Below are 53661 nucleotides of genomic sequence, written 5' to 3'. Positions count from 1 at the left end.
ATGCACCTGTGCCCGCGCAATCGCCTGACCAACTGGTGAAGTGGTAACCCGTATAGGGCGTGGCGGTGCAGCTTGCACCCTGCCCATGGTTAACGGGGTTGGGTGCGCAGGTGACCGTGCCGTTGGCCGGGGCGGGGACGATGCCGATGGAATAGGTGTTGAGCACAAATGAGGCGCTCACGCTGCGCGGGCTCGTCACGTTAGTTAGCTGGCATGCACCTGTGCCCGCGCAATCGCCTGACCAACTGGTGAAGTGGTAACCCGCATCGGGCGTGGCGGTGCAGCTTGCGTCCTGCCCGTGGGTGACGGGGTTGGGTGCGCAGGTGACCGTGCCGTTGACGGCAGCGGGGGTGGCGATGGAGTGGGTGTTGGGCGTGAAGGTGGCCGAGACGGTGCGCGACGCGGTCACGCTGGTGAACTGGCATGCACCCGTGCCCGCGCAATCGCCCGACCAACTGGTGAAGTGGTAACCCGCATCGGGCGTGGCGGTGCAGCTTGCATCCTGGCCGTGGGTGACGGGGTTGGGCGTGCAGGTGACTGTGCCGTTGGCCGGGGCGGGGACGATGCCGATGGGATAGGTGTTGAGCACAAATGTGGCACCCACGCTGCGCGGGCTGGTCACGTTGTAGAGAATGCACGCGCTGGCAGTGCCCGAGCAATCTCCCGACCAATGGGTGAAGTGGTTGCCCATCGCGGGCGAGGCGACGCAGATAGTGTCTTGCCCATGGCGCACGGGGTTGGGTGTGCAGTTCACGCTGCCGCCTGTGACTGCGGGGGTGGCAATGGCGTAGGTAATGGGCGCGAAGGTGGCTCCCACGCTGTGCGCGCTGGTCACGTTGGTGAACTGGCATGCACCCGTGCCCGCGCAATCGCCCGTCCAGCCGGTGAACTGAAAGCCCGTTTGCGGCGTGGCAGTGCAGCTAGCGCCCTGGCCGTGGGGCACGGGGTTGGGCGTGCATGACATGCTCCCGCCTGTGGTGGCAGTGGTGGTGATGGCGTAGGTGATGAGCGTCGTGTTGGCAGAAACGGTGGTAGTCCCGAGAACCACGGGCTGGCAAGCTCCCGTGCCGCTGCATGCGCCGCCCCAGCCGCTGAAGGGGCGGGCGACTGAGTCATGCACCGTGGCCGTGCAGGTGGCGCTGGAGCCATGGGTCACGGGGTTCGGGGTGCACTGTGCGCTGGCGATGCCCGCATCCGTGTTGACTGTCACCATGTATTGGCGCGGTGCCAGGCAAGCGGCCGTGGTGCCGCCGCTGATGCCCGCGCAATTCCAGCGGAAGGCATCGGCCGCGGCAGACTGGTTGGTGGCCGAACCGGCGCTGCACAAGAGGGTTGGCAAGGTGAGCGAAGGCGTAGTGCTGCCACACGCGCCGTTGGTGGGCGGCGGGGCGAAGGTGGCGCTGATGGTGCAATTGCCGGTAATGGTCGCAGTGGTGTAGGTGTTGCCCGCAAGCGATCCGCCGCAGCCGCTGGCCTGCACCGTATAGCCCGGTGGCGTGGTGAGCGTGAAGCTGGCCTGCTGCCCCGCCGCTACATCGCGCCCCGCCTCGATGCTGCCGCCGCCCGTGGCCTGGGAGGTAACGAGGTAGGCGCGAGGCACGGAGCATTGCGGCGAAGGGTTGCCGCCGTAGCTGCTCTGGCACACCCAGGAGAAGGAGTAGGTATCACCCATCACGCCGCTGGTCGTGCCCACGCTGCAAAGCAAGGCATCTGGCGGATAGCGGCGAGGCGTGGCGCTGCTGGCACTGCCGCACACGCCATCGAGCTGCACGGAACCGGCCTCGACCGTCATGCCGATGGAGGTCTGCGGCTCGGCCACCCAGGCCGGGTTGTGGCTCGCCCCTGAATACCAGGTCAGCCCGTCGTTGGTGGCCGTGGTGATCTGGCGGCGGATCATGGTCTGACCGATGCTGCGCACCACCACCCAGGCAAAGTCGCCCGCCGCCACGATGCGGTCGCCCGTGAACACGCGCATGCCTGGCGTGGCCGCGTCGGCGGTGAAGGGGGCGCAGGCCGTCATGTCCACGAACGGCGTGGCGGCGCTGGCGTCGGTTGCGCACACTTGCAGCTCGAACTGGTCGATCTGGGTGAGATTCATCTTCACCTGCGTGATGCGCAGCGACTGGCTGCCAATCGGGATCCGGTTGGCCACCCACAGGTTGGTGTGGTAGCTGGAGTTGTGCTGGATGAGCCACGGGTCATTGGCGGCTGCCAGGTTGTCGAATACCGTGACTGCACCAGCAGACACTGAAGCCGCCGCCGTCAGCAGCAGCATGGCAATTCGAAGGGCAAGGGTTTTCATGGCGATGTGGTGGGTGGGTGGAGCTGTGTTCCACCCAGCCGCGATCGGCCATGAAAAATGCTTTCAGCACTTGTGCATCAAGCGCTGAAAGCCATGTTTATGGAAGCGTGTGGCACGGGTGGATGCGCACTGCCGGCCATCTTGCGGGCGCGCAGCCTTGGCGGCTTGACTGTGCGTTCGTGCCGCGCTTGACTGGACGTTTCGCAAGCCTCTCCCCCCCAAAAAAAGGGGCGTTCCCCTCCCGCGCTATCATCCGCCCCAGCCCCCTGTCCCGGGGCTGATGCTTCAAAACATCCGTCGTATAGCGGCACAGCCTCTCCGAAAGCGAGGCTTGGTACACCGAATCCATCAGTCAACGCAGATGCAATGGCCTGTGGCTTCGATCCGCAATGGAGCACGGAACAATGAACGCCGTTTCTCTCGCCTGCGCGCCGTCTTTTGGCGCAGCCCCTCCCTCATGCCAGCCCTTTGTGCCCGGCCAACTGCGGAGGGACATGGCATGAACCCCGCCCAGCCCTCCACCGCCACGGACAGCCACAGCGCCCGGCAGCTGTCCAACGCCCTCACCCAGGTGGACCATCTAGTGCAGCAAGGCTGTGCAGAAATCTCCGCCATCGCCCAGCTCGCCCTGGCATGGCTGGAGACGCCCAAGGGCCATCGCCACATGGACGTGGTGGCCCGCGCCCTGCAAAGCATCCGCGACAGCGCCGAGACGCTGGCCGACTACGCCGGCACCGAGGCCCAGGCCATGGGCTGCGGGTTTGAAGACCCGGCCGAGATGCGCCGCGCCGAAGCGGCCGAGGCGGCGGCAAAGGCAATGGCCCACCTGTTTGAACGCCGCGCCAATGTGCCGATGCCTGCGCAGGACGGCAGCAGCTGATGCGCCAGCGCGCCGGCCGGCCGGCGTTCAGCCCACGCTCAGCCCACGTTCAGACCACGCTCAGCCGCAAGGCAAGCGCGACCAGCGTGATGGCAAGGACCGGAAGGGTCAGGACGATGCCGACGCGCAGGTAGTAGCCCCAGGCAATCGTCATGCCCTTGCGGGCCAGCACATGGAGCCAGAGCAAGGTGGCCAGGCTTCCGATGGGCGTGATCTTGGGGCCCAGGTCACAGCCGATCACATTGGCATAGACCATGGCTTCCTTCACCAGCCCCGTGGCCCCGGAGTGCTCGATGGACAGGGCGCCCACCAGCACCGTGGGCATGTTGTTCATCACGGAAGACAGGCCCGCCGACAGAAAGCCGGTGCCTATTGCGGCGCCCCACACGCCGCCGCCTGCAAAGACTTCCAGCACCCTGGCCAGGGCACCGGTCAGCCCCGCGTTGCGCAGGCCATAGACCACCAGGTACATGCCCAGCGAGAACACGACGATCTGCCATGGCGCGCCCTTCAGGACCCGGCTTGCGCTGATGACCCGGCCATGGGCGGCGACGGCGAGCAAGAGCAGCGCGCAGGCCGCGGCCACGGCGCTGACGGGAACGCCCAGCGGCTCCAGCCCGAAGAAGCCCAGCATCAACAGCGCCAGCACGACCCAGCCTGCGCGGAAGGTAGCCATGTCCCGGATGGCGGCCGATGGCGGCTGCAGGCGCTCCAAGGCGTAGGTGCGGGGCAGATCCTTGCGGAAGAACAGGAACAGCACGCCCAGGCTGGCGGCCACGGCAACCAGGTTCACCGGCACCATGACCGACGCGTAGTCGTTGAAGCCGATGCCGAAGAAGTCCGCCGAGACGATGTTGACAAGGTTGGACACCACCAGCGGCAGGCTGGCCGTGTCCGCGATGAACCCTGCCGCCATGACGAATGCCAGGGTGCTTGCGGCAGAAAAGCCCAGGGCCACCAGCATGGCCATCACGATGGGCGTCAGGATGAGCGCGGCGCCATCGTTGGCAAAGACCGCAGACACCACGGCGCCCAGCAGCACGATGAAGGCAAACAGGCGCCTGCCGCTTGCGCGCCCCCAGCGGGCCACGTGCAGTGCAGCCCAAGCGAAGAACCCGGCCTCGTCCAGCAGCAGGCTGATGATGATGACCGCCACGAAGGTAGCGGTTGCGTTCCAGACGATGCCCCAGACGACGGCGACATCGGCCCAGTGCACCACCCCCAGGGCCAGTGCCACGATGGCGCCGAGCGACGCGCTCCAGCCGATGCCCAGGCCTGCGGGCTGCCAGATGACCAGAACAAGGGTGGCTGCAAAGATCAGGAGGGCCGCAAGCATGTGCTGTTTTCTTCGGGGATGTGCAGGCGGCAGCGGGAGCCGCAGCGGTTTCGGTGGCGGGTGTCGGTAGCCGGTGTCAGTGGCAGGCTTCAGTCACGGGCCAGGTCGCGGGCAGACTGCTGCAGCGCGTGCCTGGCCAGGGACGATGGCGGCAGGTTGACGAGCCGCTCCAGGCGCTGCCGCATGGCCAGCAGGGTCTGGCGGAATGCGGCCTGCCGGCCTTCGTCGCTGCCTTCGGCCTGCGACGGGTCCGCGTAGCCCCAGTGCGCGGTGGCGGGCTGGCCCGGCCAATAGGGGCATGCCTCGCCGGCGGCGCTGTCGCAGACGGTGATGACCAGGTCCATAGGGGGTGCCTCGGGCGCACCGAACTCATCCCAGCTTTTGCTGCGCAGGCCTTCGGTGCACACGCCCGCCTGCTCCAGCGCCGCAATCGCCAGCGGATGGGGCTGCTGGTTGTCGCGGGGGCTGCTGCCTGCGGAGTAGGCCTTGAAGCGCCCGCCGCCGAGGTGATTCAGAAGGCCTTCCGCCAGGATGCTCCGGGCAGAGTTGTGCGTGCACAGAAACAGGACGTTCAGGGGTTTGTCGGAAGTCATGGCAGGAAGTGTTCGGGGCGGGGAAACCGGGGGAGCAGCGTCAGCAGGACTTGCAGGACATGTCGGCCACCTCGCATGACGCACCTGCACAGCAGTTCTGCGTCAGGAAGCCGAGCAGGCCATTCATGCGCTCATAGGCGGCGCGGTACACCAGGTTGCGGCTGGCCCGCTCCTGCGTCACCAGGCCCGAGCGGGTCAGTTCCTTGAGATGGAAAGACAGCGTGGTGTTGGCGGCGCCCAGGCTTTCTGCCATGACGCCCGGCGTCAGCCCCTCGGGCCCGGCCACGACGAGCGCGCGGAAGATGCGCAGGCGCAAGGGGTGGGCAAGCGCGGCCAGGGATTCGACGACTTCAGATTCATCCATGGGCGAATCATACGATATTTCAACAAATATGGAAATATGTACCCAACGGGCGCTGACCGATCGTGCCAGCCCATGCCAACCCACGCCACCCCATGCGGATGGGCACCCATGGCTGACCGCCGTGCCCGGTTGCAGAAAAAGCGCAGCCAACCGGGCACGGTCCGATCTCAGGCGCCCTGCGGCAGATAGCTTGGCCGGGCCGCCGTCATGCCGCGCTTGACCTGCTGGGTGAGCTCGTCGGCCAGCACTTCATCGAGCCCGGCCTCCAGTCCGTCCAGCGCGCGGCTGACGATGTCCTCGGGGCTGGACTTCGGCGCGTCAAGCCCGCGCGTGAGGTCGGTGTCGACATAGGCCATGTGCAGGCCCAGCACCTGTGTCTTCTGCCCTGCAAGCTCGCTGCGCAGGGCGTTGGTGAGCGACCAGGCGGCCGACTTGCTGGCCGAATAGGCGGCCAGCTCGCCGCCGTTCACCCAGGAGGCCACCGACAGCACATTGAGCAAGGCTCCGCCGCCGTTGGCCTTGAGAACCGGCGCGAAGGCCTGGCTCATGCGCAGCACGGCGAAGAAGTTGGTCTCGAAGATGCGCCTGGCGACCTCTTCGCTGTCGGGCGCCATGAAGCCGCCGGGCTGGGCGATGCCGGCGTTGTTGATCACCAGCGTGACGTCCGACGCCAGCGCCGCGGCGGCGGCCACGTCCTGCGGGCGGTTCACGTCCAGCTGCAGGGCATGCACGCCGGGCTGGGTGACGGTGGCGGGGTCGCGCGCGCCGGCGTAGACCTTGCGGGCGCCACGGGCAAGCAGCTCGCGTGCGAAAGCCAGGCCGATGCCGCGATTGGCGCCGGTGACGAGAACAACAGCGTTTTCAATTTTCATGGAGCACTCCAGGGGTGGGGAAAAACAGATTCAACGGATCTTGATGACGACCTTGCCCTTGGCATGGCCGGCTTCGGAATAGGCAAGGGCCTCGTTGGTGGACTCGAATGCGAAGACCTTGTCCACGACCGGGCGGATGGCGCCCGCTTCGATGAGGCGGGTGATCTCGCGCAGCTGGCCGCCGTTGGCCCGCATGAAGAGAAATGAGTAGTCAATGCCACGGCCTCGCGCCCGGCGCCTGATGCCGGAGCTGAGCAGCCGCATCACCAGCCGCACGAATGCAGGCGCCGCGATGTTTCTGCCAAACGCGGGATCGGGCGGGCCGGAGATGGAGACCAGCTTCGCGCCGCCCTTGAGCACGCGCAGGGATTTGCCAAGCGTCTTGCCGTCCTGGCTGTTGAGCACCACGTCGTAGTCGTGCAGGACGTCCTCGAAGTCCTGCGTGCGGTAGTCGATGGCGACATCCGCACCCAGGCTCCTGACCAGCTCGAAGTTGGCCGCGCTCGTGGTGGTGGCCACAGTGGCACCCAGGTGCCTGGCCAGCTGGATGGCGAACGTGCCCACGCCACCGGAGCCGGCCTGGATGAAGACCCTTTGCCCCTTCGTCAGCTTCGCTGTCTCCACCAGTGCCTGCCAGGCCGTCAGGCCCACCAGGGGGATGGAGGCGGCCTCTTCCATCGTGAGCCCCTTCGGTTTTGGCGCCAGCGACGACTCCTTGACCGGCACGAACTCCGCGAACGTACCGATCCGGAAATCGTCCGTGCGTGCATAGACCTCGTCGCCCGGCTTGAACTGCCGCACGCGCGGGCCGGCCTTGACCACCACGCCGGCCACGTCGTGGCCCAGGATCAGGGGCAGGCGATAGGGCAGGATGAGCTTGAATTGCCCGGCCTTGATCTTGGAGTCCAGCTGGTTCACGCCTGCGGCATGGACCTGGACCAGGACTTCGTCGTCACGCAGCTGCGGCTCGGGTACGTCTGCCAACTGCAAGGCCCGGTTCGCTCCATAGCTTTCCAGAACAAATGCCTTCATGGTCTTCCTTTATATGATGATCATCATATGTAACGGCGAAAAAAATCCAGGCACATGCACAGGGCATGCGCCATCAACGGCTGGCCGGCGCCAGGTGCTTGAGTGCTGCCTCGCGAAGGCTGTCGGACAGGGCCGGATCGTCCACTGCCCGTGCCAGCAGCAGGCTGCCGACCATGGTGGACAAGGTGACGAGCGCGCGCTCATGGGCGCCGGGCTGTCCCCAGTCCGGCGATTGGCGGGCGATGAGATCGACCATTTCCTTGATGTGGCCCGTGGCCACGCGGCGCACCTCCGGCGCCTGGCGCGAGGTCTCGGAACCCAGGGCCGCCAGGGGGCAGCCCACCTCGGCGCGCTGGACATGTTCCTTGGAAAGATAGGCGGCCAGCATGGCCTGCAGCACCATGCCGGGCGGCGCCTTGGCCACCACGTCGGCGACGGCGGCACAGGACTCGGCGCAGGCCTTGCCCGCCGCTTCGGCCAGCATGGCATCGCGCGAGGCGAAATGGGCGTAGAAGGCGCCGTGCGTCAGGCCCGCCTCCTTCATGATGTCCGCCACCCCGGTGCCGCCATAGCCGCTGCGGCGGATGGCACGCGCCGCCACGGAGACGATGCGCTCATGCGTGGCCTCCTTGGCGGAAGCCCGGGCGCTGGAATTTGTGTTTCGCATGATGGTCATCATACATTGTTTGCGCCATGCACGCGCCGCAGATGGGACATCCGCCCGCAGCCATTGCATGGACAATCCCGGCATGTCTGCTGCTGCTTCACACAACAATCCATCCCGCCCCGTGCTCATTGCCGGCGGCGGCATCGGTGGCATGGCCACTGCCCTCACGCTGCACCAGATCGGCGTGCCCTGCATCGTGTTCGAGTCGGTGGCGCAGTTGCAGCCGCTGGGCGTGGGCATCAACCTGCAGCCGAACGCGGTGCGGGAACTGCATGACCTGGGTTTCGGCAACGATGTGCTGGACACCATCGGCCTGCAGGCGCGGGAATGGGCGCTGGTGGGCCGCAACGGCAACGAGGTGTATGCCGAGCCGCGCGGGCTGCAGGCGGGCTACCACTGGCCGCAGTACGCGGTGCACCGCGGGCAGTTGCAGATGATGCTGTTCAACGCCGTGCGGGAGCGCCTGGGCGACGACGCCGTGCAGCTGGGCCGGCGCGTGGTGGGCTACCGGCAGGACGCCGAGGGCGTGACCGCGCTCATCGACACCCGCGATGGCCAGCGCCTGGAGGTGCAGGGCTCACTGCTGGTGGCGGCCGATGGCCTGCACTCGGCCGTGCGCGCGCAGATGCACCCCGCGCAGCCGCCCATCCAGTGGGGTGGCGCCATCATGTGGCGCGGCACCACGCCGGGCGTGCCGGTGCGCACCGGTGCGTCCTTCGTGGGCGTGGGCTCGCTGCGCCATCGCGTGGTGCTGTACCCCATCACGCCGCCGGACCCCGTCACGGGCCTGGCCACCATCAACTGGATCGCCGAGATCACGGTGGACAACGACGGCGGCTGGCAGCAAGGCGACTGGAACCGGCGCGTGGCGCTGGAGGAATTCATCCACCACTTCGACGGCTGGGACTACGGCTGGCTGGACGTGCCGGCCATGCTGCGCGGCGCCACGGATGTCTTCGAGTACCCCATGATCGACCGCGACCCCGTGCCCACCTGGGTGGACGGCCGCGTGGCCTTGCTGGGCGATGCGGCGCATGTGATGTACCCCGTGGGCTCCAACGGCGCCAGCCAGGCCATCGTGGACGCGCGCGTGCTGGGGGCGCAGCTGCTGGACCACGGCGTGGGCCCGCAGGCGCTGCGCTCCTATGACGACAGGCTGTGCAAGGACATCTCGGCCCTGGTGCTGCGCAACCGCGGGGCCGGCCCCTTCGGCCTGCTGGGGCTGGTGGACGAGCGCTGCGGCGGCGTCTTCGACCATATCGACGAGGTGCTGCCGCGCGAGGAGCGCGAGGGCTTCATGGCCCGCTACAAGGCAGCGGCCGGCTATGCGATCGAGACGCTCAATGCCGCAGCCCCCACCATCGCACCCGGTCGGCGCATGGCCAGCAAGTGACCGACGCATGATCGGCGCATGACCGGCGCATGACCAGGGACTGAGCCCTTGTGCGGCAGCAAGGGCCGCGAGTCGCCATAATCGGCCCTTGCCCCTGGCAGCCATCCCCAGATTTACATCACAGACCAAGCAGGAAGACCACATGCCCATCAAATCCATTCTGAAATCCACCGTGGTGACGCTGGCGATCGTGGGCAGTGGATCGCTTTTTGCGCAGGGCGCGCCCCTGAACACAGCGGCGTTTGACGCCCTGGTGGCGCAAGGCCCCGTCGCCGACGCCGCGACCATTGCATCGAGCACGTGGGCCAGCAAGATCAAGCAGACCGGCACGCTGCGCCTGGGCAGCACCCAGACCTCGAATCTGTTCTCCCTGCTCAACGAGAAGGACGGCAAGATCCGCGGCTTCGACGCAGGCCTGGCCCAGCTGCTCACGCGCTATATCCTGGGCGATGCGTCCAAGTACCAGTTCGCACAGGTGACCTCGTCCACGCGCGAGCAGGTGCTCATCAACAACCAGGCGGACATGGTGATCGCCACCTACTCCATCACCCCCGCCCGTGCCGAGAAGATCTCGTTTGCCGGCCCCTACTACACCTCGCAGGCCGGGGTGCTGGTCAAGGCAAGCAACAAGACCGTGCAGTCGTACAGCGATCTGGCAGGCAAGAAGGTGGCCACGCAGGCCGGCTCCACGGGCCCCGCCATCCTGGCGCAGCACGCGCCCAAGGCGGTCGTGCAGGAGTTCCAGACCCACCAGGAAGCGCTGGACTCCCTGCGCCAGGGCCGTGTGGATGCCTATGTGACCGACTACACGCTGCTGCTCAACACCCTGAGCCTGGGCACCGGCGACGCGCGGCTGGCAGGCGCGCCCTTTGGCGCCCAGGATTCCTACGGCATCGGCCTGCCCAAGGGCTCGGACGGCGTGGCCTTCATCAACGCCTTCCTGAAGAAAATCGAAGCCGACGGCACCTGGGCCAAGCTGTGGACCATCTCCATCGGGCAGCGCACCGGCAGCACGGCCGTTCCCACGCCGCCCGCCCTGCCCTGAACGATGGGTGACATCTCCCGGCTCCTCGCCGACCACGGGCCTGCCTTCTGGCAGGCCCTCTTGCTGACCTGGAAGCTCACCGCCTTCTCGTTCCTGCCCGGCTTCCTGCTGGGCGTGGTCGTGACGGTGCTCAGGCTTCTTCCCCTGCCGCCGCTGCGCTTCGTGCTGACGGGCTACGTCGAGATCTTCCGCAACATTCCCAGCGTGGCGCTGCTGATCTTCATCGTGTTCGCGCTGCCCGATCTCAATGTCGTGATCGACTATGAGCCCAGCGTGGTCCTGGCCCTGACCCTGGTCTGCTCCGCGTTCACGGCGGACTATCTGCGCGCGGGCATCAACACCATTGCCGGCAGCCAGATCGAGGCCGCGCTCAGCCTGGGCATGCGGCCCATGCAGATCATCTCGGCCGTGGTGCTGCCGCAGGCGCTGCGCTCGGTCGTGCAGCCGATGACGTCGCTGCTCATTGCGCTGATGCTGTCCACCTCGCTGGCGTCCCAGGTGCCGCTGGCGGGCCGGGAGCTCACGGCGCTCGTGTCCAAGATCGCCAACGACTCCGCCGCCGGCATGGCCGCGTTCGCGGTGGCCGCCGCCCTGTACGTGGCCACCGGATTGCTCATTGCCTGGGTGGGCGCCATCCTGGAAAAGAAGCTGCGGATACTGCGATGAGCCGTTCTCTGGAAGACATTCTGTTTGGCGCGCCCAGCCCGCAGGCCAGGAAGATCACGCAGGTGGTCAGCCTGATCGCCGCGGCCGGGCTGATTGCGCTGGCTGCGGGCGTCGTGTGGCGTTTTCATTCCGCAGGCCAGCTCGAGGCCCGGTTCTGGGAGTTCTTCGCCTGGCCCACCACCTGGGCCTTTCTGGCCAAGGGCCTGCTCGGCACGCTGGCGTCCTCGGCCATGGCCGCCGTCATTGCGCTGAGCCTTGGGCTGGTGCTGCTGGCGGGGCGCCTGGCGCGGCCCCGCATCGTGCGCTGGCCCAGCATCGCCGTCATCGAATTCCTGCGCGGCACGCCCACGCTGCTGCTGATCTATGTGTGCTTTCTGGTGCTTCCCGCAGCCGGCATCAAGCTCGGCACGTACTGGATGCTGACCCTGCCCATAGGCCTGAGCACCGCCGCCGTGGTGGCCGAGGTCTACCGCGCAGGCGTGCTGGCCGTCCCTCGCGGCCAGACCGATGCCGCGCGAAGCCTGGGGCTGACCGAGGTCCAGGTCTTCCGGTTCGTCGTCTTCCCGCAGGCCCTGCGCTACATCGTCCCGGCCCTGGTCGCGCAGCTGGTCATCGTGGTCAAGGACACCACCTTCGGCTACATCGTCACCTATGGCGAGCTCATGCAGAACGCCAAGGTGCTCATCGCCAACTACCACGCGCTGGTGCCCGTGTACCTGGTGGTGGCGGTGCTGTACTGCCTGGTGAACTACGCGATATCGAGGGCGAGCAGGCGGCTGAGCCGGCCGGTGCACTGAGCCTCGTCACGAGCGGCTTGTCGCGAGAGCACGGCTTGCAACTGCCATTGCCATGGCCAGGGCAACGACGATCAGAACGGCCGAGACTGCGAACGTGATCCGCATCGCGTTGGCAACGGCCTCGGGATGCGCCGTTGCGATGTCGGGCGTCTTTGAAGCGAGCGCGAAAACCGTCCCCATCATGGATGCCCCGGTGATGAGCCCTAGGTTGCGCGACAGGCTGAGCATGCCCGAGATGACGCCGCGCTGGTCTGGATGGACATTCGCCATGACGGCGGTGTTGTTGGCCGCCTGGAAGAGCTGATATCCAGGGGTCAGGACGACGATGGCAGCAACGTATCCCGCCACGCCGAACATCGACGCAAGCACGGACAGTGCAAATGCCCCCGCCGCCATGGCGATGAGCCCGACGATGGCCATGGATGGCGCGCCCCAACAATCGACGGCACGGCCAGAGGGGACTCCGCTCAATATGGCGATCAACGGGCCCACCGCCATCACGATGCCAACAATGGCTTCGTTGAGCCCGAGCGCACGGGCGAGGTAGAACGGCCCCACCACCAGCGTCGACATCATCACCGTCGAGACGAGCGCGTTCATGGCAAGGCTTGCGCTGAAGCCTGGATCACGGAACATCGCCAATCGAATCAAGGGCGATGCGGCTTTCGCCTCGGCAAGCACGAAGAGCACGGCACCCAAGGCAGTGGCCAACACAAGAGCCCCGTTGAGCGGACCGAAACTTCCGCGCCCCAGCGTCATGGCCAGTGCGTACGCCACAAGCGTCACAGCCAGCAGCAAGGTGCCCAGATTGTCGAAGCGGGCCCGCCCCGTCTTCTCCCCCCGGCAATCGGCGGGCAGGTAACGGTGCGCGAGAACCCATGCCACGATACCCAGCGGTACGTTGACGAGAAAGATCGCCTGCCAACCGAGTCCGGCGATCAGAACGCCGCCCAGCGATGGACCGAGAGCGGTGCCCATTGCGGACATCGTTCCGAGCAGTCCCATGGCGCTGCCGGTCCTTTCCTTCGGCACCGTCCCGGCGACAAACGCCATGGTGAGGGCCATCATGATGGCCGCGCCAAGACCCTGCACCGCCCGGGCGGCAATCAGCAGCCGGAGCGTGGGCGCCAGGCCGCAAAGGACCGAGGCCAGCGTGAACAGGAAGATGCCGACCAGCAGCAGCCGTCGGCGGCCCATGACGTCGCCGAGCCGCCCGACGCTGACGATCAGGGCGGTGATGGCCAGCAGATAGGCAAGGACGACCCACTGGACCTGCTGGAAAGAGGCGCCGAACGCCTGAGCCAAGGTCGGCAACCCCACATTGGCGATGCTGGTGCCCAGCGATGACAGCAACATCGATAGCGAAAGGCTGGCAAGCACCCACCGAATCGACGGCGTCTGCTCTGCACTGTCAGCGGCTATCCCATCTCTTGCTGTCGTGGCTGATTCTGGTGTGATTTTCATTGTTGGCGACTCCCGAAATTGAGCTATCGGAAGCGTAGTTCCCTGCCCGGCATGGCGGAAGGCGCACCACTTTCACTTTATTCATGCGTCTGGCGCCATGTCACCGCACGCCGTGCTACGGTCGATCCATGTCAAGACCCGATCTCAACCTGCTTGTCACCCTGGATGTGCTGCTTGCGGAAGGCAACGTGGCGCGCGCCGCCCAACGGTTGCGGCTGAGCCCGTCAGCGATGAGCCGGGCGTTGGCGCGTTTGCGGGAGACGACGGGCGATCCGCTGCTGGTCCGGGCCGGGCGCGGCCTCGTTCCCACACCTCGGGCGCTCGAACTCCGCGAGCGGGTCAGCCAGCTGGTGCAGGACACGGAAGCGGTTTTGCGCCCTGCCGAGCAGCGCAACCTCCAGCAGCTGGTCCGAACGTTCACACTGCGGACCAGCGAAGGCTTTGTGGAGAATTTCGGACCGGACCTGATTGCCCGCGTCGGCGAGCAAGCGCCTGGCGTTCGCCTTTGCTTTGTGCAGAAGTCAAACAAAGGGAGCGGCCCGCTTCGCGACGGCACGGTCGATCTGGAGACCGGCGTTGTCGGCAGCTCGATAGGTCCGGAGGTGCGTGCGCAGGCGTTGTTCCGAGACCGTTTCATTGGCGTCGTGCGAATGGGGCACCCGCTGAGCCAGGGCGAGATCACGCCCGCGCGCTATGCGGCCGGCAGGCATATCCTGGTGTCCCGGCGAGGGCAGGACAAGGGGCCCATCGATGAAGCCTTGAGTTCTCTCGACCTGCAACGGCAGATCGTTGCGATCGTTGGCGGCTTTTCAGCGGCGCTGGCCTTGGCCCGGGCCTCCGACCTGATCGCCAGTGTTCCCGAACGGCACACGGGGAACCTGCGTGCCGGAATGCACAGCTTCCCCCTTCCGGTCCCTGTGCCGGAGATCACGGTTTCACTCCTGTGGCACCCGAGGCTGCATGCCGATCCGGCGCACCGTTGGCTGCGCGGGTGCGTACGGGAGATCTGCGCGGAACAGCACAGCGATTCCTGGCCATGCGAAAAAGCGGCCGAGAGCCCGGCGTGAAACCGATGGCTATCCGAAGTGCGGCAGCGTGACTACAGCGTGGCCACACGCGTGAAATGAACATGGCGCAGCACACCGTCCCCGGCTATGCTCGGTGCCTTTGCCGTTGCGCAGTCGGTGCCCGCCGGCTCTCCAACGGACCTTGCCTGTTCAGGATCTCCCATGCACATCGAACCCGGCGTCGTCAGCCCCGAGAAAATCGCCCTCAGTTACGTCACTGCCGCAGCGGCCTTCGGCCTGACCGCCGCCCTGGCACGGCAAAGCCTGCGCGACAACGGCGGCGCGCTCGCGCTGCTGGTGCGCAGTGTGATCACCACCGCGCTGGTGTTCAGCTTCTTCGAGGTGTTTCCGCATGAGCCGGTCGGCGTATCCGAGGTCCATCTGATTCTGGGCTCGACCTTGCTGCTGATGTTCGGCGCGGGTGCTGCGGCCATTGGCCTGGCGTGCGGCCTGCTGGTCCAGGGCCTGTTCTTTGCACCCTTCGACCTGCCGCAGTACGGCATGAACGTAACCACCTTGCTGGTGCCGCTGTATGCGGTGAGCCAACTGGCGCGCCGGCTGATTCCGGCCGGCACGGCCTATGTGGACATCAGCTACCGGCAGGCCCTGGCCCTGTCCACCACCTACCAGGGCGGCATCGTGCTGTGGGTCGCCTTCTGGGCCATCTACGGCCATGGCACCAGCCTGGCCACCATGACCGAGGTCGCAAGCTTTGGTGCCGCCTACATGTGCGTGGTGCTGGTGGAGCCCCTGGTGGACCTGGCCGTGCTGTGGCTGGCCAAGCGTCTGGCCGCCTTCACGCAAGGGCCGCTTTTCAACACCCGCCTGCACGCAGCGGCCATCTGACAGCCGGCTTCCCGGTCACCGCACCCTTGGTGCTCCGCTGTGGCGGGCTGCTCAAGACTCCAGCCGCATCCGCGCTGACCAGCACCAAGGCGGCTGCATCACGGAAATCAGGCCGAAAATCAGGCAACGGGCTCCCGTTCACGGGCCGCCCGATCCGTGACTTCCACCCAACGGACTGCCGCGCAGCAAGGGCCTGAAGGCCCGCATCCTGCGACAATTCGGCCCGCGCGCTCCGCTCCATTTCAATGCGACGGCCCCGACCTGCGCCGCATTGCTCCTTGCCTGGCAGCTATTGCACGGGGCCGGCCTGCGCCGATATCTTCATCGTCCATGGTTCTCGATCCCTTCACCCTGCTCGTTCTCACCACGGCCATGGCCGCCGCCTCGGCGCTGTATCTGGCTGCGGAATGGGGCAGCGTGCGCGAACGCTCGCTGCTGCTGTGGAGCGGGGGGTTTGCCATCATCGCCGTGGGCTGTGTGCTGGCCCTGCTGCGCTCCAGCGGCCATGTGCTGCTGGGCATCTGGTTTCCCAACGGCTTGCTGATCTGCGCGCACTGGCTGTTCCTGGCCGGCGTTGCAGCGTTCACGCACACCCGGCTGCCGCGCCTGTGGTGGCTGGTGGCCGTCGTCTGGCTGGCAATGCTGTTCATGCCCAGCGGACCGTGGTGGTCCAGGGCAATGCTGGGCATTCAGTCGCTGCTGATCGCCGTCATCAGCCTGCGCGCCGGCCTGCTGCTGCGCCCGCACGGCGGCACGCTGGGCGTGGGCGCGGCGCAGCTGCGCTTCGTTCTGCTGGCCCACGGCCTGTTCTATTTCGCCAAGGCCGCCTCGGCCGTGGCGCTGGACACCTTCATCAACCTGGCCAATTTCCACGGCACGGTGATCCTGGTCTCGCTGGTGGAAGGCGTGATGGCGATCATGCTGCTCGCCATGTCCATGACCGGCACGGAGCGCCATCGCCGCGAGGAACGCATCGCGCAGATCGCCGCCCGCGACCCGCTCACCGCCCTGGACAACCGCCGCGCGCTCTATCTGCGCGCACCCCAGCTGCTGGAGCAGGCCTCACCGGCCAGCCCCTGCGCCCTGCTGCTGATCGATATCGACCACTTCAAGCAGGTCAACGACCTGCACGGCCACGATGCCGGCGACCGCCTGCTGCTGACGCTGAGCGACCTCATCCGCAGCGCGCTGCCGCGCGGCGCACTGGCCGCACGGCTGGGCGGGGACGAGTTCGTGATCGTGCTGCGCAGCGTCGACCACGCGGCAGCGCAGGCGCTGGGCCAGGACTTGCGCGAGGCCTTCGCGCAGCAGGCGCGGACCATGTTCGAGACGCCGGAGCCGGTGTCGCTGAGCATCGGTGCCACCTTGTTCGACCAACCGGGGGTGGAGCTGTCCCACTGGCTCAAGCAGGCCGACGAAGCCCTCTACACCTCCAAGCGCAAGGGACGGGACCGGATGGAACTGGTCCCGCTTGCGCCCGGGCGGCCGCACTGAAGGCGCCGGGGGCGCCGGGGGCGCCGAGGGTGCCCTGGCCCTGGGCATGCCTCACGCCAGCTCTTCATCCGCCAGCGCCAGCGCTGCCTGCGCCAGCAGTTCGGCGGCATGCGCATCGCTGCCGGGGGTGAAGACCCGGTGGCGCTGCGGGTCCAGCGGCGGACCCCGGTCCACTTCGCCGGCTTGCGAGGCGACCACGCTGCGCGTGCCCAGGGCAGCAGCCATCATGGAGACGGTGGTGTTGTTGCACACGGCCACGCTGGCCGATGCCAGCGCCGCGCCCAGCATCCAGATGTCGGTGCGGCCGCTCAGGTCCAGCGCGGGGTGGCGCATTTGCGCGGCCACCGATGCGACCAGGGCGCGCTCGTCCTCGCTGCCGGTGAGCACCACTTCCAGCCCCGCCTGCGCCAGCCGGTCGGCCACGGCCGCGAAGCCGCTGGCGGACCAGCGGCGCACAGCCAGCCGCGCGCCCGGGTGCACGATGGCGTAGCGGCGGCTTGCGGGCAGCAGCGGGCGGACGCGGGCGCGGTCATCGGCATTCAACGGCAGGTCCAGCTTGAGGCCGCGGCGCGGCAGGCCCATGTAGTCGGTCAGGGCCAGCAGGCCCAGCACTTCGCTGCCCTGCCCCGGCCAGGGCACAAAGCGCAGCGCATCCGCCTCGGGCACCCAGTCATCGGGGTCCGCAAAGCCCGCATTGCGGCGCGCGCCAAAGTTGGCGACCAGGGCATTGGTGTTGCGGCCCGAGTCGTGCAGCTGCACCACCAGGTCAAAGCGGCGCGAACGCATGCGGCGCTGGAAGAAGCTGTATTCATCGGCCTTGGCCGAGGGCACGCCGGGCAGACCGGGCCAGCCGGGAAACAGCTCGAAGTCATCGACCGAAGACAGCCTTTGCGCCAGGCCTTCGGCCTCGGGCAGCCCGACCAGGGTGATGCGTGCCTTGGGCCAGGCCGCAGCCAATGCACGCAGAACGGGCGTGGCGCACAGCAGATCCCCAAAGCGGCGCGCGCGGAACACGCCGATTCTGCGCAGCTGCGGCAAGACGGCCGACCTGCGGTGGTCCGTGTACTTGCCGGGCCTGAGGGCCGAGGTTGAATCGGCCAGCCTCAGCAAGGGGTGATTCATGGAATTCATGGGCACTCTCCGCCTGTGGTTGCAGGCCATGGATACGTAGCAATCGGCGTGCCCGCCGCGCGCCCTCCCCCTGCAAAAGCCGGACGCCGTCTACCACGCCTGGCTGGGTTGCCCTGTCACACCCATGAAACATGGGCTGCAGACAATGCCGGACTTTGTCAATCAGAGCGCCCCGCGCAACACGAAGAATGCAAGTCTGGAAATTGGGAATGGTGGCCGGTGCCACAGCGCTGGCCCTGGCAGGTTGTGGTGGCAGCGATGGCGATAGGGCAGATGGGGGAACGAACAGCCCGGCCGTGGCCTTCATGGCCGATGTGCACTTCCAGGACGTGTACGGCGACCTCAAAAACAGCAGCTTCAAGGGCGTGCCCACGGCCAATGGCATGTTCGCCACCATCCGCACCATGTATGCGCAGCTGACTTCCACGCGGCTGTTCAACGAGAACTACTTCGCCTTCCGCGCCGCGCTGGACGATTCGCTGGCCAAGGGCGTGAAGCTGGTGGCCTTTCCCGGCGACTTCTCCGACGACGGCCAGCCGCTGAACGTGAACGGCTTTCGTGCCGTGCTGGCCGAGTACGAGAAAAAGGGCATGCGCTTTTTCATCGCGCCCGGCAACCATGACCCTGTCGCCCCCTACGACGATGATGAAAAGGGCAAGGACGACTTCATGGCCGCCAACGGCAGCACGGTCAAGGTCTACGCCAAGAACTACCAGGGCTGCCTGAACGCCGAAGCCAACGTGGTCTGTACCGACCAGTTGATGGAGCAAGGCTATGCCTCGCTGCTGCGCGACCTGGCCCCCTACGGCCTGATGCCCAATGAGAAGGACGTGTACTGGGAGACCCCCTACAGCACCTACGCGCAGGACAAGTACAGCTATGCCGAGGCGTCCAGACAGGCCCAGCTGGGCCAGCGCAGCTACGAGATCTGCAAGGAAGGCGAAGGCGGCAGGTTCAAGCAGGCCGGCTACACCAATTGCACCAGCATTGCCGATGTGAGCTACCTGGTCGAGCCCGTCAAGGGCCTGTGGCTGCTGTCGGTGGACGCCAACGTCTTCGTGCCGGACAAGCTGGACCCCGCCAAGCCCAACTCGCCCAAGGGCTTCACCGGCGCCGGCAATGCAGGCTGGAACAAGATGACCACGCACAAGAAGAGCGTGATGGCGTGGATCGAATCGGTGAGCGCGCGCGCCAAGGCGCAGGGCAAGCAGCTGGTGGCCTTCTCGCACTACCCGACCATGGACTTCTACGCCAACCAGACCGATGCCATCAAGGCCGCCTTCAAGCCCGGCGCCTTCCAGACGGCGCGCGTGCCCGAGCAGGCCACGGCCGAGGCGGTGGCCGCCACGGGTCTGCCGCTGCACATCGGCGGCCACATGCACTTCAACGGCACCAACGACTACCTGAGCAAGAGCGGCAAGTACCTGGTGAACGTGCAGTCGCCGTCGCTGGCCGTCTACGGCGCGGCCTACAAGATCGTGCGCTTCGACACGCCGCGCAAGGTGGACGTGCAGACCGTGGCGCTGAACAACGTGCCGCGCTTCAACGAGCTCTTTCCGCTGTACGAGATGGAATGGAAGTACGTGGAAGGCAGCAGCAAGCCCGAGGACGCCAAGCGCCGCTGGGACAAGGCCATTCTGTCCAGCACCAGCTATGGCGACTTCACCAGCCGCTACTTCGGCGAGCTGTCGCGCCTGCGCTTCCTGGACGAGTACTGGGCCTGCGACATGAAGGACCTGGTCAGCCAGCTCAACCTGCAGCAGATGCTGACCATGGCCCAGCTGGACACCAAGGTCACCTACGCCCAGCTCGCCGGCCTGGCCGCGCAAGGCGTTGCCGTGCCGTTCAAGCCCAGCGCCGGCTGCCTGCAAGGCAGCCCCGTGGCCGGCAATGCCGCGCAGTGGGCCGCCGACTGGAGCGTGGCCGAGAACGCCGCCCGCGCCAAGGCCCAGGCCGCGGGCGTGGACTTCAACGCGCTGGCCAAGGTGTCGGCCTATACCTTCTACGGCGACTTCCACCGCACCGTCTACGCGGGCGGCCTGTCGCTGAACGACATGGGCAAGCAGCGCGTGGAGCAGTACCGCCTGCTGATGAGCGCCTTCCCTGCCCTGACCTCGGCGCCCCAGAAAACGGGCGACAAGCTGGCCGACAGCACGCCCGTGGGCCAGCCCTTCCAGTACAGCTTCAAGCAGGTGTTCTCCATCCTCAAGGGCCTGGGCTCGGGCAAGCCCAGCGACCATTTCTCGGTGGACTTCGACGCCAGGACGCTGCGCGCGGAAGGCAGTGACAGCCTGAAGTTCTGACAAACAAGGCGCGGCCTGTACAGCGCTGATCTGTGCCAAGGGGTGCCCTGCCCCTTCGTGCAGGTCAGCGCTTTTTTGCATTTGCGCAGGCATGACTACACGGCTTCCGATCTTTCCTACACCCGGATTTCACGGCGCGCCACACACTTGCTGCATTCCTCCCGCAACCCCTAAAGACCGGCGGCATCGGCCCCAGCCGCCACCCGCCGGATCAGGAGTTCTCCCCATGAAGCAGCTCATTCCCATGGCAGGGTCCCATCACCGTTCGTATGTCCCCATGCAGATGGGCCAGCCCATCAGCGACGGCAACTACACCCAGCAGCAGACCAAGGCCAACCAGCGACAGATAGGCCAGCCCTTGCCGCAAAAGCAGCAGCAATGAAGGCGATGCCGCGCCTGTGAGGCCGGCCACGTCAATCCAGGCCTGGAGCACCCTGCTCCTCTTGCACAAGCTCCCGCAAGCCCTGCCCGCCAGCGTTTGTGGGGGCTTGTTGTCCTTGGGCCCCGCAGCCGCCCAGGCCCAGGGTGCAAGCAGTATGGTTACATATGCAACAACGGGTTGCGCACCTACGTGACCCCCCCTCGCGCAACGCATACCATCGCCGCCCAACAACTCAGAAAGGCGGAGGGTATGCAAGAAAATTCTCTCGAATGTTTCCTTTATCACAGCCAGCTGGCCCCAGGGGCTGACACCACATGCATCGCGGCGATCATCAAGGCGGCGCGCACCTTCAACTGGTCGGCCGGGATCACGGGCATGCTGGTTTTCGACGGTGAACGCTTCTTCCAGTATGTCGAAGGGCCGCCAGAGCAACTGGCGCTGCTGGTGGAGTCCATCTCGCGCGATGAAAGACACATCAACTTCACGCCCCTGTTTCCGCAGGCACGCCTTGATCAAAGGCGTTTTGCCAAGTGGTCCATGGCCTATGTGATCGTGGAAGACTCGGAGCCGCTGGGCACCATCTCCGAGCTTCAAGGCCCAGGCGCACTGGAAAAACTGCAGGAGCTTTTACCGCTGCTGGACGCCCAGTAATCCCTTTGCCCCCCAAAGGCGCGGCAGTTTTATAGTATGGGTTCACTGAGGCAGGAAATCGATGCTTACCCGTTGGACTACCGAATCCGAGAAAGAGCAACTGCTCGGACTGCAGACCGCTGAAATCCTGGACCTGAATGCCAGAAAAGAATTCCAGCGCATCACCGAGCTCACCAGCCGCATGTTCATGGCTCCAATTGCCATCATCACGGTTCTGGACGAGCACAGGCAATGGTTCAAGGCACCGGTGGGTGTGGATATGGATGGCAGCCTTCGCACGGATGCCTTCTGTGACCACACCATCAGAAACGAAGGAATCATGGTGATTCCCGATACGCACCTGGACAGCAGATTTTCAGAAAATCCCCTGGTCACCCACAAGCCCAATATCAGGTTCTATGCAGGTGTGCCTTTGATAATGGAATCCGGCCACGCCATCGGCAGCCTGTGCATCATCGATACCCAGCCCAGGACATTCTCCGAAGAGCAAGGCCAGCAACTGCAAGCCATGGCCGCCATCGTTCAGGCTCAACTCCAATACCATCACAGAATTGGAAAAACAAACGAAGTCACGGGCCTGCCAAATCGCACGCAACTCAAGCTGGACCTGAAGAGCCTTTGCATTCTGGCCCCGGGAGCGGCACGCGGTCTGGTATTGATGGAGGTGCTCAACCACGCCAGCCTGCTGGAAATGAGCAATGCGCTGGGCTTGAACTATGTCGAGCAGCTCATGCGCGACATTGCCAAGGCAGTCACGGACATGACGGGGCCGCACGCAACCGTCTACCACGTGGGCCTGGCCAGGTTTGCCTGGGTGATCAGCGCCGGCAGGCAAGAAGATGAGGAGGCATTGGTCAACCAATTGCTGGAGTACCTGCAAAAACCCATCACCAGCGCCGATCTGCGGTTCGAACTTCAACCCAGGGCAGGCGTGGTGCGGTTCTACCTGAACCAGGACGAGGTGGACGATGTCATCCGCAAGGCGATGGTGTGCGTGCAGCAGGCCGGATACAACGCTCGATCGTTTCACCGCTATGAGGAGAATGAGGACAGTCTCCAGCAACGATCCTATCGGCTCCTGCGGGACTTCGGACATGCGCTGGGCAATGGGCAGCTGCGGCTGGTGTACCAGCCCAAATTCGACAACCACAGTTTCAGCTGCAAGGGGCTGGAGGCGCTCATACGCTGGAAGCATCCACAAATGGGAGAAATCCCGCCCAGCGAATTCATCCCTCTGGTTGAAGCCACGCCGTTGATCCACAGCCTGACACGGTTCGTGATCAAAACGGCGCTGGCGCAGGTGGCGGCCTGGAAAGCCGAGAAACTCGATCTTCAGGTCTCCATCAACATCTCCCCGCGCAATCTGGATGAGGTCGATTTCCCGGACTACCTGAACGCCATGTGCAACCAGCACGGCGTTCCGCTGAAAAACATCGTGATCGAGTGCACAGAAAGCGATGTGCTGACAGGCCATGGCACGGTTCAGGCGCTTCAACAGATCAGGAAACTCGGCATCAAGGTTGCACTGGATGATTTTGGCGCCGCATATTCCAATCTTGCATCGCTCAAGAATCTGCCTGCCGAGATATTGAAGATAGACCGGTCCATGGTCTGCGACATCGATACCAATGACCGGGCCCTGTCCGTATTGAAATCCATCATGACCATGGCCTCGGATCTTGGCTATCGCCTGGTGGCAGAGGGCGTTGACAGCGCCGAAGTCTTTGATTTACTGGTTTCCCTGGGTTTCGATGAAATACAGGGCTACTATTTCAGCAGGCCCATTGAAGCGTCGGAAATCAGGAAATTCGTTGAAGAGCGCAATCGGTACGCCAACGGAAAATAGCGGCAGCCACGAAGATACGAATCATTTCCAGAGAGCCGCATGCCGATGGGGGCATAGGCCCCGATCACGCCCTGCGCTCCTAGAATCACGCATCCCTTGGGGAGTAGCCTGCTTGCAACCTGCAAGCGCCTGCGTCAACACACTCGGCATCCTGCATGCTGTGGCGCAGGCATCCGTTCTTCGGTTGGCGAGACCATCGGCATTTCACCGCGACACAGGTCACAAGGTCGGGCGGCGGTGAAGTGCCGTTGTGCGCTTGCCCGGCCGTGAAGAACCCCTCCCAGATGAACGCCGCATCCATCCTGCTCCTGGCCTTTGCCATGTCCACCGACGCCTTTGCCGCTGCCGTGGGCAAGGGCTCCGCCCTGCTCAAACCCCGTTGGTCCGAAGCCCTGCGCACAGGCGCCATCTTCGGCGTCATCGAAGCCCTGACGCCGCTGGCCGGCTGGGCGCTGGGCTATGCGGCTTCCGACTACGTCAAGGCATGGGACCACTGGATTGCCTTCGTGCTGCTGCTGGTGCTGGGCGGCCGCATGCTGCTGGGCGCCCTCAAGGCCGCTGACGGCGAAGAAGAGGCCAAGCCCGCCCGGCACGGCTTCTGGCTGCTGGTGGCCACCGGATTCGCCACCAGCATCGACGCCATGGCCGTGGGCGTGGGCCTGGCCTTCCTGGATGTGAGCATCACCACCGTTGCCCTGGCCATCGGCTTTGCCACCTTCGCCATGGTGACCCTGGGCGTCATGGTCGGCCGCCTGCTGGGCAGCATTGCGGGCCGCTGGGCGGAGGCCGTTGGCGGTGTGCTGCTGATCGGCATCGGCTCGGTGATTCTGTATGAGCATCTGAGCGCCATCTGATTGGGGGCCGGCACCCCGCCAGCGCACGGTTGCGGGAGCTTGTAGGCAAGCTCCTCGCCGCGCTGCTCGATTGGCTGACAGGCCTTTGCTTGCTTTTCCGATCTCCGTGCGCTTGGGCAGCGCTCCTAATGAGGGCTTCAAATTTTGTTTTCCAGGAGTTCTCTATGACAGGTCACAAGACGCTGAAGATGGGTTTGATCGCTGCCGCACTGATCGCAGGCGCAGCCTCCACCAGCTGGGCCCAGCCCGTGGCGGGCACCACCACGCTGGGCGTGGCGGCCACTGAAGTCCAGGCCGTGGCCACGGGCTGGAGCCTGAAGAAGTCCGTGCTGGGCAAGAGCGTCTACAACGAGGAAGGCAAGGCCGTGGGCAAGATCGACGATGTGATCGTCGCACCCGACAAGGCCGTGTCGTACGCCATCATCGGCGCAGGCGGCTTCCTGGGCATGGGCAAGCACGACGTGGCCATTCCCGTGAACCAGTTCCGCGTGGAAAACAACAAGATCACCCTGCCCGGCGCCACCAAGGACGCGCTGAAGGCACTGCCCAAGTTCGAATACGCGAAGAAGTAAACCAGGCGCGCCCTCTCGCCTCATTCACAAGCTTCACAAGCCCTGCACTGCAGGGCTTTTTCGTGGGCGCGTGGCTGGCAGCCAGGCAAGCGCCCAGAGTGGCTGTGGAAGGCAATATGATCGCGGCGGATCAGATTCATACAAAAAATCCACGAGCAAATGAAAATACTCCTCGCCGCGTCATTGGGAATATCGTTGGCCATTCAGGCATCGACCTGCTTTGCGGACAACAGCAATGGGAAGCAGCTCTATTCATCGAGATGCGCCATGTGCCACGGGGCAGACGCCAGAGGCACGGGCCCGCTGGCCAACAAGAGCAACCCTCCCACGCCCGACCTGACGACCGCCGCCTTCAGAAAAAGGCTGCATGATTATCCGGGCGTGATTGTCTCGTCCGTCATTCTTCGCCCGAATGGAGATTTGATTCCCCGGACCTTGCGGGAAAACGGCGTGAAAGTACCGCCCCATGCCTGGACGGTGAAGGATTTTCGTGACCTGAATGAGTATTTCAGTGGCCTGATCACGAAGAAATAAATTCAAATTGCGATTTCCTGCCTGCGCACATGCTCGCGCACGGCATCGACCAGGATGCGCGCAAGGCGGTCCACGGGCTCCGGGGCATCCAGCGCGGCGCGGCCCAGGATCAGGTCCATGGACGGCAGGGCCGGCAGGCCAAGGGCCTGTGCATCCAGCGGCCTGACGTGGGCGGGCAGGCCGAACGGCGTGCGCACGGACAGGCCCAGGCCGGCCGCCGTGGCGGCCCAGACGGCAGTCAGGCTGGCGCTGTTGAAGGCGTGGCGCCAGGCCAGGCCCTTTTTGTCCAGGGCGGCCGTCACGATGTCCCGCAGGGGGCAAGGCGCCTCAAGCATGGCCAGGGGCAGCGCCTCATCGCCCTGCGCCCCGCCGTTGAGGCCGCGCGCCCAGCCGGCCTCGGCCGCATCCAGCGATGCCGGGCCAATCCACTGAAGCGGCAGCCGCATGATGTGCTCGCCATGCACGCAGGCATGGTTCATGCCCACATCCCAGAGCAGCGCCACGTCGAACTGGCCCAGGGCCATGCGTTCGCGCAGTTCATCGCTGCGGGCCACGCTGGCCTCGATGCGCACATGCGGGTGGGCCCGTGCGAACTGCCCAAGCACATGGGGCAGCACGCTTTCGCCCAGGTCTTCCTGCAGGCCCAGGCGCACCAGGCCGCGCAGTTCGCTGCCGCGCACGGCCGCCACGGCGCGGTCGTTGAGCTCCAGCAGGCGCAGCGCGTAGCCGCGCAAGGTTTCCCCCGCCTCCGTCAGCACCAGCCCCCGGCCGGACTTGCGCAGCAAGGGCGTGCCGCATTGGGACTCCAGCTTCTTGAGCTGGGCACTGACGGCCGATGTGGAGCGGCCCAGCCGGTCTGCCGCCCGGGCAAAGCTGCCCAGTTCGACGCCGGTGCAAAAGGTGCGCAGCACATCCAGGTCATAGAGAACACGTGTCATTGCCAAGCCCCCAATCATGCTGAAAAAATGGATTGTAGATACGAAATTATGTGATTTTCAGGATGGTTGAGGCCCAACATACTGCCGCCCATGACCTCCTCTTCTCCTGCACCCGGCGCCGATCCGGGCCCCCTCCTGCCCTTGCCCTCCCCGCCCCGCCACCGATGGAAGGTGCTGGCGGCAGGCGTCATCGCCAATGCCGCGTTTTCCGTGGCTTTCAGCGGGATTCCCATGACGGCCATCCTCATGCGTTCGGGCTACCAGCTGGACACCCGGACGCTGGGCCTGGCGCTGGGGCTGATGGGCCTGGGCATTGCGCTCAGTGAATTGCCCTGGGGATTGCTGACGGACCGCTGGGGTGACCGGCCGGTGCTGCTGCTCGGCCTGTGCGGCACGGCCGTGGCCCTGGCGGCCATGGCGCTATGGGCTTCGCCATCGCCGGCCCATATCCCGCCGTTTGGCTTGCTGGCTGGCGGCCTGGTGCTGGTGGGGCTGCTGGGCGGCAGCGTGAACGGCGCCAGCGGCCGGGCAGTCATGGGCTGGTTTGCCGAGGGCGAGCGCGGCCTGGCCATGAGCATCCGCCAGACCGCCGTGCCGCTGGGTGGCGCCATCGGCGCGCCCTTGCTGACCAGCCTGGCCACGCATGCAGGCTTTGCCGCCGTCTATGGCGTGCTGGCTGCGCTGTGCCTTGGGGCTGCCGCATTCGCCGCGCTGTGGATTCAGGAGCCGCCGCAGTCACCGCTTCGAAGCAAGGCCGCCGCGCCGCACCACGCCGGAGCCACCACGCCCGGCCCATTGCGCGATCTGCAGGCCTGGCGCATGGCCGCCGGCATCGGCATCCTGTGCGCCCCGCAGTTCGCCGTGCTGTCCTTCGGTACAGTGTTCCTGCATGACCATGCCCAGTTGGGGCTGGGCGCGGCGGCCGCCCTCATGTCGGTCGTGCAACTGGCTTCCATGGCCTTGCGGATCTGGAGCGGCCGCTGGACCGACAGGCACCGGAACAGGCCCGCCTTTCTGCGCGCCTGCTGCCAGCTCACCCTGGCGCTGTTCGCGGGCCTTGCGGTCCTGAGCTGGGCCGGCCACCCGGCCGGGTCTGCTGCGATGGGTGTGGCTCTCATGGTGATGCTGGGCATCTGCGGCATCTGCGTGTCCGCCTGGCATGGCGTGGCCTACACGCAGCTGGCCGGGATGGCCGGCGCAGCCCGCGCGGGCACGGCGCTGGGCATGGCCAATACCTCCGTGTTCGCGGTCTGCTTTCTGGTGCCCCTGGCCATACCGCATCTGCTGTCGGCCCAGGGCTGGGGGCTGGTCTGGGCCTGTGCGGCGGCCTGCGCGGGCTGGGCCATGCAGCTGTTTGCACGGGCCGGTGCCATTGGCAACGCCAAGGCCGCGAAGACCCCCCAATTGCACGAGAATGTTGGCTGTCTTCCCCCACCGACCTCCCCTCGATCATGACCATCGCCCACTGGCTTGTTTTCTGCGGCGTCTCGCTGTTGATGTGCTTCACCCCCGGCCCCGCCGTGTTGCTGGCCATCTCCAACTCGGTGGACGTGGGCGCAAGGCGAACGGCACTGAGCTCGCTGGGCAGCTCGGTCGGCATCTTTGTGGTGTCCGGGCTGGCGATGATCGGCATGGGGACCATCCTCGCCATGTCGGCCCATGCATTTCTGGCCATGAAGGTGGCGGGCGCCATGTACCTGATCTGGCTGGGCGTCAAGCGCTGGCGCAGCAAGGACGGCTTGCTGGGCAGCGATGCGGGCCTGGCCCCCACCCAGCGGCGCGAGCGCAAGAACTGGCAACTGGTGGCCCAGGGCATGGGCGTGTCGCTGACCAATCCCAAGGCCATCCTGTTCTTCTCGGCGCTGTTTCCCCAGTTTGTCGTCCCGGGCGAGCCGCTGCTCACGCAGTACCTGGTGCTGACGACCACCTTCGCGGTCTGCGCCCTGATCTCGCACGCCTGCTACGTGCTGCTCATCTCCTTGATCAAGGGCCACCTGGTGGCGCACGCCAAGCTGTTCAACCGCATCGTGGGCGGCACCTTCATCGCGCTGGGCGTGGTACTGCTCAGGACACGGCACAAGCTGGGCTGAGTGCGTGCGCAGCCTTTGCTCGCACGGGCCAGGTGCGCTGCGCAAGCCAATGCAAGCCCGCCCCCAGCGCCGGCCACGCCCGCCACGCCCACGAAGGGCAGGCGGCGTGGCCGCAGATGCCAGGCTCAGTTCGCCAGCGCATCCCTCACCACGAAATGCTCCACATGCGGTGCCTGCGCAAAGTACGGGCCGATGATGGCGCGCCACTGCGCGAAGGCGGGTGACTCGCGAAAGCCCACGGTGTGGTCTTCCAGGGTCTCCCAGTTCACCTGCAGCACGTAGCGGCCGGGTGTTTCCATGCAGGCAAGAATGCTGTGCCCACGGTATCCACCGGCCTTGGACAGCACGTCGGCCACAGCCTGGGTCAGGGCCTGGCCGAATTCCTCGTGCCTGGCGGGATCGACCCTCAGTTCGGCAATTTCAACAATCATGGATATCTCCTGGAGAGGCGGCTCGATGTCGGCGCGGGAGGGCGGCCGGGGTCATCGCTCCTGGTTGAGGGACTGGATGCGCGCAGGGCCGCGCGCATCCGGAGACTTGGAATATTGCAGAACTTGAGGATTCCTACCCAGGGGATGCGCGCCCCGGGCAGGCGCCTTACTGCCCTGCCTGCTCAGGGATCAGCAGCAGCTTGCCTACGCTCTGGCCCGATTCCATGCGCCGGTGCGCCTGCGCGGCCTCGGCCAGCGGGTAGGTGCTGTCGATCACCGGGCGGATGGTGCCGGCCGCCAGCGCGGGCAGCCAGCGCTGGGCGAAGCGCTGGACCATGGCCTGCTTGACTTCGGGCGGGCGCGACTTCATCACCGTCCCGAAGATCCGCAGGTGCTTGTACAGCAGCACATCCATGGGCACGGCCGCCGCCAGCGCGCCGCCCAGCAGGCCCACGCAGACCATGCGCCCGCCCATGCCCAGCGAGCGCATATTGCGCTCCAGGTAGGGGGCGCCAATGAAATCGACCACCACATCCACGCCCTTGCCGCCCGTCCTGTCGGCCACCACGGCCTGGAAGTCTTCGCTGCGGTAGTCGATGAACACGTCGGCGCCAAGGCCCGTGACGGCGTCCCGCTTGTCGCCGCTGGCCGTGGCAAACACGCGCGCGCCGGCCGCATGCGCCAGTTGCACGGCCGCCGAGCCCACGCCGCTGCCCGCCGCGTGGATCAGCACCGATTCGCCCGGCTGCAGGCTGGCCAGGTGGAACAGCGCCTCATGCGCGGTGACGAAGACTTCGGCCACCGCGCCGGCGTCGGTCAGCGACAGGCTCTCGGGCACATGCATGGCCATGCGGTAGTCGATGCGCGACAGCTCGGCATAGGCGCCGCCGCCCACGATGCCCATGACGCGGTCGCCCACGGCAAAGCCCTGCACCTGCGCGCCCACCTCCACCACGGTGCCGGCGATCTCCAGGCCCATGAGGTCGGATTCGCCAAAGTGGGCGCGGCCATAGGCGCCCTTGCGGTGGGATACGTCGGCACGGTTCACGCCAATCGCGGCGTTGCGCACCAGAAGGTCATGGGGCCGGACTTCGGGCCGGGCCACGTCGCGGGCCACGAGCACTTCGGGGCCGCCGAAGTCGTCGAAAACAATGGCTTGCATGCTTGTGCTGTCTTTCATTGCGCAATGAGTATTCAAAAAAGGGTTGAAGGTCCGATACCCAAAGCTTACGACTGCTCCAAGCCGCTCAAACGCAGCGATTTCGCTCTACAGTGCTGCAAATCTGCATCACCAAAACCGCCATGAACTGGGATGACACCCGCATCTTCCTCGCGCTGACGCGCACGCCCTCCCTGCGCGCCGCCGCGCGCAGCCTGGGCGTGGACCAGGCCACCGTGGGCCGGCGCCTGAACGCGCTGGAGGCCGAGCTGGGCAGCAAGCTGTTTTTGCGCGCCAGGGATGGCTACCTGCTCACCGCCGCTGGCGAGGCCGCGCTGGGCGCCGCGCGGCGCATGGAAGGCGCGGCGCTGGACCTGCGCACGCGCATCGAGGGGCTGGACGACAGCCCGGCCGGCCTGGTGCGCGTGACCAGCACCGACTCGATCGCCACCGAATTCCTGCTGCCCGCCATAGAGCGCCTGCAGCAGCGCTGGCCCGGCATCCGCGTCGATCTGGAGGTGTCCACGCACATGCTGAACCTGGGCCGCCGCCAGGCCGATATCGCGTTTCGCAACGTTCGCCCCGAGGCACCCGAGCTGGTGGTGCGCCGCGTGGTCGCCTGGCCCGTGGGACTGTTTGCGAGCGCCGCCTACGTGGCGCGCTTTGGCCAGCCGTCGGCAGAGGACGAGTTGCGCGGCCACCACCTCGTGGTCTATGGCCCCTTTCTGGAACAGCGGCCCGTTCCCACCATGGTCGATGTGCCCGCGCGCCAGGCCCGGATTGCCATGGCCGCCAACTCCAGCCTGCTGGTGCGCAAGGCCGTGGCGGCAGGCATCGGCCTGGGCGAAATGCCCGTGAGCATGGGCGAGCGCGAAGGCCTGCTGCGCATCTGGCCCCAGCGCCAGCGCTCGGACGACTACGAGGTCTGGCAGGTCATGCACCCCGACCTGCAGCGCACGGCCCGGGTGCGCGTCACGGCCGAGTTCCTGGCCCAGGCGCTGGGCCAGACGATCAGCCCTGCTCCAGCAGCACCCGGATGAGGAGATGCGGCTGCAGCGGCTTTTCCAGATAGTGGTCAAAGCCTGCCTGCAGCGCCTGGGTGCGGTCCTGCTCCCGGGCAAAGGCGCTGAGCGCCACGATCTTCACCTGTCTTGTTCCGCCAAAGTGCGCGGCCTCCGCTTCGCGCAGGGCCTTGACCAGCTGGAACCCGTCCTTTCCCGGCAGCCCTATGTCACTGACGATGAGGCTGGGCCACTGCGCCTGGACCAGGGCCATGGCCTGGTCGAAGTTCTCGGCACTCCTGACGGTGGCGCCCTGGTCGGTCAGCACCACTTTCAGCATTTCGCTGGTGTCCGCATTGTCTTCAACGATGACGATGTCCTTGCCTTTCAGGGATTCGCCATTTTCAAGATGCACATTCATCGGGTCGGCCGGGGAGGCGCTTGCCTCGTGCAGCGGAATCTCCACCCGCATGGTGACGCCACGGCCCACGCCTTCGCTGTGGGCGCGCACGGTGCCCCCATGCAGCTCCACCAGGTGCTTGACGATGGACAGCCCCAATCCCAGGCCGGAATGGCCACGGGTGGCGGGGGCGGAGGCCTGCGAGAAGCGCTCGAAAACATGGGGAAGGAATTCAGGCGTGATGCCCACGCCCTCGTCCGCCACGCTCATCACCAGGCTTTCGTCACTGATTTCAAGGCCCACCTTCACCACGCTGCGCGCATTGGAGAACTTGATGGCGTTGGAGACCAGGTTCCACAGGATTTGCTGGAATCGCGTGACATCGATCCACGCCATGATTTCATCGGACGGCGCCTCGAACTGCAGGGTGATGTTCTTGTCGGCGGCGTTGTCGCGCAACGGCTCCAGGCTTTGCACGGCCAATGAGCAGACATTGACCTCCTCGCGGTGCAGATTGAGTTTTCCCGTCGTCAGGCGCGAGATATCCAGAATGTCCGCAATGATGCGGCTTTGAGCCTTCACGCCTTTCTCGATGGCATCTATGCCTTTCTTGAGCATGGCCTCGCTGAGGTTGGCGCGCTTGAGCAAATGCGTGCCCCCGTTGAGCAGGGACAGCGGCGTGCGCAGTTCATGCGAGAGCACGGCGACAAAATCATCCTTGGTGCGGCTGATGCGCTCTGCGGCCACGCGCGCCGCCTGCTCCTGCTCCAGCATCTGCTGGCGCTGCCTCTCGAACTCCAGGGACTCCGTCAGGTCCTGGGCCACGGCCAGGCGGATGCCGGGCTCGATGGGATCGGAGAACTTCCAGGAGATCAGGCGCTCCTGCCCGTCTGCCGGGAGGATGGGGAACTCGCCGCGCCAGGACTTTTCGGGGTCTTCGGTCAATTGCTGCGCAGCTTTTTCCCGAACGGCCTGCGGAACAAAGCCGATCAGCGGCTTGCCCGCCAGGTCGTCAATGCCGCGCTGCAGCAGTGCCTGCGCCTGGGAGTTGGCATCGCTGATCAGGCCGTCGGCGCTGACCAGCATCATGGCCGCCGGCGCCTGGTCATAGATGGCGCGAAAGCGTGACTCGCTGCGGCGCAGCCCGTCTTCCGCCAGGCGTGCGCGGATCAGGGCATGCAGCGTGGCAATCAGCAGCTGCGGCTCCACGGGGTGCACCATGTAGGCGTCGGCCCCTGCGTTGAGGCCCGCCACCTGGTGATTGCTTTTCACATACTCGGCCGACAGGTGCACCACGGGAATCAGGCTGGTATGCCGCGCACCGCGGATGGTGCGGCATACGTCAAAGCCCGAGATATCGGGCAAGTGCACATCCAGCACCACGGCGGCCACGCCGGTCTCCGACAGGGCAATGGCCTTTTCCCCGGTTTCCGCCTCGACCGTCTGGAATCCCGCCGCCCTGATGACCCGTGCCGTGGAGTAGCGCGTGGCAGGGTTGTCGTCAACGACAAGAATGGTGTGCAGGCTTCGGTCGAATGAGGGAAGAATCATTCCAGTCGTGTTCTTGGGCATGATGTTCCTGTTGTTTTTGATGGGATGAAGACCGGCTTGGCCGTATCAGGCCTTCAGATCCTTGGTATCGACCGGAAGATGCGCGGGAACGATCACGGAGAAGGTCGAGCCTTCGCCCAGGGCGCTTTGCACTTCCACCCAGCCCCCCAGAAGCTGCGCCAGCTGCTTGGACAGGGCCAGGCCCAGGCCCGTGCCCCGCAGGCGCTTCTGGATGGGTGAATCGACCTGGGTGAAGTCATTGAAAATCGCGTCGTGGAATTCCGAGGCGATGCCTATGCCGGTATCCGCCACCGAGAATTTCACCAGCATGTCCCCCACCAGTTCTGCCGACACCTTGATCTCACCCTGCGGCGTGAATTTCAGTGCATTGGAGATGAAGTTTCTGAGGATCTGCGAGAGCTTGCGGTTGTCGGTGTAGAAGCGCGGCAGATCACCGGGCTCTTCGAACACCAGGCTCAACTCCACGTTGTCCGCCATGGCCTTGAACATGCCGCGCAAGGCGGCAAACAAATCCATCATCTCGAACCAGCCCGGCGAGATTTCCAGGCGGCCCGCCTCGATCTTGGCCAGGTCGAGCAGGTCGTTGACCATCTCGGAAAACTCGGCGGCGGTTTCCTGGATGAAGCCGACCTGCCGGGTCTGCTCGGTGGTGAGCGGTCCATCCACATGGTCCAGCAGCAGGCGCGCATTGCTGCGGATGGCGCCTATGGGCGTGCGGAACTCATGGCTCATGTAGGAGAGGAAATGGCTCTTGAGCTCGGTGGCCTTGCGCAGCTTCTCGGCCTGCACATCCAGCTCGCCGTAGAGCGCGACCACGCCGCGATTGGTCTCGTCCAGCTCCTCGCGCAAGGACCTGATCTCGGCGCGGCACAGTTCCAGTTCAGCTTTGAGATCGTCTTCGTTCATTGTTCTTCCTCGGCCTTGAGGACGACCACGGTGGCGTCATCCCTGCTGCGGGTGTTGTGCCAGAGAAGGCAGGCGGCCAGCAGACCGGGGTCCCTGCCCAGCAGGCCCGCATAGTCCTCATGCTTCCAGCGGGCAGACACGCCGTCGGAGTGCAGCACCAGAACGCCATGGTCAAGGCTGGAGCAGTCGGCCACCCTGGGCCGCGAGATCTGTACACCTGCCGTGCCGTGCTGGCTGCTCAGGGAAAGGCTGGCCACGCCATTGAAAAGCCTGCCACTGATGTTTCCCGCACCGCAGCTGTGCACGGCCTGTGCGCCGAAGCGCACCGCCAACAGGGCCGCCCCGCGCGTGCCGCGCAGCGCTGCATGGGCCTGGGCCACGAACTCGTCCAGCGGCATGGCGGCATCGGCACCGCCGTTCCGGTTCTCGTTCCCGTTCCCATTCCAGTTCTGCGACGCAAAGACATCTACCGCCGCCCGGGCCGCCTCGCCCGCCAGCGGTCCATGGCCCAGGCCATCGGCCACCAGCACCTCGGCCAGCCCCGCGCCCGACCTGACCGCCCAGGCGTCGCCGCTGATGGTCTCGGGCGCAACGGCCAGGCAAACGGCGCCCATGCGCAGCGACAGTGCCGACGGCGCCGTGCGGCCTTCGCGCAGCCGCGCCAGGCTCACCGTGCCGGCGGCTTCGGAGACGACAAAGAAGTCGTCGGCCACCCTGGAGATGGCCCCCAGGCCCGTGCCCGGCGAGCCCGAGCCGGTGCTCACCCCGTCCTGCATGGCGGTGGCGATGTCCTCGATGCCCGGGCCGCGATCGACACAGATGATTTCGATGTCATGCAGGGGCGGCCGCGCGGCTATCCAGATTTCAGCGTCCCGGGCATGCCGCACCAGGTTGGTGGCCAGCTCGGTCGCCACCAGCCCCGAACGGCCCATGTCCTCGTCGCCCCAGCCCATGTCGGAGGCCAGTGCAACCACATGGCGCCTGACCTCACCCACACGGCTCGCATCGCCTATTGGAAATGAACGATGGGTCCAGCCCCGGATTACTTCCACTTGGTGATACTCACTCGTGTGCCCTGGCCCAGCTCGGTTTCTATCTTGAAATCATTCACCAGCCGCTTGCTTCCCGGCAGGCCCAGGCCCATTCCCATGCCGGTGGTGAAACCATCGGTCATGGCCATTTTCAGATCCTTGATTCCAGGCCCTGTGTCTTCAAAAATCAATTGCAAGGCCTGTTTTCCATTGACTTCGATGATGGCCCAGTTCATGTGGCCACCTTTTCCATGAATCAGCGTATTGCGGGACAGCTCGCTTGCAGCGGTAATCATCTTTGTCTGATCGACCAGCGAGAACTTCAGCATCTGGCAAAGCGAGCGCACCGTTTGGCGCGTGGCAACAATCTGCTGCTCGTTTTGTAACGGCATTTGGCCGCTGCGATCATGTTCCAAGGGTGGCTCCCGACTGCTGGGCCCGCAAAAGGGCCATTCCCCTCTCGACGGTCATCGCCGTCCTGACCCCGCCAAGGGACAGGCCCAACTCCACCAGGGTGATTGCAACGGCAGGCTGCATGCCCACCACGACGGTGGCGGCAGACAGGATGCGGGCAATGCCCGAGATGGTCACCAGCATGCGCCCGACGAAGGAGTCCACCACCTCCAGCGCCGAGATATCGATCATGACGCCGCTGGCGCCCGTGCTCGCGATGCGCTCGGCCAGGTCGTCCTGGAGCGCCAGCGCCGTCTGGTCCTGCATGTCGATCTGGATGGAAACCAGCAGCACATCGCCCATGCGCAGGATTGGAATGCGGTCCATGGATGGCTCACTCCTGTGCTTGGCGGGTGATGCGCCAGCCGGTCTTACCCATGGCCAGCTTGAGCGCCTCGGCCAGTGTGGCCTTGGTGGTGATGTCGCGCATGTCGATGCCCAGGTGCACGATGGTCTGGGCAATCTGGGGCCGAATGCCGCTGATGATGCAGTCCGCACCCATCAGGCGAATGGCCGTCACGGTGCGCAGCAGGTGCTGGGCCACCAGCGTGTCCACCGTGGGCACGCCGGTGATGTCGATGATGGCCAGCTCCGACTCGGTCGACACCAGGCTTTGCAGCAAGGACTCCATCACCACCTGGGTGCGGTTGCTGTCCAGCGTGCCGATCAGCGGAATGGCCAGCACCCCCTCCCACAGCTTGACGACGGGGGTGGACAGCTCCAGCAATTCTTCCTGCTGGCGGATGATGATCTCCTCGCGTGCCTGCTGGAAGCTGCTGACCGTGTGCTGGGCCATGTTGTCCACCAGCACGGTGGCCCTCCAGATTTCCTGGATGGCCGCAGCAGGATCGCCCGACAGCCCGCGCTGGATGTGTGCGAACAGCGGCTTTTTCAGCGACAGGATGAACTGGCTGGTTTCACCGGCACGCTGGCCCTGGGCGGCGCGGGTGCGGGACAGCTCGGCCAGCAGGCGCCGCGCGGAATTCCAGCCCTCGTCCGAAAACCTTTGCGGATCGGCGCCGGAAGCGAAGGCGCCCACAATGGCGTTGATAATCCCGCGCGCATCTTTTTCAGCATTCTTCCCGAGCGTGGAATCACCCGCGCTGGCCTGGGCCATCCAATCATGGATCAAGGCATCAATATCATTTTGGAGTGTTTGCTGGATAATTCCGGTCATAGATATTTGCTGGATTTCAAATAAATTATTCGTTGAGGCTGCCAGAGAACTGCATTGGTGAAAATACAGCTGGCGTGCCAACCATGTTTTCTGCAGATTATTTACTGGCACCCTCGCCACGAGAGACACATTTTGTAATATCAAATAGCATCTTCCTGTAAGGGTTTTTCGACAGATGCATGTCCGCCAAGCCGCGACCTGGTCAGCAAGCCCCCGGTACGCAGCCACGGGGGACGCGGGCACGCCGGCTCCGCCCTTCCTGGAGGGCGGAACCGGCGCCGGAAGCAGCCCGCAACCCGTGTGCTCACAGGTTTTCTCATCCGTCAAACTGCGCAATGCATGCCCTTGGAAAATCCCAAGGACATTTCACACCTGGGCGCGGCAAGGCCATACACTGCCCAGCCTTTCTGAAATACGCCATGCCTGATATTGACCATGCAAACAACGCCTTCCACAAAAACAATCGTCAATCAGATTTTTGATGAGGACCGTTTGTCGGAGCTATTGAAACAAGAAGCCTCTCATGGCCTGGGTTTCGAGCAATGCGAATTCGATGGATTGAATCTCTATCAACTCGATTTGCAGGGCGCGCAATTTGTGGAGTGCAGTTTTGCCGACACCTGCTTTGAAAGCTGCCAACTGGCCGGCACCCGCTGGCTGCATTGCAAGGCGGGCCGCGCCGATTTTCGGCTGGCCAACCTGACGGATGCCCTGTTTTGCCAGAGCGACCTGAACAACACCAACTGGGAATTGGCCAAGCTGGCCTCAGCGCGCTTTCTTGAAGTCAAGCTGACCGGCGCCAGGTTTGGCGGTGCGCAAACCCTGGGCATTGATTTTCATGAGTCCCTGCTGATTGGTGCCGATCTGCGCGGCATGTCCTTCCGCAAGAAAACGCTGGAGGGCCTGAACTTCAGCGATGCCGATCTGGCCGGCTGCGACTTCCGCGATGCCGTTTTCCACAAGGCAAGCCTGCGCGATGCCCATCTCAAGAATGCCCGGTTCGATGGCGCGGACCTGCGCTCGGCGGACTTGCGCGGCTTGACGATTGCCTCGCTCAGCCAGCATTTCAAGGGCAGCCTGATCTCGCATGAGCAGGCTGCCGAGCTGGTGGGCGGGCTGGGCGTGCGCGTGATGTGAAGTCGAGGCGGGCGCGCCGCCACCGCCATCCGCACTCAGTAAACGATGTCGTGCTCGTACAGCAGCCTGGAGATGTCCTTGGGCACAAAGCCTGTCAGCAGCGAGTTCTCGTCGAGCAGATTGATGAACTCCCCCGCCGTGCAGGACTTGGAGTGGTCAATGATGAAGTCCAGGAACTCCTCGCTGACGCGGTCACCATCCTGCTCGAAGGACCAGCTGTGCTCCTGGCCGCCCGACTGGAAGCGCAGCGTGACGGTGTCGCCCTCCATGCCGGATTCGATGCCCTCATAGCCGATGGCGCCACCGCAAGCCTTGGCGAAGCGCTTGAGCAGGGCCACGTAGTCTTCGTCGGCATCGTTGTCTTCGCCAATGCCGCCATCGAACAATTTCACCTGGGCGGCCTTGGTGTGCTGGCGCAGTGCCGCCATCAAGGCGTACTCGTCCTCGATGGAGGCGATGTCGAAATCCGCAGGCACGATGCCGTGCGTCTTCATGGCGGAGGCAATCACGGCGACAGGGTTCTGGCTCTGGGTCATGGTGGTGTCTGAAAGGGTTGCGGGATCGGAGACGGTGCCGATGATAGGCACAGCCTGTGCCTGCGCACTGGACATCTTGTCCGGTGGCGTCCGGCTTGCGCCTTCAGTCTGTGGAAGCGGGCCTGCGCCTGTCCTTGCGCAGCATGTCCAGATAGAGCGCTTCCACCTTCTCGCGCGCCCAGGGCGTCTTGCGCAGGAATTTGAGGCTGGAGCTGACGCTGGGGTCCAGCGTGAAGCAGCGCACCGGAACCTGCCGTGCCAGGGCAGGCCAGCCATAGCGGGCCTCCAGGGCACGGACGATGGCTTCGAGCGTGACGCCGTGCAGCGGATTGCGGGGCTGGGCAGCGGGGGGCGGAGTTTCTTGCATGGGGTGATTCTCCCTTGTGATGGACCGCAAGCCCGGCAGTGCGGTGCACGCGCTGGTGCCGAGGTTGGCAGCGGCAGGACAGGTTCCGCAGAAACGGGGCTGCGCCGGCACTGTGCGAGCGCGGAAAAATTTGTAAACACATGAAACCAAAGAGGAAGTTTCTGTAGCATTCACGGCGTCCCTGCCTCTTCTTCGAACCCGCTTCCATGCCTGCCCTGTCCCTTCGCCAGAAACTGCTGGCTCCGCTGGTTTTCTGCCTGCTGGCGCTGCTTGCGCTGACCCTGTTCAACGCCTACCAGGCACGCAGCAAGGCCTATGAGGCCCGGCAGCAGGCGCTGCGGGACTTTGTCGATTCGGCAGACAGCCTGATTGCCGCCATTGCGGCAGAGGCCAAGGCCGGCAAGCTGCCTGAAGAAGACGCCAAGGCCACGGCCATTGCCCGCGTGGGGCAGCTGCGCTATGCCGGTGGTGCGGGCTACATCACCAGCATCACGACGGATTCCGTGGTGCTGAACAACCCCGCAAGCCCGGGCATCAACGGCAAGAACATGGCCGGCTTCCAGGACGCCAAGGGCAGCTACCTCTACCGCAGCATTGCCGCCGTGGGCGCTTCTGCCCAGGGCAACGGCTACCTCACCTACTGGTGGCCCCGTCCCGGCGCGAAGGAGCCCAGCGAGAAGCTGGCCTATGCCAAGCGATCCACCTCCTGGAACTGGGACCTGATCGCGGGTGACTATGTGGACGACATCCAGCGGGCCTTCATCGCCACCATCATCAAGTCGGTGGCGGCGCTGGCGGTGCTGGGCGCACTGCTGTCGTTGATCGCCTGGATGGCCACGCGCAGCGTGCTCCAGGCCATCGGCGGAGAGCCGGCCGTGGCGGCAGCGATCGCCAACCGCATCGCCGCCGGGGATCTGTCGCAAACCGGGCTGGAGGGGGCATCGCACGCACCGGAAGGCAGCGTGATCGCGGCGGTGCAGCGTATGAGCGAGCAGCTGCGCCAACTGGTGACGCGCATCCATGACACGGCGGGCATCATCCACCGCTCGGCCGGCGAGATTGCCACGGGCAGCCTGGACCTGTCGCAGCGCACGGAGCAGCAGGCCAGCTCGCTGGAGGAAACGGCGGCCTCCATGGAGCAGTTGACCGCCACGGTGCACCAGAACGCGGAAAACGCGCAGCAGGCAAGCCAGATCGCCTCGGGCGCCTGCGCGGTGGCCGAGCGCGGCGGCACCGTGGTGGACCAGGTGGTGAGCACGATGGGCGAGATCAATACCTCGTCGCGCCGCGTGGTGGACATCATCGGCGTGATCGACGGCATCGCCTTCCAGACCAACATCCTCGCGCTGAACGCGGCCGTGGAGGCTGCGCGCGCTGGCGACCAGGGGCGCGGCTTCGCGGTCGTGGCGGGCGAGGTGCGCACCCTGGCGCAGCGCAGCGCCTCGGCCGCGCGCGAGATCAAGACGCTGATCCAGGCCTCGGTGGAGCGTGTGGATGCCGGCGCCACCCTGGTGGACCAGGCCGGGCAGACCATGCGCGAAGTGGTCACCACGGTGCGCAACATCACAGGCATCGTGACCGAGATCGCCTCGGCCAGCCGCGAGCAAAGCACCGGCATCGAGCAGGTGGGCCATGCCGTGACCGACATGGACCGCGTGACCCAGCAGAACGCCGCACTGGTGGAGCAGTCCTCGGCCGCCACGCAGGTGCTGCAGCAGGAGTCGGAGAAGCTCTCCCGCCTGACGGCATCGTTCAAACTCTAGGCTTCGCTTCCCTTCTCTTTTCAGACATGATCACCTGCTACCTGCGCTACATCATCGACCCGTTCAAGGCCAAGGAATTCGAGGAGTACGGCAAGACCTGGATTCCGCTGGTCGAGAAATTCGGCGGCAAGCACCACGGCTACTTCCTGCCGTCCGAAGGCGCCAACAATGTGGCGCTGGCCATGTTCAGCTTCCCCAGCATGGCGCTGTACGAGGAGTACCGCATCAAGTCCATGCAGGACCCCGAGTGCCAGGCCGCCTTCCGCTACGCGGAGGACACGCGCTGCATCCTGAGCTACGAGCGCAGCTTCATGCGCCCGGTGTTCGGCTGAACCTCCCCCGGGGGGGGGGGGGGGGGGGGGGGGGGGGGGGGGGGGGGGGGGGGGGGGGGGCCCCCCCCCCCCCCCCCCCCCCCCCCCCCCCCCCCCCCCCCCCCCCCCCCCTGGGGGGGGGCCCGCGTTTGCAAATACGGAATCGGTATTTTCACAACTGAAGCACGCTAACTAGCATCCATCCCATTGCAATCTTTTGAGGATGGAGCGCGTGAACAAGCGTCGTTTCCTGCTGGCCGGCCCTTCTCTGCTGGCCGCTGCCGCCCTGGCTTCCACCACCGCCGCGCGGGCTGCGGCCGACCCCAGGACCCGATTGGTCGTTGCCGACCAGAGCGAGCTGCTGCGCCACCTGCTGGATGCCAGCGGCGAGCGCAAGCGCCTGGGCTTTCAGCTGGAGCTGCCCAACTTCGCGGGCGGCCCGGCCATCTTCGAGGCCATACGCGCAGGCGCGCTGGACATTGCCTATGTGGGCGACACGCCGCCCATCCAGGCGCGTGCCGCCGGCGTGCAGCTGCCCATCATCGCCACCTTCACGCGCGAGCGCGCCCAGTACCGGCTGGTGCAGCGTGCCGATGCAGGCATAGAGCGCCTGGCCGACCTGCGCGGCAAGCGCCTGAGCTATGTGGAAGGCTCGGGCCGCCAGGTCTTCCTGATCGAGGCATTGACACGCGCGGGCCTGACGCTGGCCGACGTGAAGCTGGTCAACCTGCGCGTGGCCGAACTCAACGACGCGCTGCGCGCCAAGGCCGTGGACGTGGCCGTGCTCATGGAGCCCCATGTCACGCGCCTGGGCAAGCAGATCGGCGCGCGGCCCGTGCCCGATCCGCAGGAGCGCACGCTGCTGCCCGCCACCTCGTACATCTACGCACGGCCCGACGTGCTGGCCGACCCGGCCAAGTCCCAGGCCATCGTCGATTTCCTGGGCGCCTTCGTGCGCGCAGGCAAGTGGAGCAATGGCCACGAGCAGGAATGGGGCCGCCACTACTACACGCAGTTCCAGCGCATCGATGCGGAGAGCACGGCGGCCATCCTGGCATCGCAGTCCGACCTGCTGTTCCAGACGGCCGCCGAGGCGCAGCCCCACCACCAGAAGCTGATCGACATCCTGCACGCCGCCGGCAGCCTGCCGCAGCGGCTGGATGCGGCCGGCTCCTTCGTGTCCACCTACGACCGCGTGATCGTGGCCAACCGATGAACCGGCCAGAAAACACACGATGACGCAAGCGCAACTGGACATCAACGCGGCCGGTCTGGCACCGGCCACCGCAGCCACCGCTCAATCCGCGCCCGCCCCCCGGGCCGCCGTGCAACTGGTGCCCGCGCGCCTGTCGCAGGGCGCGCTGCTGGTGGGCCCCGGCCTGCTGCTGGTGCTGTGGGAGGCGGCATCGCGCCTGGGCTGGCTGTCGCCCGAGACACTGACCGCGCCCTCGCAGGCCCTGGTCGCCGGCTACGGCATGGTGGCCGACGGCAGCCTGCTGCCCCACCTGCTGGCATCGGCAGGCCGTGCCTACAGCGGGTTGCTGCTGGGCGTGGTGGCTGGCGTGCTGCTGGCCCTGGCCTCGGGCCTGACGCGCACGGGCGAGGCCCTGCTGGACGGCCTGGTGCAGATCAAGCGCGCCGTGCCCACGCTGGCGCTGATTCCCCTGGCCATCATCTGGCTGGGCATTGGCGAGTCCATGAAGATCTTTCTGATCTTCACGGCCGTGCTGGTGCCCGTCTACATCAACACCCACGCGGCCCTGCGCGGCATCGACATCGGCCATGTGGAGCTGGCCCAGACCCTGGGCCTGTCGCGCGCCGAATTCATCCGCAAGGTGGCGCTGCCGGGCGCACTGCCGGGCTTCTTCGTGGGCCTGCGCATTGCCGTGTCGCTGTGCTGGACGGCGCTGGTGGTGCTGGAGCTGATCAACACGCAGACCGGCATCGGCTACCTCATGAACCGCGCCCGCGACTGGGGGCAGACCGATGTGATTGTGGTGGGCATCCTCATCTACGCCCTGCTGGGCCTGCTGTCCGACGCCGTGGTGCGCCGCATCGAGGCGCATGTGCTGTCCTACCGGAGGTCGCTGGGATCATGAGCCATCACCCCACCCCGGGCGCCGTGCGGCTGCAGCGCTTCACGCGCAGCTTTGGCGGCAAGAACGTGCTGGACGCCATCGACCTGGACATTGCCCCGGGCCAGTTCGTGGCCCTGCTGGGCGAGTCCGGATCGGGCAAGACCACCTTGCTGCGCGCGCTCGCCGGGCTGGACGGCCATGCGCAGTCCAGCGGCGCGGCCAGTGCGCAGGGCAATGTGTCCGTGCTGTTCCAGGATGCTCGCCTGCTGCCCTGGCTGTCGGTGCTGGACAACCTCACGCTGGGTCTGGACGCGCGCGCCGTGCTGCCCGCAGCACGGCAAATCCTGCACGACGTGGGCCTGCAGGACAAGGCCGGCGCCTGGCCCGCCACGCTGTCGGGCGGCCAGAAGCAGCGCGCATCGCTGGCCCGCAGCCTGCTGCGCGACCCGCACGTGCTGCTGGCTGACGAACCCTTCGGCGCGCTGGACGCGCTCACGCGCATGCGCATGCACGGCCTGCTGCTGCGCCTGGTCGAGCGCATACGGCCCACGGTCATCCTCGTCACGCACGATGTGGACGAATCCCTGCTGCTGGCCGACCGGATCCTGGTGCTCAGGGACGGCCGCATCGCCGAGGACCACGCCGTGGACCTGCCCCATCCTCGCCGCCCCGACCATCCTGTCTTCATGCAGCTGCGCGCCACCTTGCTGCGCAGCCTGGGCGTCGAGACAGAGATCGCCTGACGCCGGCCCCGCCCGCGAAACAACCCACACAACAAAGGACTGCTCCCATGTCTCGGCAACTGCACCTGAACCTGTTCCTCATGACGCGCGGCCACCATGAAGGCGCCTGGCGCCATCCCGGCGCCAACCGCAAGGCGCTCACCGACCTGGAGCTGTACGTCGATGCCGCACGCATCGCCGAGGCCGCCAAATTCGACGCCGTCTTCCTGGCCGACAGCCTGGTCGGGCCCGAGAACGGCCAGCAGATCACCTCGGGCCTGCTGGACCCGCTGGTGCTGCTGACGGCACTGGCGCTGCGCACCGAGCGCATCGGCCTGATCGGCACCGCCTCCACCACCTACAGCCATGCCTATACGCTGGCGCGCCAGTTCGCCTCGCTGGACCATCTGTCCAAGGGGCGGGCGGGCTGGAACATCGTCACTTCCTGGGCGCCCAACGCGGGCCTGAACTTCGGACTGGCCGACAACGTGGACCACGGCGACCGCTACCGCATCGCCGAGGAATTCGTGTCCGCCGTCGATGCGCTGTGGCGCAGCTTTCCGGCCAGCGCCCTGCTGGACGACACGGCGGCCGGCCAGTTCCTCGACGCATCGCAGATCCAGCCCGTCCACTTCGAGGGCAAATACATACGCACGCGCGGCCCGCTCAACGTGCCCGGCAGCCCGCAGGGCCGGCCCGTCTTCGTGCAGGCCGGCCAGTCCGAGTCCGGCCGCGCCTTTGCCGCGCAATGGGCCGAGGCCATCTTCACGGCCCACGGCTCGCGGGAATCGGCCCAGGCCTTCTATGCCGACATCAAGGGACAGGCGCAGCAGCTGGGCCGCCGCCCGCGGGACATCGTGATCCTGCCCGGCATCAGCGCCGCCATAGGCTCCACCGAATACGAGGCGCGCCAGGTCTGGGAAGAGCTCGACAGCCTGACCAGCATCGAGGTCGGCCTGGCCCGCCTGTCCGCACGCTTTGGCGGCCACGACTTCTCCGCCGTGCCGCTGGACCGCCTGCTCACGCGCGACGACTTCCCCGATCCCGACAAGGTCGAGGCCTCGCGCAGCCGCGCCGTGGGCTACGTGGAAACCAGCCTGCGCGACGGCCTCACCCTGCGCGGCCTGCTCAAGCGCCTGGCCGGCGCCCGCGGCCACCTGGCCGTGGCCGGCACGCCCGAACAGGTGGCCGACATCATCGAAGACTGGTTCAGGCACGGCGCAGCCGACGGCTTCAACGTCATGCCGCCCATACTCAACCAGCAGTTCGAGCTGTTCACCAGCGAAGTCGTGCCGATCCTGCGCAAGCGCGGCCTGTTCCGCGAGGAATACGAAAGCCGCACGCTGCGCGGGCATTTCGGGCTGGGGGAGCTGGCGGGGACGGGAGCGGTTGGTGCCCCAGCCGCCCGCCCAAGGGAGCAAGCGCTGGCGGCTTGACCGATGCGGCGCTGCGGCTGCACAGACAGGCCTACAGCAGAATGTCCGCCGTGGGGTACTTCCAGAAGTCGCGCAGCAGGTAGCTGATCGGCAGGTTCAGATTCGTGGAGCTGGGTGGAATCGGCTGCATGAACCACTTCTCGTAGATGGGGTGGATTTCGCGGCTGGTGATGATCCGCTTCATCTCTTCATCGACCAGTTTCTTGAACGCGGTATCGGCCTTCGGCAGCATGATGGCCAGGGGTTCGGTGGACAGGAACTTGCCCACCACCTTCAGGGCGCGTGGATCGGGCCGTGCAGCGGCCAGCCCGTTGAGAAGCACGTCATCCATCACGAACGCGTCGGCTTCGCCCTTCTCCACCATCTCCAGGGCCCTCGCGTGATCGGGGGCCTCCACAATGGTGATGCCCATGAGGCGCTGCCTGTTGGCCTGCGTCACCAGAGCCATCGGGCTGGTGCCCTTGGTGGAAACCAGCTTTTTGCCCTTGAGATCCTCCATCGCGTTGATGGTGCTTTCGGCCTTCACGAGCATCCGGGCGCCGGTGATGAAATGGGGAACCGTGAACGCCACGGTCTGGCGCCGCTGCGCGTTGTTCGTGGTCGAACCGCACTCCATGTCGGCCTTGCCCTGCTCGATCGCGGCCATGCGATTGGCGGGCGTGACCATCAGGAACTCCACCTTCATGTCCTTCCTGCCTGTCTGCTTGCGCACCGCCTCGGCCAGGCGAAGGCACAGATCCAGCGCGTAACCGACGGGCTTGCCGCTGCGCGTGTCGATGTAGGAGAAGGGGACCGACGATTCCCGGTGCGCAATCACCAGCGCGCCACCGGCCTGGACCTTGTCCAGCACACCGGCTGCAGATACACCGCTCAAGGCCGACAGGCCCAACGCACCCAACGCAATTCCCCACTGGCGAAAGATCATCGAAGTCCTTGGATCGCAGGCGCTGGGCGGCGCCCAGCAGTGTCGTGACAGGTTATACACGTATTGTTACCTGATGCGCAAACCTGGGCTGCTGGCGGTTTTGCCGGCACCTTGGCCACTGGCTTTTCCCCCTCCCCCGTTATGGCAGGATCACCAGCACCAGAATTACCGAGGGATATCCCATGCTGATCAACTGCGTCGCCTACGAAAACGGGGCCAAGCTGGCGGACATTCCCGTCGCCGACATCAGCAACTACATAGAGCGGCCCGGCTGCTTCGTCTGGGTGGCGCTGGCGGACGCCACGCCGGCCGAGCTGGAGGAAATGCGCCAGGAGTTCGGCCTGCATGCCCTGGCCGTGGAGGATGCGCTGCACGGCCACCAGCGGCCCAAGCTGGAGGAGTACGGCAGCTCGCTGTTTGCCGTGATGCACCTGCTCGAGCCCGAGCCCGAGCGGCCCGGCCACTTCAATCACGGCGAGGTCGATGTCTTCGTGGGCTCCAACTATGTGCTGTCGGTGCGCAACCGCAGCAAGCGCGGTTTCCTGGGCGTGCGCGAGCGCTGCGAGAGCGAGCCCGAGCTGCTGCGCCACGGCTCGGGCTTTGTGCTGTATGCGCTGATGGATGCGGTGGTGGACCGCTACTTTCCCATCATCGACGCGCTGGAGGTGGAGCTCGAGCAGATCGAGCAGCAGATCTTCACCAAGGGCGCGGCGCGCGACAACATCAAGCAGCTGTATGAACTCAAGGGCCGCGCCATGGACCTCAAGCACGCCGTGGCCCCCCTGCTGGAAGCCGTGGGCAAGCTCAACGGAGGGCGCGTCCCCCAGATCTGCGTGGGCTCCAGGGACTACTTCCGCGATGTGATGGATCACCTGGGCCGCATCAACGCCCAGATCGACACCATGCGCGACACCGTGGGCACGGCCATCCAGGTGAACCTGTCCATGGTGTCCATCGAGGAAAACGAAGTCACCAAGCGGCTGGCAGCCTGGGCCAGTATCTTCGCCATCTGCACGGCCTTCTTCGGCGTCTGGGGAATGAACTTCGAGAACATGCCCGAACTGAAGTGGCAATACGGCTATCCGGCCGCACTGCTGTTCGTGCTGGGCGTTTGCGGCCTGCTTTACTACAAGTTCCGCAAGGCGGGGTGGCTGTAGGCGGCGGGAAGGCGAGCGGTGCCAGGGTATTCACCCAGCCGCACCGTCACAGCCGCGTCACACATCCACGCCACCATCCCAGGCGCCAACTCCTGGACGCCCGGATTCCCCACCATGTACGACGAACTTCTGCCCGACCACCATGATTCGCTGATGCAGCGCATCGAACGCGATCTGCTCGACAGCTACGACGAAGAACTGGAGATGGAGATAGACGACGCCCGCCTGAGCAGCGGTGGCGAAGATCTGGACGGTGCCGACTCCGTGAGCCGCCAGACCTACTTTCGCGAACTGCTGCGCCTGCAGGGCGAGCTGGTCAAGCTGCAGGACTGGGTGCAGCACCACAGGAAAAAGGTGGTCATTCTCTTCGAGGGCCGCGATGCGGCCGGCAAGGGCGGCGTGATCAAGCGCATCACCCAGCGCCTGAACCCTCGCGTGTGCCGCGTGGCCGCCCTGCCCGCGCCCAATGACCGCGAGCGCACGCAGTGGTATTTCCAGCGCTATGTCTCCCACCTGCCTGCGGGCGGCGAGATCGTTCTCTTTGACCGCAGCTGGTACAACCGCGCGGGCGTGGAACGCGTGATGGGCTTTTGCTCCGACGAGGAGTACGAGGAGTTCTTCCGCTCCGTGCCCGAGTTCGAGAAGATGCTGGTGCGCTCGGGCATCACGCTGGTGAAGTACTGGTTCTCCATCACCGACGACGAGCAGCACCTGCGCTTTCTGGGCCGCGTGCACGACCCGCTCAAGCAGTGGAAGCTCAGTCCCATGGACTTCGAGAGCCGCCGCCGCTGGGAGGACTACACCAAGGCCAAGGAAGCCATGCTGGAGCGCACCCACATCGCCGAGGCGCCCTGGTGGCTGGTGCAGGCCGTGGACAAGAAGAAGGCCCGGCTCAACTGCATCTCCCACCTGCTGACCCAGCTGCCCTACGAAGAGATAGAGCACCCGGCCATCGTGCTGCCAGAGCGCACGCGCAATCCCGAATACACACGCAACCCCGTTCCCCAGCACATGTACGTTCCGGACAAGTACTGACACCCCCTGAGGCGCTTCGCGCCTTCCCCCTCTCTACCCGCTTTGCGGGGGAGGGGGACGACACCCTCGGTGCGGGGGCGGCCCTTCCTTGGTGTCTCTGGCTTCAGCAAGTGCCCATTTCATGCGCACGGCCGACTTTCAGACCTTATGCGCCTCGCCGTCCTCCACGGATGCCTCGGACGCCTCAGGCGTCTCTGGCGTCTCTGGCGCTGGCTCTGCCTCGGCGACTGCAGCCGCCTGCGGCGCCTCGACAACCTCGGCCGCACGCTTGCGCCGGTCCTGCTCCAGCAGCGCGGTCAGCGCCGCGTGGATGCGCTCCAGCGTGCCGCCCGGGTTGACCCACCAGTCCGTGGACCAGATGCGCAGAATCTGCCAGCCCAGGCCGCGCAGCACCTGCTCGCGCAGCTTGTCGCGGTCGCGCGCCGTGGCCGAGCGGTGGTAGGTGGCGCCGTCGCACTCCACGCCCGCCAGGTAGCTGCCCGCATGGTCCGGGTGCACCACGCCCAGGTCCACGCGGAACGAGGATGCGCCGATCTGCGTGTGCACGCGCCAGCCCTTGCGCTCCAGCGCCTGGGCCACGCTGGCCTCGAACGGGCTGTCGAAATCGCCCTGGCTGCCATGGTGCGACTCGGCCAGCGCGCGCGGGCCGCGCTCGGCAAATTCCAGGAAGTGCTTGAGGTCGCGCACGCCCGCCGCCTGGGTGCGCGACAGGTCCATCTGCTCGCCACGCAGGCTGGAGAAGATGCGAAGCTCCTGCCGCGCGCGCGTCACCGCCACGTTCAGCCGCCGCTCGCCGCCATCGCGGTTGAGCGGGCCGAAGTTCATGGACACCGCGCCCGAGATATCGGGCCCGTAGGTGATGGAAAAATACATGATGTCCCGCTCGTCGCCCTGCACGCTTTCCAGGTTCTTGACGAAGACGGGCTCCAGCAGCACATCGGAGAAAAACGGCTCCAGCCCCGGGTCCTTGCGCCGCTCCTCGTCCAGCAAATCCTCGATCAGGCTTTGCTGCTCGGAGTTGAAGGTGACCACGCCGATGGTGGCACCCGACTGCGCAAACCCCGGCGACTTCAGGCGCGCCACCAGGTCGGCCACCAGGGCCTTGGCCTCGGGCTGGTTGATGCGGGCGCCACCCTTCTCATAGCGGCCCTGCACGGCGTGGAAGCTGACGGCGCGGTCGTCGGTGACGGGCGAGGGAAAGGTCACCAGCCCGCCGCCGTAGTAGCGGTGGTTGCTGAAGGCGATCAGGCTTTCATGGCGCGAGCGGTAGTGCCACGACAGGTTGCGCGTGGGCAGGCTGGCGCCCAGGCATTCGTCCAGGATGCTTTCCATGTCGCCTTCCACGCCCTGCGTATCGTCGTCGAAGGTGTCGGAGGTGTCGGCGCGGCCGAAGAAGCTGGTGGGCGGCAGTTGCTTGGGATCGCCCACCATGACCACCTGCCTGGCCCGCGCCATGGCGCCGATGGCGTCCCAGACGGGGATCTGCGAGGCCTCGTCGAAGATGACGATGTCGAAGTTGCTGGTCTCGGCGCTCAGGTACTGGGCAATGGACAGCGGACTCATCAGCAGGCAGGGCGTCAGGCGCAGCACGGCCGAGGGGATCTGCTCCAGCAGCTGGCGCAGCGGCAGGTGCTGGCGCTTCTTGGTGATCTCGCGCCGCAGGATGCCCCACTCGCTGTTGCGCTGGATGCTGTCGGCCGACGGCAGGCCCGCGCACAGCCGCGCACGTATCCACTGGCGCGTGACCGAGGTGAATTCATCGTCCAGCGCGCGGAAGTCGGCAATGCGCCGCTCATGCTCGGCAGAGACGAAGCGCTTGAGCACCTCGTCCTCGTCCACGGCCAGCGCCAGCCACCAGCGCGCGTAGTTGACCTCGAAGGCCTTGGGTGCCTGGGCCGGCTCCAGGCTGCCGGACTCGATGGCGTCGGCCAGCGCACCCAGCCCGCCCGCGCGGGCCGCGGCCTGGGCATTGCGCCAGGCGCACCAGGCATGCAGGCCGCCCTGCCCGGCCAGCACGCCGCCCGCCGTCGCCGCCAGCTGCTCGGCCGTGCGCTGGGCCAGGGCACGCTGCTGCGGCTCGCCATGGGCTGCCGCCGCGCTGAAAGGGTCTATGGCCGCGTGCAGGCCGGCCAGGCTGTCCAGCAACTGCTGGCAGGCCATGCCGACTGCGGCACCCTCGCCCAGCTCGGCGCTGCGCAAGGCCAGCACCTGGTGCAGGGCCTGGCGTGCCTGGGCCAGCTCGGCCTCCTGCCAGCCCAGCCCGGTCAGCCCTGCCTGCAGCGATCCCTGCAGGCGCAGCGCATGCTCCACGGCTTGCGGGCGCGTGTCCAGGCCGTCCCAGACGCCGGGGCAGCGCAAGCGCAGCTCGTCCAGCGCCAGCAGCTGTTCCTCGATGGCGCTGCGGGCCGCCAGCTGCGCATGGGCCTGCTGCAGTGCCGCGCCACAGCGGCCCTGGGCCACGGCGGCGTGCGATGCCATCAGGCCGCCGCGCCGCGTCAGTTGCAGGCGCTCGCGCTCGAAGGCCAGCGCGTCCTGCAAGGCCTGGGCATCGGTTTCCAGGCCGCGCCACAGGCCGTGGCTGGCATCGGTCAGCGGCAGGTAGCCGTCGAGCTGGCGGTCGATCTGGTACAGGGCCTGCAGGCGCTGCACTTCGGCCGCCCAGCGCTCGCCGCCATGGCCTTCGGCCACGGCCTCCAGTCCGTCGAGCGAGAAGGATTTCTGCGCACGCGCGGCCAGCAGGGCCGCATTGGCCTTCAGGGCGCTGCGCGCATGGTCGGTGCGCGTGCGGTGTCCGGCCCACAGGCCGTCGGCTGCGGCGCCGGGCTGGATCTGGTCCAGTTCCTCGCGCAGACCCCGGATGCGCACCAGGGCGGCCAGGTCATCGGCCACGCGCGGCTCGCCCGCGCCTTCGATGGTGGCCTCCAGCGCCGCGCGCACCTTGCGCCGGCCCAGCCAGGACAGCGGCCACAAGGACTTGCCGGCCCTGGCCCATTCGCGCTGCAGCTGCGAGACATTGAGCTGGCCCACGCCCGCGCCGTACTTGACGGACAGGCCCTGGCGCAGCGCCGCGATCTCGTCGATGCACTGCAGGCCGCGCTCCAGCTCGTCGCCCAGGGCCACGGGCCAGGGGGTGCCCAGCCCGGCCTGCAGGCGCCGGCGCTGCGCCAGCAGGTCCAGCGCCTGGGCCAGGCGCGTCTGCAGCTCGGCCGGCCAGGGCGCCGGAATCTGTGCGGACAGATCACCGTGCTGCGCCAGCAGCTGCAGGCCCGATTGCAGGGATTCGCCAATGCGCGCGCCGTCAGGCAGCACGCAGAAAGCCAGGTTGCGGCCTGCGGCCGCAGGCAGCGCGCGCGCGATCACACCCAGCGCCGAGCGCGCCTGGCGTCCCAGCGCCGGCCACTCGATGCGCAGCAGCCGGCCCAGCTGCTGCGCCGCCTCGGCAAAGCCCTGGCCTGCATCGTGCAGCGCCTGGGCGGCATCCACCATCTGCTGCTGCCAGCGCACGGACCAGTCGCTGGCCTGCACCGTGGCCAGCGGCCCGTCCTTCAGATGCTGCGCGCCCACGGCCTGGGCATTGGCCTGCAGGCGGCCCGCAGTCTCGCGCAAAAGGGCCAGGCCCGCTTCGTCATGGGCCTGGGGCGTGGGCCAGTGAAATCCCAGGCGCGGCAGCGCCTCGCCACCGGCCACGGCGCCAATGGCGCGGTAGATGGTCCAGCCGTTGGCGTGGCGCCGGTGCAGGCGCTCCACATAGGCCGACAGCTGCTCGCGCAGGCGGCCGAGCTGGCTGGCCTTGGCGGCCCAGGCCTCGGCATCCACCTGGCCATGCGAGTCCCAGGATTTCTGCAGCTGGCCCAGCACGTCGAGCTTGCGGCTCTTGTTGGAGTGCAGCTCCAGGCAGAACTCGCCCAGGCCCACTTCGCGCAGGCGGCGGTAGACCACGTCCAGCGCGGCGATTTTCTCGGCCACGAAGAGCACGCGCTTGTCCTCGGCCAGGCACTGCGCGATCAGGTTGGCAATGGTCTGGCTCTTGCCCGTGCCCGGCGGGCCGATGAGTACGAAGTCCTTGCCGCGCGCAGCGGCCATCACGGCCGACAGCTGCGATGAATCGGCCGGCAGCGGGCTGAAGACCTGCTGCGGCGCGAACTCCTGGTCCAGCCGCCGCGTGTCGGGAAAGGTGATCTCCGAGCGATAGGGCTCGCGCGGCGTGTCGATCAGGTGGGCGACCACGGGCGAGCTGCGCAGCTGGTCGGCGCGCTCGGCCAGGTCCTTCCACATCAGGTATTTGGCGAAGGAGAACATGGACAGCACCACGTCCTCGCTGACCTCCCAGCCGCGCACGTCCTTGATCGCCTCGCGCACGCGGGCCCAGATGCCGGTGATGTCCAGCCCGGCCTCGTCGCGCGGCAGGTCGCCTGCGGGCACGCCCAGCTCCAGCTGGAAGTCCTGGCGCAGCATCTCGACCAGCGTGGGATTGAAGCGCGGCTCGTCCTCATGCGCCTGCAGCGTGAAGCCAGAGCGCGCGCTCTTGCGCTCCAGCGTGACGGGCAGCAGGATCAGCGGCGCGCGCACGCGCACATCGGGCTTGTCGGGCCGGCTCCAGACCAGAAAGCCCAGGGCCACGAACAAGGTGTTGGCGCCGCCTTCCTGCAGCGCGTTGCGCGCGCCGCGGAACAGCTCCACAAAGCGGCTGTCCAGCTCCAGCGGCTCCAGGTCGATGAAGACCTCGCGCCGATGCAGCGCCTCTTCGGCGTGCGCGCCGCGCAGGTCTTCCAGGCTGCGCGCCTCGTGCAATGGCTGGCTGCGCGGGTCCTTGCCCTGCATGAGCTCGGGGCTGGGCAGCAGCTTGAGCACCTGGCCCCGGGCCAGCGTGTCCTCCAGCGCGGGCGCGGCCACCTGCAGCAGCAGCGATTTCTTGCCGGGCTTGAAGTTGAGCAGCGCATTGCGCAGCGACAGGTCCAGCAGCCGGCGCTGCCAGCGCGCCAGCCTGTCCTTGGGATCGAGTTGGGAGGTGGGCACTTCGCGTGCCTGCGCCTGCGCCAGGAGTTCGGGCGGCGGCTCCACGGTGAGCCGTGGCTCGACCTGGCCTTCGCCCGCCTCGGGCGCGGCGTCCTGCGGCTGAGCCAGCGCCAGCGGGCGGATGCGCTGCATGCGCGCGCGCCGCACGTCCACCAGCAGCTCGAACTGGTCCTCGTGCTCTTCGGCCAGCTGGCGCGCGCCCTGGGCAATGGCCTGGCTGAAGGCCACGGCCTGGCCTTGCGCGGCCAGCGTGGTCTCGAAGACCACCAGCTCCTGCAGCTTGAGCCGCTTGCGCACGGCCGTGATGTCATCGACCACGGCGGTCGAGAATTCCTGCCTGCCCAGCCACAGGCCCACGAAGGCATGGCCGCGCGTGAAAACCAGCAGCGGGTTCAGGTGCGCCTGCTCCAGGCAGGAGGCGAACAGCAGCGTCAGGTCCAGGCAGGTGGCCAGGCCCGCATCCAGCACCTGGGTCGCGCCGCGTATCTTCTGGCCCGCATGCTCGAAGCTGGCCGGCGGCAGCGCGTAGTTGAGTTTCTTCTGGAGCACGGAAGTCCAGATGGCCGAGGCCAGTTCCCAGGCCCGCTGCGGCCCCTGTTCATAGCCGTTGATGGCGCCGGACTTGCCCGCCGCCTCCAGCGCCTGCGCCGCGCCCTTGAGGATGCGGTCCACGGCCGGGTCGTTGGGTTGCACGAAGGCCGTCACCATCTCGGGCAAATGCCCCAGGCCGCCCCACTGGTTGCGGGCCAGCAGTTCCAGCGGGTGTTCGTGCCGGGCCAGCACCGTCTCTGCCGGCTGGCCGCTGCGCAGCTCCAGCCGCAGCACGGCAGGCTCGGCCTCGGTCAGGCGCGAGAGCAAGGCGCCGTCCAGCGCCACATCCAGGTCGGTCAGCGCATAGGTGCTGTGCGCGGCCACCGACTCCAGGCGCC

The 53661-nt window shown here is 66.3% G+C and carries 49 protein-coding genes and 1 riboswitch; of the genes, 27 read left to right on the top strand and 22 right to left on the bottom strand.

Annotated features, from left to right (window positions below):
* On the bottom strand, positions 1-2302 hold a 2302-nt coding region (locus IAE24_RS24705; protein WP_233626105.1), incomplete at its 3' end, for an InlB B-repeat-containing protein.
* Between the two features lie 499 nt (positions 2303-2801).
* Between IAE24_RS24705 and IAE24_RS24700 the strand changes: the two genes are divergently transcribed.
* Positions 2802-3182, top strand: coding sequence for a hypothetical protein (locus tag IAE24_RS24700; protein WP_199959375.1), 381 nt, complete (start codon positions 2802-2804; stop codon positions 3180-3182).
* A 49-nt stretch (positions 3183-3231) separates the two neighbouring features.
* Here the strand turns inward: IAE24_RS24700 and IAE24_RS24695 are convergent, their stop codons facing one another.
* The 6 genes from IAE24_RS24695 to IAE24_RS24670 form a co-directional block, all read right to left on the bottom strand.
* Entirely contained in the window at positions 3232-4518 is a 1287-nt protein-coding gene (locus IAE24_RS24695; RefSeq protein ID WP_199959376.1) for an arsenic transporter, read from the bottom strand.
* A gap of 89 nt (positions 4519-4607) precedes the next feature.
* Positions 4608-5111, bottom strand: coding sequence for an arsenate reductase ArsC (locus IAE24_RS24690; RefSeq protein ID WP_199959378.1), 504 nt, complete (start codon positions 5109-5111; stop codon positions 4608-4610).
* Between the two features lie 40 nt (positions 5112-5151).
* Positions 5152-5475, bottom strand: coding sequence for an ArsR/SmtB family transcription factor (locus IAE24_RS24685; RefSeq protein WP_013801883.1), 324 nt, complete (start codon positions 5473-5475; stop codon positions 5152-5154).
* A gap of 167 nt (positions 5476-5642) precedes the next feature.
* Positions 5643-6347 (bottom strand): SDR family oxidoreductase, encoded by a 705-nt coding sequence (locus tag IAE24_RS24680; protein WP_063325626.1) that lies wholly within the window; start codon positions 6345-6347, stop codon positions 5643-5645.
* Positions 6348-6377: 30 nt separating this feature from the next.
* A complete protein-coding gene (locus IAE24_RS24675; RefSeq protein ID WP_199959380.1) occupies positions 6378-7379 on the bottom strand; it encodes an NADP-dependent oxidoreductase in 1002 nt (333 codons plus the stop codon).
* Positions 7380-7452: 73 nt separating this feature from the next.
* The gene (locus IAE24_RS24670; RefSeq protein WP_199959382.1) at positions 7453-8058 is read right to left on the bottom strand and encodes a TetR/AcrR family transcriptional regulator; all 606 of its coding nucleotides are present in this window, start codon (positions 8056-8058) and stop codon (positions 7453-7455) included.
* Between the two features lie 70 nt (positions 8059-8128).
* Between IAE24_RS24670 and IAE24_RS24665 the strand changes: the two genes are divergently transcribed.
* The 4 genes from IAE24_RS24665 (at position 8129) to IAE24_RS24650 (ending at position 11947) form a co-directional block, all read left to right on the top strand.
* Positions 8129-9439, top strand: a complete 1311-nt coding sequence (locus IAE24_RS24665; protein ID WP_199959384.1) for a flavin-dependent oxidoreductase — start codon at positions 8129-8131, stop codon at positions 9437-9439.
* Positions 9440-9581: 142 nt separating this feature from the next.
* On the top strand, positions 9582-10484 hold the full coding sequence (locus IAE24_RS24660) for a glutamate ABC transporter substrate-binding protein (protein WP_043782268.1): 903 nt from the start codon (positions 9582-9584) through the stop codon (positions 10482-10484).
* A 3-nt stretch (positions 10485-10487) separates the two neighbouring features.
* Positions 10488-11150, top strand: a complete 663-nt coding sequence (locus IAE24_RS24655; RefSeq protein WP_013801877.1) for an amino acid ABC transporter permease — start codon at positions 10488-10490, stop codon at positions 11148-11150.
* Positions 11147-11947, top strand: a complete 801-nt coding sequence (locus IAE24_RS24650) for an amino acid ABC transporter permease (RefSeq protein WP_013801876.1) — start codon at positions 11147-11149, stop codon at positions 11945-11947. The genes IAE24_RS24655 and IAE24_RS24650 overlap by 4 nt, the downstream gene beginning before the upstream one ends.
* Before the next feature lie 6 nt (positions 11948-11953).
* On the opposite strand, the gene IAE24_RS24645 is transcribed toward IAE24_RS24650, so the two are convergent.
* Positions 11954-13411 carry an MFS transporter gene (locus IAE24_RS24645; protein ID WP_199959386.1) on the bottom strand — a complete coding sequence of 486 codons (1458 nt, stop codon included), beginning with the start codon at positions 13409-13411 and terminating at the stop codon, positions 11954-11956.
* Between the two features lie 128 nt (positions 13412-13539).
* On the opposite strand from IAE24_RS24645, the gene IAE24_RS24640 reads away from it, so the two are divergent.
* The 3 genes from IAE24_RS24640 to IAE24_RS24630 all read left to right on the top strand — a co-directional run bounded on the left by IAE24_RS24640 (position 13540) and on the right by IAE24_RS24630 (position 16818).
* Positions 13540-14478, top strand: a complete 939-nt coding sequence (locus IAE24_RS24640) for a LysR family transcriptional regulator (RefSeq protein WP_199959388.1) — start codon at positions 13540-13542, stop codon at positions 14476-14478.
* 162 nt (positions 14479-14640) lie between these two features.
* Positions 14641-15324: an energy-coupling factor ABC transporter permease gene (locus IAE24_RS24635; protein WP_199959390.1), complete on the top strand. Its 684-nt coding sequence runs from the start codon at positions 14641-14643 to the stop codon at positions 15322-15324.
* A 330-nt stretch (positions 15325-15654) separates the two neighbouring features.
* The gene (locus IAE24_RS24630; RefSeq protein ID WP_096916662.1) at positions 15655-16818 is read left to right on the top strand and encodes a GGDEF domain-containing protein; all 1164 of its coding nucleotides are present in this window, start codon (positions 15655-15657) and stop codon (positions 16816-16818) included.
* Between the two features lie 51 nt (positions 16819-16869).
* On the opposite strand, the gene IAE24_RS24625 is transcribed toward IAE24_RS24630, so the two are convergent.
* Positions 16870-17949 carry a glycosyltransferase family 9 protein gene (locus tag IAE24_RS24625; RefSeq protein WP_199959392.1) on the bottom strand — a complete coding sequence of 360 codons (1080 nt, stop codon included), beginning with the start codon at positions 17947-17949 and terminating at the stop codon, positions 16870-16872.
* A gap of 209 nt (positions 17950-18158) precedes the next feature.
* Here IAE24_RS24625 and IAE24_RS24620 point away from each other — a divergent pair, with 209 nt between their 5' ends.
* The 7 genes from IAE24_RS24620 to IAE24_RS24590 all read left to right on the top strand — a co-directional run bounded on the left by IAE24_RS24620 (position 18159) and on the right by IAE24_RS24590 (position 25091).
* Positions 18159-20252 carry a metallophosphoesterase family protein gene (locus IAE24_RS24620; protein ID WP_233626106.1) on the top strand — a complete coding sequence of 698 codons (2094 nt, stop codon included), beginning with the start codon at positions 18159-18161 and terminating at the stop codon, positions 20250-20252.
* Positions 20253-20478: 226 nt separating this feature from the next.
* Entirely contained in the window at positions 20479-20634 is a 156-nt protein-coding gene (locus tag IAE24_RS24615; protein ID WP_012206197.1) for a hypothetical protein, read from the top strand.
* A 249-nt stretch (positions 20635-20883) separates the two neighbouring features.
* A complete protein-coding gene (locus IAE24_RS24610; protein WP_043824908.1) occupies positions 20884-21285 on the top strand; it encodes a BLUF domain-containing protein in 402 nt (133 codons plus the stop codon).
* Between the two features lie 61 nt (positions 21286-21346).
* Positions 21347-23131 carry a putative bifunctional diguanylate cyclase/phosphodiesterase gene (locus IAE24_RS24605; protein ID WP_199959396.1) on the top strand — a complete coding sequence of 595 codons (1785 nt, stop codon included), beginning with the start codon at positions 21347-21349 and terminating at the stop codon, positions 23129-23131.
* An 86-nt stretch (positions 23132-23217) separates the two neighbouring features.
* Positions 23218-23396: riboswitch (yybP-ykoY riboswitch) on the top strand.
* 19 nt (positions 23397-23415) lie between these two features.
* Positions 23416-23985, top strand: a complete 570-nt coding sequence (mntP, locus tag IAE24_RS24600; RefSeq protein WP_043824905.1) for a manganese efflux pump MntP — start codon at positions 23416-23418, stop codon at positions 23983-23985.
* A gap of 164 nt (positions 23986-24149) precedes the next feature.
* The gene (locus IAE24_RS24595) at positions 24150-24557 is read left to right on the top strand and encodes a PRC-barrel domain-containing protein (RefSeq protein ID WP_034395775.1); all 408 of its coding nucleotides are present in this window, start codon (positions 24150-24152) and stop codon (positions 24555-24557) included.
* Positions 24558-24716: 159 nt separating this feature from the next.
* Positions 24717-25091 carry a c-type cytochrome gene (locus IAE24_RS24590; RefSeq protein ID WP_099733336.1) on the top strand — a complete coding sequence of 125 codons (375 nt, stop codon included), beginning with the start codon at positions 24717-24719 and terminating at the stop codon, positions 25089-25091.
* Between the two features lie 2 nt (positions 25092-25093).
* Here IAE24_RS24590 and IAE24_RS24585 read toward each other — a convergent pair whose 3' ends face one another.
* Positions 25094-26029, bottom strand: a complete 936-nt coding sequence (locus IAE24_RS24585) for a LysR family transcriptional regulator (protein WP_199959838.1) — start codon at positions 26027-26029, stop codon at positions 25094-25096.
* Positions 26030-26119: 90 nt separating this feature from the next.
* Here IAE24_RS24585 and IAE24_RS24580 point away from each other — a divergent pair, with 90 nt between their 5' ends.
* Together IAE24_RS24580 and IAE24_RS24575 are read left to right on the top strand one after the other, a co-directional pair.
* Positions 26120-27484 carry an MFS transporter gene (locus tag IAE24_RS24580; RefSeq protein WP_199959398.1) on the top strand — a complete coding sequence of 455 codons (1365 nt, stop codon included), beginning with the start codon at positions 26120-26122 and terminating at the stop codon, positions 27482-27484.
* Complete coding sequence (locus IAE24_RS24575) at positions 27481-28119, top strand: LysE family translocator (protein ID WP_199959400.1); 639 nt, start codon at positions 27481-27483, stop codon at positions 28117-28119. Before IAE24_RS24580 ends, IAE24_RS24575 begins: the two co-directional genes overlap by 4 nt.
* A 125-nt stretch (positions 28120-28244) precedes the next feature.
* On the opposite strand, the gene IAE24_RS24570 is transcribed toward IAE24_RS24575, so the two are convergent.
* Entirely contained in the window at positions 28245-28550 is a 306-nt protein-coding gene (locus tag IAE24_RS24570; protein ID WP_199959402.1) for an antibiotic biosynthesis monooxygenase family protein, read from the bottom strand.
* A gap of 166 nt (positions 28551-28716) precedes the next feature.
* Entirely contained in the window at positions 28717-29712 is a 996-nt protein-coding gene (locus IAE24_RS24565) for an NAD(P)H-quinone oxidoreductase (protein WP_097202034.1), read from the bottom strand.
* Positions 29713-29852: 140 nt separating this feature from the next.
* On the opposite strand from IAE24_RS24565, the gene IAE24_RS24560 reads away from it, so the two are divergent.
* Positions 29853-30749 carry a LysR family transcriptional regulator gene (locus IAE24_RS24560; RefSeq protein ID WP_034398816.1) on the top strand — a complete coding sequence of 299 codons (897 nt, stop codon included), beginning with the start codon at positions 29853-29855 and terminating at the stop codon, positions 30747-30749.
* Here the strand turns inward: IAE24_RS24560 and IAE24_RS24555 are convergent.
* The 6 genes from IAE24_RS24555 to IAE24_RS24530 are packed head-to-tail and all read right to left on the bottom strand — an operon-like array spanning position 30721 to position 36249.
* Positions 30721-32682, bottom strand: a complete 1962-nt coding sequence (locus IAE24_RS24555) for a hybrid sensor histidine kinase/response regulator (RefSeq protein ID WP_199959408.1) — start codon at positions 32680-32682, stop codon at positions 30721-30723. The two genes, IAE24_RS24560 and IAE24_RS24555, sit on opposite strands and share 29 nt — an antisense overlap.
* Positions 32683-32727: 45 nt before the next feature.
* Positions 32728-33588 (bottom strand): sensor histidine kinase, encoded by an 861-nt coding sequence (locus IAE24_RS24550; RefSeq protein WP_012206210.1) that lies wholly within the window; start codon positions 33586-33588, stop codon positions 32728-32730.
* Positions 33585-34583 carry an ATP-binding protein gene (locus IAE24_RS24545; RefSeq protein WP_325100565.1) on the bottom strand — a complete coding sequence of 333 codons (999 nt, stop codon included), beginning with the start codon at positions 34581-34583 and terminating at the stop codon, positions 33585-33587. Before IAE24_RS24545 ends, IAE24_RS24550 begins: the two co-directional genes overlap by 4 nt.
* Positions 34584-34630: 47 nt before the next feature.
* Positions 34631-35035, bottom strand: a complete 405-nt coding sequence (locus IAE24_RS24540; protein ID WP_012206212.1) for an anti-sigma regulatory factor — start codon at positions 35033-35035, stop codon at positions 34631-34633.
* On the bottom strand, positions 35025-35399 hold the full coding sequence (locus IAE24_RS24535; protein ID WP_012206213.1) for an STAS domain-containing protein: 375 nt from the start codon (positions 35397-35399) through the stop codon (positions 35025-35027). Before IAE24_RS24535 ends, IAE24_RS24540 begins: the two co-directional genes overlap by 11 nt.
* Positions 35400-35406: 7 nt before the next feature.
* Positions 35407-36249: an STAS domain-containing protein gene (locus tag IAE24_RS24530; protein WP_199959839.1), complete on the bottom strand. Its 843-nt coding sequence runs from the start codon at positions 36247-36249 to the stop codon at positions 35407-35409.
* Between the two features lie 435 nt (positions 36250-36684).
* Between IAE24_RS24530 and IAE24_RS24525 the strand changes: the two genes are divergently transcribed.
* Complete coding sequence (locus IAE24_RS24525; RefSeq protein ID WP_043821199.1) at positions 36685-37386, top strand: pentapeptide repeat-containing protein; 702 nt, start codon at positions 36685-36687, stop codon at positions 37384-37386.
* Positions 37387-37421: 35 nt separating this feature from the next.
* Here the strand turns inward: IAE24_RS24525 and IAE24_RS24520 are convergent, their stop codons facing one another.
* Positions 37422-37922 (bottom strand): hypothetical protein, encoded by a 501-nt coding sequence (locus IAE24_RS24520; RefSeq protein WP_157059694.1) that lies wholly within the window; start codon positions 37920-37922, stop codon positions 37422-37424.
* A gap of 103 nt (positions 37923-38025) precedes the next feature.
* Positions 38026-38289 (bottom strand): VF530 family DNA-binding protein, encoded by a 264-nt coding sequence (locus tag IAE24_RS24515; RefSeq protein ID WP_013801851.1) that lies wholly within the window; start codon positions 38287-38289, stop codon positions 38026-38028.
* A gap of 206 nt (positions 38290-38495) precedes the next feature.
* Between IAE24_RS24515 and IAE24_RS24510 the strand changes: the two genes are divergently transcribed.
* The 6 genes from IAE24_RS24510 (at position 38496) to IAE24_RS24485 (ending at position 44599) form a co-directional block, all read left to right on the top strand.
* Positions 38496-40052, top strand: coding sequence for a methyl-accepting chemotaxis protein (locus tag IAE24_RS24510; protein ID WP_199959415.1), 1557 nt, complete (start codon positions 38496-38498; stop codon positions 40050-40052).
* Between the two features lie 26 nt (positions 40053-40078).
* Positions 40079-40384 carry an NIPSNAP family protein gene (locus IAE24_RS24505; RefSeq protein WP_012206218.1) on the top strand — a complete coding sequence of 102 codons (306 nt, stop codon included), beginning with the start codon at positions 40079-40081 and terminating at the stop codon, positions 40382-40384.
* A 202-nt stretch (positions 40385-40586) separates the two neighbouring features.
* Positions 40587-41579, top strand: a complete 993-nt coding sequence (locus IAE24_RS24500; protein ID WP_012206219.1) for an ABC transporter substrate-binding protein — start codon at positions 40587-40589, stop codon at positions 41577-41579.
* Between the two features lie 19 nt (positions 41580-41598).
* Entirely contained in the window at positions 41599-42462 is an 864-nt protein-coding gene (locus IAE24_RS24495) for an ABC transporter permease (RefSeq protein ID WP_199959417.1), read from the top strand.
* Complete coding sequence (locus IAE24_RS24490; protein ID WP_199959419.1) at positions 42459-43184, top strand: ABC transporter ATP-binding protein; 726 nt, start codon at positions 42459-42461, stop codon at positions 43182-43184. The genes IAE24_RS24495 and IAE24_RS24490 overlap by 4 nt, the downstream gene beginning before the upstream one ends.
* A 47-nt stretch (positions 43185-43231) precedes the next feature.
* Positions 43232-44599: an LLM class flavin-dependent oxidoreductase gene (locus IAE24_RS24485; protein WP_199959421.1), complete on the top strand. Its 1368-nt coding sequence runs from the start codon at positions 43232-43234 to the stop codon at positions 44597-44599.
* A 31-nt stretch (positions 44600-44630) separates the two neighbouring features.
* Here IAE24_RS24485 and IAE24_RS24480 read toward each other — a convergent pair whose 3' ends face one another.
* Positions 44631-45524 (bottom strand): amino acid ABC transporter substrate-binding protein, encoded by an 894-nt coding sequence (locus IAE24_RS24480; RefSeq protein ID WP_199959423.1) that lies wholly within the window; start codon positions 45522-45524, stop codon positions 44631-44633.
* A gap of 182 nt (positions 45525-45706) precedes the next feature.
* Here IAE24_RS24480 and corA point away from each other — a divergent pair, with 182 nt between their 5' ends.
* Positions 45707-46681: a magnesium/cobalt transporter CorA gene (gene corA / locus IAE24_RS24475; RefSeq protein WP_012206223.1), complete on the top strand. Its 975-nt coding sequence runs from the start codon at positions 45707-45709 to the stop codon at positions 46679-46681.
* A 114-nt stretch (positions 46682-46795) separates the two neighbouring features.
* Positions 46796-47716 carry a polyphosphate kinase 2 gene (ppk2, locus tag IAE24_RS24470; protein WP_199959434.1) on the top strand — a complete coding sequence of 307 codons (921 nt, stop codon included), beginning with the start codon at positions 46796-46798 and terminating at the stop codon, positions 47714-47716.
* Between the two features lie 138 nt (positions 47717-47854).
* Here the strand turns inward: ppk2 and IAE24_RS24465 are convergent.
* A partial coding sequence (locus tag IAE24_RS24465; protein WP_200016394.1) for a DUF4011 domain-containing protein occupies positions 47855-53661 on the bottom strand: 5807 nt, incomplete at its 5' end.

Origin of the sequence: Delftia sp. S65, assembly GCF_016516495.1 — a bacterium.
Lineage (GTDB): Bacteria > Pseudomonadota > Gammaproteobacteria > Burkholderiales > Burkholderiaceae_C > Comamonas > Comamonas acidovorans.
Note: the sequence above shows the minus strand (reverse complement) of the source record. Positions and strands in the feature narration are given on the sequence as shown.

Excerpts from the sequence above, each read along its gene's own strand:
- IAE24_RS24700 (WP_199959375.1), top strand. The coding sequence starts at position 2,802 with ATGAACCCCGCCCAGCCCTCCACCGCCACGGACAGCCACAGCGCCCGG.
- IAE24_RS24695 (WP_199959376.1), bottom strand. The coding sequence starts at position 4,518 with ATGCTTGCGGCCCTCCTGATCTTTGCAGCCACCCTTGTTCTGGTCATC.
- IAE24_RS24690 (WP_199959378.1), bottom strand. The coding sequence starts at position 5,111 with ATGACTTCCGACAAACCCCTGAACGTCCTGTTTCTGTGCACGCACAAC.
- IAE24_RS24685 (WP_013801883.1), bottom strand. The coding sequence starts at position 5,475 with ATGGATGAATCTGAAGTCGTCGAATCCCTGGCCGCGCTTGCCCACCCC.
- IAE24_RS24680 (WP_063325626.1), bottom strand. The coding sequence starts at position 6,347 with ATGAAAATTGAAAACGCTGTTGTTCTCGTCACCGGCGCCAATCGCGGC.
- IAE24_RS24675 (WP_199959380.1), bottom strand. The coding sequence starts at position 7,379 with ATGAAGGCATTTGTTCTGGAAAGCTATGGAGCGAACCGGGCCTTGCAG.
- IAE24_RS24670 (WP_199959382.1), bottom strand. The coding sequence starts at position 8,058 with ATGATGACCATCATGCGAAACACAAATTCCAGCGCCCGGGCTTCCGCC.
- IAE24_RS24665 (WP_199959384.1), top strand. The coding sequence starts at position 8,129 with ATGTCTGCTGCTGCTTCACACAACAATCCATCCCGCCCCGTGCTCATT.
- IAE24_RS24660 (WP_043782268.1), top strand. The coding sequence starts at position 9,582 with ATGCCCATCAAATCCATTCTGAAATCCACCGTGGTGACGCTGGCGATC.
- IAE24_RS24655 (WP_013801877.1), top strand. The coding sequence starts at position 10,488 with ATGGGTGACATCTCCCGGCTCCTCGCCGACCACGGGCCTGCCTTCTGG.
- IAE24_RS24650 (WP_013801876.1), top strand. The coding sequence starts at position 11,147 with ATGAGCCGTTCTCTGGAAGACATTCTGTTTGGCGCGCCCAGCCCGCAG.
- IAE24_RS24645 (WP_199959386.1), bottom strand. The coding sequence starts at position 13,411 with ATGAAAATCACACCAGAATCAGCCACGACAGCAAGAGATGGGATAGCC.
- IAE24_RS24640 (WP_199959388.1), top strand. The coding sequence starts at position 13,540 with ATGTCAAGACCCGATCTCAACCTGCTTGTCACCCTGGATGTGCTGCTT.
- IAE24_RS24635 (WP_199959390.1), top strand. The coding sequence starts at position 14,641 with ATGCACATCGAACCCGGCGTCGTCAGCCCCGAGAAAATCGCCCTCAGT.
- IAE24_RS24630 (WP_096916662.1), top strand. The coding sequence starts at position 15,655 with ATGGTTCTCGATCCCTTCACCCTGCTCGTTCTCACCACGGCCATGGCC.
- IAE24_RS24625 (WP_199959392.1), bottom strand. The coding sequence starts at position 17,949 with ATGAATTCCATGAATCACCCCTTGCTGAGGCTGGCCGATTCAACCTCG.
- IAE24_RS24620 (WP_233626106.1), top strand. The coding sequence starts at position 18,159 with ATGGTGGCCGGTGCCACAGCGCTGGCCCTGGCAGGTTGTGGTGGCAGC.
- IAE24_RS24615 (WP_012206197.1), top strand. The coding sequence starts at position 20,479 with ATGAAGCAGCTCATTCCCATGGCAGGGTCCCATCACCGTTCGTATGTC.
- IAE24_RS24610 (WP_043824908.1), top strand. The coding sequence starts at position 20,884 with ATGCAAGAAAATTCTCTCGAATGTTTCCTTTATCACAGCCAGCTGGCC.
- IAE24_RS24605 (WP_199959396.1), top strand. The coding sequence starts at position 21,347 with ATGCTTACCCGTTGGACTACCGAATCCGAGAAAGAGCAACTGCTCGGA.
- mntP (WP_043824905.1), top strand. The coding sequence starts at position 23,416 with ATGAACGCCGCATCCATCCTGCTCCTGGCCTTTGCCATGTCCACCGAC.
- IAE24_RS24595 (WP_034395775.1), top strand. The coding sequence starts at position 24,150 with ATGACAGGTCACAAGACGCTGAAGATGGGTTTGATCGCTGCCGCACTG.
- IAE24_RS24590 (WP_099733336.1), top strand. The coding sequence starts at position 24,717 with ATGAAAATACTCCTCGCCGCGTCATTGGGAATATCGTTGGCCATTCAG.
- IAE24_RS24585 (WP_199959838.1), bottom strand. The coding sequence starts at position 26,029 with ATGACACGTGTTCTCTATGACCTGGATGTGCTGCGCACCTTTTGCACC.
- IAE24_RS24580 (WP_199959398.1), top strand. The coding sequence starts at position 26,120 with ATGACCTCCTCTTCTCCTGCACCCGGCGCCGATCCGGGCCCCCTCCTG.
- IAE24_RS24575 (WP_199959400.1), top strand. The coding sequence starts at position 27,481 with ATGACCATCGCCCACTGGCTTGTTTTCTGCGGCGTCTCGCTGTTGATG.
- IAE24_RS24570 (WP_199959402.1), bottom strand. The coding sequence starts at position 28,550 with ATGATTGTTGAAATTGCCGAACTGAGGGTCGATCCCGCCAGGCACGAG.
- IAE24_RS24565 (WP_097202034.1), bottom strand. The coding sequence starts at position 29,712 with ATGCAAGCCATTGTTTTCGACGACTTCGGCGGCCCCGAAGTGCTCGTG.
- IAE24_RS24560 (WP_034398816.1), top strand. The coding sequence starts at position 29,853 with ATGAACTGGGATGACACCCGCATCTTCCTCGCGCTGACGCGCACGCCC.
- IAE24_RS24555 (WP_199959408.1), bottom strand. The coding sequence starts at position 32,682 with ATGCCCAAGAACACGACTGGAATGATTCTTCCCTCATTCGACCGAAGC.
- IAE24_RS24550 (WP_012206210.1), bottom strand. The coding sequence starts at position 33,588 with ATGAACGAAGACGATCTCAAAGCTGAACTGGAACTGTGCCGCGCCGAG.
- IAE24_RS24535 (WP_012206213.1), bottom strand. The coding sequence starts at position 35,399 with ATGGACCGCATTCCAATCCTGCGCATGGGCGATGTGCTGCTGGTTTCC.
- IAE24_RS24530 (WP_199959839.1), bottom strand. The coding sequence starts at position 36,249 with ATGACCGGAATTATCCAGCAAACACTCCAAAATGATATTGATGCCTTG.
- IAE24_RS24525 (WP_043821199.1), top strand. The coding sequence starts at position 36,685 with ATGCAAACAACGCCTTCCACAAAAACAATCGTCAATCAGATTTTTGAT.
- IAE24_RS24520 (WP_157059694.1), bottom strand. The coding sequence starts at position 37,922 with ATGACCCAGAGCCAGAACCCTGTCGCCGTGATTGCCTCCGCCATGAAG.
- IAE24_RS24515 (WP_013801851.1), bottom strand. The coding sequence starts at position 38,289 with ATGCAAGAAACTCCGCCCCCCGCTGCCCAGCCCCGCAATCCGCTGCAC.
- IAE24_RS24510 (WP_199959415.1), top strand. The coding sequence starts at position 38,496 with ATGCCTGCCCTGTCCCTTCGCCAGAAACTGCTGGCTCCGCTGGTTTTC.
- IAE24_RS24505 (WP_012206218.1), top strand. The coding sequence starts at position 40,079 with ATGATCACCTGCTACCTGCGCTACATCATCGACCCGTTCAAGGCCAAG.
- IAE24_RS24500 (WP_012206219.1), top strand. The coding sequence starts at position 40,587 with ATGGAGCGCGTGAACAAGCGTCGTTTCCTGCTGGCCGGCCCTTCTCTG.
- IAE24_RS24495 (WP_199959417.1), top strand. The coding sequence starts at position 41,599 with ATGACGCAAGCGCAACTGGACATCAACGCGGCCGGTCTGGCACCGGCC.
- IAE24_RS24490 (WP_199959419.1), top strand. The coding sequence starts at position 42,459 with ATGAGCCATCACCCCACCCCGGGCGCCGTGCGGCTGCAGCGCTTCACG.
- IAE24_RS24485 (WP_199959421.1), top strand. The coding sequence starts at position 43,232 with ATGTCTCGGCAACTGCACCTGAACCTGTTCCTCATGACGCGCGGCCAC.
- IAE24_RS24480 (WP_199959423.1), bottom strand. The coding sequence starts at position 45,524 with ATGATCTTTCGCCAGTGGGGAATTGCGTTGGGTGCGTTGGGCCTGTCG.
- corA (WP_012206223.1), top strand. The coding sequence starts at position 45,707 with ATGCTGATCAACTGCGTCGCCTACGAAAACGGGGCCAAGCTGGCGGAC.
- ppk2 (WP_199959434.1), top strand. The coding sequence starts at position 46,796 with ATGTACGACGAACTTCTGCCCGACCACCATGATTCGCTGATGCAGCGC.